Source organism: Citrobacter sp. Awk 4, from assembly GCF_028069725.1.
GTDB lineage: Bacteria > Pseudomonadota > Gammaproteobacteria > Enterobacterales > Enterobacteriaceae > Citrobacter_D.
Genome location: NZ_JANEWG010000010.1, coordinates 1 through 57,671, shown reverse-complemented (window position 1 = coordinate 57,671; position 57,671 = coordinate 1). Strand labels below are relative to the sequence as shown.

The window sequence follows — 57,671 nt, the reverse complement described above, 5'->3', positions numbered from 1 at the left end:
GCTATTCGTGCGCTGAGCATGGACGCAGTACAGAAAGCCAAATCCGGTCATCCGGGTGCCCCTATGGGTATGGCTGACATTGCCGAAGTCCTGTGGCGTGATTTCCTGAATCACAACCCGCAGAACCCGGCCTGGGCTGACCGTGACCGCTTCGTGCTGTCTAACGGCCACGGCTCCATGCTGATTTACAGCCTGCTGCACCTCACCGGTTATGACCTGCCGATGTCTGAGCTGCAGAACTTCCGTCAGTTGCATTCCAAAACCCCGGGTCACCCGGAAGTGGGTTACACCGCGGGTGTTGAAACCACCACCGGTCCGCTGGGTCAGGGTATTGCTAATGCAGTCGGTATGGCTATCGCAGAAAAAACGCTGGCGGCGCAGTTCAACCGCCCGGGTCACGACATCGTTGACCACTTCACCTATGCATTCATGGGTGACGGCTGCATGATGGAAGGTATCTCTCATGAGGTATGTTCCCTGGCCGGTACGCTGAAACTGGGTAAACTGGTCGCGTTCTATGACGACAACGGCATCTCTATCGATGGTCATGTTGAAGGCTGGTTCACCGACGATACCGCTAAGCGTTTCGAAGCCTACGGCTGGCACGTGGTGCGTGGTGTTGATGGCCATGATGCACAAGCGATTAAACGCGCAGTAGAAGAAGCGCGTGCGGTAACCGACAAGCCGTCCCTGCTAATGTGCAAAACCATCATCGGTTTCGGTTCTCCGAACAAAGCCGGTACGCACGATTCCCACGGTGCGCCGCTGGGCGATGCAGAAATTGCACTGACCCGTGAGCAACTGGGCTGGAAATACGCGCCGTTCGAAATCCCGTCTGAAATCTACGCGCAGTGGGATGCCAAAGAAGCAGGCCAGGCGAAAGAATCCGCATGGAACGAAAAATTCGCCGCTTACGCGAAAGCCTTCCCGCAGGAAGCTGCTGAATTCACCCGTCGTATGAAAGGCGAAATGCCGTCTGACTTCGACGCGAAAGCGAACGAATTCATCGCTAAACTGCAGGCTAACCCGTCCAAAATCGCCAGCCGTAAAGCGTCTCAGAATGCGATCGAAGCATTTGGTCCGCTGCTCCCAGAATTCCTCGGCGGCTCCGCTGACCTGGCACCGTCTAACCTGACCCTGTGGTCTGGTTCTAAGGCTATCAACGAAGATACTGCCGGTAACTACATCCATTACGGTGTACGTGAATTCGGTATGACCGCGATTGCCAACGGTATCTCCCTGCACGGCGGTTTCCTGCCGTACACCTCGACCTTCCTGATGTTCGTTGAATACGCACGTAATGCCGTACGTATGGCTGCGCTGATGAAACAGCGTCAGGTAATGGTCTACACCCACGACTCCATCGGTCTGGGCGAAGATGGCCCGACTCACCAGCCGGTAGAGCAGGTGGCTTCTCTGCGCGTCACGCCGAACATGTCCACATGGCGTCCGTGTGACCAGGTTGAATCCGCAGTAGCGTGGAAATATGGCGTTGAGCGTCAGGACGGCCCGACCGCTCTGATCCTTTCCCGTCAGAACCTGGCGCAGCAGGATCGTACTGCTGAGCAACTGGCGAACATCGCTCGTGGTGGTTATGTGCTGAAAGATTGCGCGGGCCAGCCTGAGCTGATCCTTATCGCCACCGGTTCTGAAGTTGAGCTGGCCGTGGCCGCATGGGACAAACTGTCTGCAGAAGGCGTTAAGGCGCGCGTGGTTTCCATGCCGTCTACCGACGCGTTCGACAAGCAGGATGCCGCTTACCGTGAGTCCGTACTGCCGAAAGCCGTATCCGCACGTGTTGCTGTGGAAGCGGGTATCGCAGACTACTGGTTCAAATATGTGGGCCTGAACGGTGCCATCGTCGGCATGACCACCTTCGGTGAGTCTGCTCCTGCAGAGCTGCTGTTCGAAGAGTTCGGCTTCACCGTTGATAACGTAGTTGCAAAAGCAAAAGCGCTGCTGTAATTACGTTGTTTTCGTTAAAAACGGGTCGCTCAGGCGGCCCGTTTTTTTTGAGCACTCAGGAGAAAGATAACGGGGATGGGGTTAACAAATAACCTTGTTCAAGGCGAACCACACGTGGAAAGTGACGCTGTGTAAATGCTGCGTCATGGCTAATCGCCACCACGCTCGCTCCCCGCTGGCGGCAAACTGCGAGCCAGTTTTCGAAGACGGCCAGCCAGTGCGCGTCAAAGTCCCGGCGGGGTTCTCAAGCATCAGAATGGCAGGAGCCATTGCCTCAAGGCTTGCAACAGCGACCATACGGCGCTGCGTTGCGCAACTTCGGCTGACACCTTGCTGTGAAACCGTTGGTTTTCGGCCTCCTGAAACAGGACGCCGGGCGCTTTGGCGCGTTCCCGGTTTTTCAGTTGCGCAATCAGTCTTCCCTGCAGGAGGACGGAGGCGGATGACGGGGAGAGTAACCCGGCCATTACTCGCAGCTGGTGTTGATTGATAAACGCATGTCACTGTGTGAAGACTTCCGGACCGGGAAGCAAACGAAGCGCATAAAACCGTGCTTCAGACGATGGGAGATGAGTTGTCGTCATATTTTGGGGGACTTTGAGACTCGGACGTAACGCTGAAAACATAGACGCTGGTGGCTGCGCTTCCTGATATAAATCAGGATTGCTAACGCGACAACGAAAAGATCTTGCTACGCTTATTCGCAATTCTGGAATATGGAATAAAACCGACGTGTGTGGGTGCCGAAATGTGACGTAAGTCAGATAACTGCGTTCTTTGGCTGGACAATCATTCCTTTTATTCCTCGTTTCGCTTATTCTAGCTGAAGCGTTTCAGTCGATTAAATGTTCGACAAATAATCAATCAGTCGCAGTTTGCGACAGGTAAGGTTTTCCTCGACGATTTGCTGGATTACTCTGTCAGCCTCATTTGAATCGGGATAGCCTTGCAGGAGACCTATGACCGTACGCGTAGCGATTAATGGCTTTGGTCGCATCGGGCGTAATGTGGTTCGTGCTTTGTATGAATCCGGACGTCGGGCGGAAATCACCGTGGTGGCAATCAACGAGCTGGCGGATGCTGCGGGCATGGCGCATTTGTTGAAATATGACACCAGCCATGGACGTTTTGCATGGGATGTTCGCCAGGAGCGCGATCAACTCATCGTCGGTGAAGATGCTATTCGCATTTTGCACGAACGGACTCTCGACGCGCTTCCCTGGCGTGAACTGGGTGTTGATATTGTGCTGGATTGCACTGGCGTCTACGGCAACCGCGAGCATGGCGAGGCACATATCGCCGCTGGCGCAAAGAAAGTGCTCTTTTCACATCCTGGCAGCAACGATCTCGACGCCACCGTGGTATTTGGCGTGAATCAGGAACAGTTGCGGGCAGAACACCGTATTGTCTCGAATGCCTCCTGTACGACTAATTGCATTATTCCGGTCATCAAGTTGTTGGATGATGCTTATGGTATTGAGTCCGGAACCGTCACCACGATCCACTCGGCTATGCACGACCAGCAGGTGATTGATGCGTATCATCCTGACCTGCGGCGTACGCGCGCCGCTAGCCAGTCGATTATTCCGGTGGATACCAAACTGTCCGCCGGTATTACGCGAATTTTTCCGCAATTCAACGATAGATTTGAAGCGATTGCTGTTCGCGTTCCGACCATAAATGTGACGGCGATCGACTTAAGCGTGACGGTGAAAAAACCAGTAAAAGCCAATGAAGTCAATCAGTTGCTGCAAAAATCAGCACAAGGTGCATTTCATGGTATAGTTGACTATACGGAATTACCGTTGGTCTCGATAGATTTTAACCACGACCCGCACAGTGCCATCGTCGATGGGACTCAAACACGCGTGAGTGGTGCGCACCTGATTAAGACTCTGGTCTGGTGCGATAATGAATGGGGCTTTGCTAATCGGATGCTCGACACGACGTTAGCGATGGCTGCTATTGGTTTCAGGTAAGGCGCGTGAGCGCTTGCAAAACTTTAAGAATCAACGAGAGGATTCACCATGTCTGTAATTAAGATGACCGATCTGGATCTTGCTGGTAAACGTGTTTTTATCCGTGCGGATCTGAACGTACCAGTTAAAGAAGGGAAAGTAACCAGCGACGCGCGTATCCGTGCTTCCCTGCCAACCATCGAACTGGCCCTGAAGCAGGGTGCAAAAGTGATGGTCACTTCCCACCTGGGTCGTCCTACCGAAGGCGAGTACAACGAAGAATTCTCTCTGCTGCCGGTCGTTAACTACCTGAAAGACAAACTGTCTGCTCCAGTACGCCTGGTTAAAGATTACCTGGACGGTGTTGAAGTGGCTGCCGGTGAGCTGGTGGTTCTGGAAAACGTTCGCTTCAACAAAGGCGAGAAGAAAGACGACGAAGCGCTGTCCAAAAAATATGCCGCACTGTGCGATGTATTCGTCATGGACGCTTTCGGTACTGCACACCGTGCACAGGCTTCTACTCACGGTATCGGTAAATTCGCAGACGTAGCGTGCGCAGGCCCGCTGCTGGCCGCTGAACTGGACGCGCTGGGCAAAGCCCTGAAAGAACCGGCTCGCCCGATGGTGGCTATCGTCGGTGGTTCTAAAGTTTCTACCAAACTGACCGTTCTGGACTCTCTGTCAAAAATCGCTGACCAGCTGATTGTTGGCGGTGGTATCGCGAACACCTTCGTTGCTGCTCAAGGCCACAACGTCGGCAAATCCCTGTACGAAGCTGACCTGGTTGATGAAGCAAAACGTCTGCTGACCACCTGTGACATCCCGGTTCCGACTGACGTTCGCGTGGCGACTGAGTTCTCTGAATCTGCAGCTGCTACCCTGAAATCTGTTGCTGACGTTAAAGAAGACGAGCAGATCCTGGATATCGGTGATGCTTCTGCACAGCAACTGGCTGAAATCCTGAAGAATGCAAAAACCATTCTGTGGAACGGTCCGGTGGGCGTGTTTGAATTCCCGAACTTCCGTAAAGGCACTGAAATCGTTGCTAACGCCATTGCAGACAGCGAAGCATTCTCCATCGCTGGCGGCGGTGACACTCTGGCAGCTATCGATCTGTTCGGTATTTCCGACAAGATCTCCTACATTTCCACTGGCGGCGGCGCGTTCCTCGAATTCGTGGAAGGCAAAGTTCTGCCGGCAGTAGCAATGCTCGAAGAGCGCGCTAAGAAGTAAGTCATTTAAGGGCAGGGAAACCTGCCCAATTTTCAGCGCGCTTCGCAAGCACGCACCATTTTCTAAGGCCCGACGATACAGGACAACGAAACATGTCTAAAATTTTTGATTTCGTAAAACCAGGCGTAATCACTGGTGATGACGTACAGAAAGTGTTCCAGGTAGCAAAAGAAAACAACTTCGCTCTGCCAGCAGTTAACTGCGTCGGTACCGACTCCATCAACGCCGTTCTGGAAACCGCTGCAAAAGTAAAAGCGCCGGTTATCGTTCAGTTCTCTAACGGTGGTGCTTCCTTCATCGCGGGTAAAGGCGTGAAGTCTGACATTCCTCAGGGCGCAGCAATCCTGGGTGCTATCTCTGGTGCGCATCACGTTCATCAGATGGCTGAACACTACGGTGTTCCGGTTATCCTGCACACTGACCACTGCGCGAAGAAACTGCTGCCGTGGATCGACGGTCTGCTGGACGCGGGTGAAAAACACTTTGCTGCTACCGGCAAGCCGCTGTTCTCTTCTCACATGATCGACCTGTCTGAAGAGTCTCTGGAAGAGAACATCGAAATCTGCTCCAAATACCTGGCGCGCATGTCCAAAATCGGCATGACCCTGGAAATCGAACTGGGTTGCACCGGTGGTGAAGAAGATGGCGTGGACAACAGCCACATGGACGCTTCTGCACTGTACACCCAGCCGGAAGACGTTGATTACGCATACACCGAGCTGAGCAAAATCAGCCCGCGTTTCACCATCGCCGCTTCCTTCGGTAACGTACACGGTGTCTACAAACCAGGTAACGTGGTTCTGACTCCGACCATCCTGCGCGATTCTCAGGACTATGTTTCTAAGAAACACAACCTGCCGCACAACAGCCTGAACTTCGTCTTCCACGGCGGTTCCGGTTCTACTGCTCAGGAAATCAAAGACTCCGTAAGCTACGGCGTAGTGAAAATGAACATCGATACCGACACCCAATGGGCGACCTGGGAAGGTGTTCTGAACTACTACAAAGCGAATGAAGCTTACCTGCAGGGCCAATTGGGCAACCCGAAAGGCGAAGATCAGCCGAACAAGAAATACTACGATCCGCGCGTATGGCTGCGTGCTGGTCAGGCAACCATGATCACCCGTCTCGAGCAGGCTTTCACTGAACTGAACGCGGTTAATGTTCTGTAATGTAAGCTATTCTGTATGACATAAGGCCCGCTTTTGCGGGCCTTTTTTATGGCGAATTCAGGATGTTGTCAGTACAAAAAATGTGATCAATTTGGCAGAATTCGTCTTTTTTGTTTACCCTTGTCAGACTGCCAGTCTTTTGGGACCGGCTTTATTTTCCCGTTTGGGTAAGCAAAAAAGGAATAGTGAATGGAAGATCTCAATGTTGTCGACAGCATTAACGGTGCAGGCACCTGGCTGATTCGCAACCAGGCATTACTGCTGAGTTATGCCGTTAACATCGTTGCAGCTATCGCGATCATTATCGTCGGGATGATCGTGGCGCGTATCGTGTCGAATACTGTGAACCGTCTGATGGTCGCGCGCCAAATTGATTCGACAGTCGCTGACTTTCTCTCTGCGCTGGTACGTTACGGTATTATCGCCTTTACGCTAATTGCGGCACTGGGGCGCGTTGGGGTTCAGACTGCCTCTGTCATTGCGGTACTGGGTGCCGCAGGTTTAGCCGTTGGTCTGGCGTTGCAGGGCTCGTTGTCTAACCTCGCGGCTGGGGTATTGCTGGTAATGTTCCGTCCGTTCCGTGCGGGTGAGTATGTGGATCTGGGTGGCGTTGCGGGAACGGTACTTAACGTGCAGATTTTCTCCACCACCCTGCGTTCCGTGGACGGTAAGATCGTGGTGATCCCGAACGGTAAAATCATCGCCGGGAACATTATTAACTTTTCCCGTGAGCCGGTTCGTCGTAACGAATTTATGATCAGCGTGACCTATGACGCCGATATTGATCAGGTGAAAAAGATCCTGACCGATATTATTCAGTCTGAAGACCGTATTCTGAAAGACCGTGAAATGACGGTACGCCTGAATGAACTGGGCGCGTCATCGATTAATTTCGTGGTGCGTGTCTGGAGCAACAGCAGCGATCTGCAAGAGGTGTATTGGGATGTGCTGGAGCGCATTAAACGTGAGTTTGATGCGCAGGGTATTCGCTTCCCGTCACCAAAAATGGACGTCAACTTCAAGCGCGTGAAAGAGAGCGTAGCAGAGTAATTTTTACCTTCGCGTATGACCTGATGGCGCTGCGCCATCAGGTCGACAAAGACACACTTTCGTGGCCCGTATCAAGCATTCGCTGCTGTCCTGGATTTTCTCCTCTTTCCATTAATTCCTCTAATCTGTGATTAAAATTATCAATTTCCGCTAATGATTTTGCCGCGCTATAGTCTGCATTAAAGATGAATAGTTCGGGATATTTAACGTGTTGTCTTATTATTTTCAAGGGCTTGCGCTAGGCGCAGCCATGATACTGCCGCTCGGCCCACAGAATGCGTTTGTCATGAATCAGGGGATTCGTCGGCAGTATCACCTGATGATTGCCTTACTTTGCGCTGTCAGCGACTTGCTGCTGATCTGTGCGGGGATCTTTGGCGGTAGTGCATTGTTAATGCAGTCGCCGTGGCTGATGGCGCTGGTCACCTGGGGCGGTGTGGCTTTTCTCCTGTGGTATGGCTTCGGCGCGTTAAAAACGGCAATGAGCAGTAACCTGGAACTCGCCAGCGCGGAAGTGATGAAGCAGGGGCGTTGGAAAATCATCGCCACCATGCTGGCAGTAACCTGGCTGAATCCGCATGTTTATCTGGATACTTTCGTGGTGCTGGGGAGTCTGGGTGGGCAACTGGAGGTCGAACCCAGGCGCTGGTTTGCTCTCGGTACGGTGAGCGCGTCATTTCTGTGGTTCTTTGGTCTGGCGCTGCTGGCCGCCTGGCTGGCGCCGAGGTTGCGTACCGCCAAAGCACAACGCACGATTAATATTCTGGTTGGGTTGGTGATGTGGTTTATCGCTTTTCAACTGGCAAAAGAAGGTGTTGCGCACGTTCATGCCCTCTTTAATTAGGTCTGGTCTGATAGACAATATGCAGATACCCGCTAAGCTTGCCTGCATGCGCCCTGAGTTTCAGGGCGATTAACGAAACATGGAGGAGCGACAGTGAAGTTCAAAATGATGGCCCTGGCGGCATTAGTCGGATTCAGTGCAATCTCGGTACAGGCAAATGAATTACCTGCCGGACCGCACATTGTGACCTCCGGTACAGCAAGTGTGGACGCGACTCCAGATATCGCGACGCTGGCGATTGAAGTTAATGTTGCGGCGAAAGATGCGGCAACCGCCAAGAAACAGGCGGACGAGCGCGTGGCGCAGTATCTTTCCTTCCTTGAGCAAAATCAGATAGCGAAGAAAGATATCAGTTCTGCCAACCTGCGCACGCAGCCGGACTACGATTATCAGAATGGTAAAAGTGTCCTGAAAGGCTACCGTGCGGTGCGTACCGTTGAAGTGACCCTGCGTCAACTGGATAAGCTTAACGCCCTGTTGGATGGCGCATTGAAAGCGGGTTTGAACGAGATCCGTTCCGTCTCGCTGGGTGTTGCGCAGCCGGAAGAATATAAAGACAAGGCGCGCAAAGCGGCGATTGATGATGCAATCCATCAGGCTCAGCAACTGGCGGCAGGTTTTAACAGCAAACTGGGACCGGTCTACAGCGTGCGCTACCACGTCTCCAATTATCAGCCGAGTCCGGTGGTACGGATGATGAAAGCGGATGCGGCGCCAGCTGTATCGGCAGAAGAAAGCTATGAGCAGCCAACCATCCAGTTTGGCGATCAAGTTGATGTGGTATTCCAGTTGGAACCTGCCGCAGGGCAGCAACAGGCAACCGCCACGAAAGCCCAGTAATCTACAGAACCCGGCGCCACTGCCGGGTTTTTTTAATCCTTTCCTTAATTTCCCGCATTTATTCTGTGAGCAACTGTAAAAATGGGACGCCGCATCCAGTCTTTTTCTTTGGCACAATGAGGATATGCCCTGGTGATTTTATGAGGTGACTATGGATATCTTTATTTCAAAGAAGATGCGTAATTTCATTCTGTTGGCGCAAACCAATAATATTGTCAGGGCGGCGGAAAAAATACATATGACGGCTTCTCCCTTTGGCAAAAGCATTTCGGCGCTGGAGGACCAGATTGGTTATACGCTGTTTACCCGCAAAGATAACAGCATCAGCCTGAACAAGGCGGGGCAGGAGCTGTATCAAAAACTTTTTCCGATTTATCAGCGTTTATCCGCAATCGATAACGAAATTCACCACTCGGCCCGTCGCTCACGCAATATAGTGATCGGCATTGACAATACCTATCCCACCATTATTTTCGATCAACTGATAAGTCTCGGCGACAAGTATGACGGCGTGACCGCACAGGCCGTTGAATTTAGCGAGAATGGGGTGATTGATAACTTGTTCGACAGAAAGCTCGATTTTATTCTGTCGCCGCAGCAGGTTTCTGCCCGCGTCCAGCAGCTGGACAATCTCACCGTGACAGATTTGCCGCCGCTGCGTCTGGGTTTTCTGGTCTCCCGACGTTATGAAGAGAGGCAACCGCAGGAGCTCTTACAGGAGTTGCCCTGGTTACAAATGCGCTTCCAGAACCGGGCCAATTTTGAAGCCATGCTGGATGCGTATATGCGCCCGTGTGGCATTAGCCCCACGATTATCTATCGGCCTTACAGTTTTATGGCGAAAATTAGCGCCGTAGAGCGCGGGCAGTTTTTGACGGTAATTCCGCATTTTGCCTGGCGTCTGGTGAATCCGGCGAAACTCAAGTATTTCGACGCGCCGCACAGCCCGATGTATATGCGTGAGTTTCTCTATTCCCTGAAGAACCATCGTTATACCGCCACGATGCTTCAGCATATTGCCGAAGATCGTGACGGTACCGCGAATTAACCGAGCATTGAACCGCTTTCCATCAGGTTGCGGTGCAGATCAAACGCGTGACTCAGATCGTGATGGATATGTCCGCCGGGGGCGTTTTCCAGATAACGGTGCAAATAATCCCGGTACAGCGGATGCGCGCAGTTGTCGATAATCGTGCGCGCGCGCTGAAGCGGAGATAACCCGCGCAAATCAGCAATACCTTGTTCGGTAATGATGACTTTCACGCTATGTTCACTGTGATCAACGTGACTGCACATCGGGACAATCGTTGAAATCTTCCCGTCTTTCGCAATAGACGGGGCCATAAAGATAGACAAATAGGCGTTACGTTCAAAATCACCGCTGCCGCCGATGCCATTCATCAGATTGACACCGGCAATATGCGTCGAGTTAGCGTGACCATAAATATCAAACTCCAGACCGACATTCAGCGCAATCACACCAAGACGGCGAATAATCTCCGGATTATTGGAGATCTCCTGTGGGCGAAGCACGATGCGACTGGCGAAGAAATCCATGTTGTCGTAAATCGTCTGCAGTGAGCTGGCAGAAACGGTCAGACTGGATGCACTGGCGCCGGTAATTTTCTCCGTCTCCAGCAGATGCACCACCGAGTCTTGCAGTACTTCGGAATACATCATAAACGGCGGGATTTCCGGATTTTCGCCAAGTCTCGCCATGACCGCATTGTTAATATTGCCAACCCCGCTTTGCAGGGGCAGAAATTCCGGTGGAATGCGCTGATTCGCGATTTCATTGAGTAAGAACGCCACGACGTTGTCGGCAATTTGCTGGCAGGTCGGGTTTTCTTTTATCGTCATATTTCCGGCGTCGGGTAATTCAGTGTCCACCAGGGCGACAATCTTTTTGGGATCAATCTGCACACAATGGCTGCCTACGCGATCCATCGTATGGAAAATGGGAACGCTATTTCGCCGCGGCGGCGCGCCGGGAATGACAATATCGGCCAGTTCAGAGACTCGCGGGCTATGGTAGTGATTCAGTTCTATGATCACTTTTTTTGCTCGCAGCAGCCAGGTTGGCGCATTGCCGATCCCGCTGGAAAGCCAAACCCGGCCATCCGGCGCAATCGATGAGGCTTCGATCACCGCAATGTCGATGTCGCCAAAGAAGCCGTAATTGACCATCTGCGCCACTTCACTCAGGTGCAGATCAACAAAATTAACCTGCCCTTGATTGATTTTTTCCCGCAGGCAGGCGGAGGTCTGGTAGGGCGCTCGCCAGGAGACGGCGTCCGCCTCTGACAAGGCGTCATCTGCCGCCGCGCCGATAGAGGCGCCGGTCAGTAGACGGATCTGAAAGGGCTGCTGTGCGTCATGTTTTTCACTGGCACGTCTGGCAATGGCGGCAGGCAGGGCTTTCGGCGAACCTGCCGGGGTAAAGCCGCTGAAGGCAACCATATCATCGTGCTGAATAAACTCCGCCGCTTCATCGGCGCTCATTCGTTTCATTCTGCGTTCCTTCGTTGGACGCGATTAATGGCCGACAAAATTCGGTTTCCGTTTTTGCAGGAACGCGTTCATCCCTTCCTGATAGTCCTCGCTGTCGTAAACGGCGCGGCGCATTCCCTGAATTCGCTCAAACTCATCAGAGTTCATGGTGTGCGCTTCACCCAGTACGCGTAGCTCTTCCTTGATGACGGCGATCGCCAAAGGCGCTTTTTCTGAAATGTGGTGCGCCATCTGGAGGGTGAAATCTTCCAGCTCGTCGACATCGACCACATGGTTAAGAATGCCGACAGCCAGCGCCCGTTGTGCGGTAATGGGGGAAGCGGTAAAAATCAGCTCTTTGACGATATGGAAACCGGCGTCACGCGTCAGGTTATGAATGCCCACCAGGTTATACGGCACGCCGAGATTAACCGGGGTCATTGAGAAGGTCGATGTGCTGGCGGCGATAATCAAATCGGAACTCATGATCATCTCAAACGCGCCGCCCCAGACGCTGCCTTCGACCATCGAGATCACCGGTTTGGGATATTTTTGGATCATGCGGGTGATCTGGCGCAGCGGATCGTCATAAGAGAGCGGATCGCGCCGTCCAGTGGGCAGCTCGTGAATGTCATGGCCTGCCGAGAAGACTTTTGCCCCGCTGGGGGCGCGCAAAATAATGCAACGAATGTCCGGTCGATTGAGGTCGCTCAGCGCCTGCATTAAATCGTCCATAAACACTTTACTCAGGGCGTTGAGTTTACGGGCATAGTTAAACTCTATAACGGCAACTTTCTGAATAATGACAACGTTAACATATTGATAAGACATAAAAGTTCCTTTATTCAAAATACTGGTGCTGGAGAAATTCGTTGATGTGACGCAGGCCGGTGCGCGGTGACAGGTCATTGTTTTTGACCGCCTGCAGCATTTGATGGAAATAACGGTCAAATTCGGTGCGGGTAAAGAGCAGGCGCAGCACCGATGCTTCGGTCTGTTTTTGCAGCCACTCTACCGACTGCTGCTGGCGAACTTGCTCTAGCCGACCGCTGGTGGTAAGTGCGGCTCTGAAGTGGGTGATGGTCTGCCAGATCTCTTCAATGCCGCGTTTTTCAAGCGCGCTGCAGGCCAGAACCTGTGGCTGCCACTCTTCATACTTGCGGCGTAAAATGTGCAGCGCGGATTCATACATATGGCGGGCAATGGCGACGTTGGGGCGATTGTCGCCGTCATCCTTATTAATGACGATCAGATCCGCCATCTCCATGATCCCTTTTTTGATCCCTTGCAAATCGTCGCCACCGCCGGCGATTTGCAGCGAGACAAAGCAGTCCACCATGCGGGCGACTTCAATTTCTGACTGACCCACGCCAACGGTTTCAACAATGACCACATCGAAGCCCGCCGCTTCGCAGAGCAGCATCAATTCGTGAGCGCGCTGGCTGGTTCCACCCAGATGCCCGCTGGACGGCACCGGGCGAATAAACGCGGCATCGGAGCGCGCCAGTTCCGTCATGCGGGTTTTGTCACCGAGAATACTGCCGCCGCTCACCGGGCTGCTCGGATCGACAGCGATAACCGCCACTTTCAAACCGTGGCGGATAAGCAACATGCCGAACGCTTCCAGAAAGGTGCTCTTGCCCGCGCCAGGTGTACCGGTAATGCCCAGACGCAGGGCGTGCCCGGTAAACGGCATGATCGCATCGAGCAGTGTCGTGCTCAGCGCCTGATGCCCGGGATGGCGGCTTTCTATCAGCGTCATGGCCTGAGCGAGCGTGGCGCGATCGCCCAGCCGTAATCGCCGGATAGTCTCTGCCAGTGTGGCATCGTTAATCATGATGTTGCCCAATGCGGGTCAACACATCGCGTACGCTTTCCAGCATGGGGGTGCCGGGACCATAAATTGCCGCGACACCGTGTGCTTGCAGGAAAGCGTAATCCTGAGGCGGGATCACGCCGCCTGCCACGACTAAGATATCGTCGCGCCCCCAGTTTTTGAGCGCAGCCACCAGTTCAGGGATCAGTGTTTTATGTCCGGCGGCCAGCGACGATGCGCCGACGACGTGGACGTCGTTTTCAATCGCCAGACGGGCGATCTCCTCTGGTGTGGAAAACATCGGGCTGAGATCAACGTCGAAACCGAGATCGGAATAGGCGCTGGCGATCACTTTCGCGCCGCGATCGTGACCATCCTGACCCATTTTGGCGATCAGGATCCGTGGGCGGCGGCCATGATCGGTGAGAAACTGTTCGGTTTGCGCAAGGATGGCGTCGAACTCAGCGGCAGACTTGCTGGATTGATGATAACTTTGCGCAATCACGCCGGTGACGCACTGGCTGGGGACCAGGTAACGGTCGAACGTCGTTTCCAGCGCGTCGGAGATTTCACCCAATGTGGCGCGAGCCCGGGCGGCAATCACTGCGGCGGCAAGCAGGTTTTCATTATGTTGTGCGGCATGGGTGAGGGCGCTCAGCGCGGATTTGACCGCCGCGTCGTCGCGGGTGGCGCGGATGTGCTTCAGTGAGGCAATTTGCTCGTTGCGGACTTTAACGTTGTCAATTTCCAGCACTGGCGTTTCGTCTTCTTTCTCCAGCTTGTACTTATTCACCCCGACGATCACTCGTTTGCCCTGATCGATCAGCGACTGTTCGCGCGCGGATGCCTCTTCGATCATCCGTTTCGGCAGTCCGGCTTCGATAGCCTTTGCCATGCCGCCCGCCTCATCGATTTGCTGGATGATCGCCCGCGCCTGCTTAACTATCTGGTCCGTCAGCGACTCAACGTAGTAAGAGCCGGCCAGCGGATCGACGGTGCGACAAATTTCTGACTCTTCCTGAATGATGATTTGCGTGTTGCGGGCGATACGCGCCGAAAAGTCAGTGGGCAGTCCCAGCGCTTCGTCGAAGGCATTGGTATGGAGAGACTGGGTACCGCCAAGTGTAGCGCCAAGCGCTTCAATGGTGGTGCGGATGACATTGTTATAGGGATCTTGTTCGGTCAGACTCCAGCCGGAGGTCTGGCAGTGGGTGCGCAGCGCCAGCGATTTCGGGTTGGTTGCCCCGAAACTGCTGACCGCTTCGCTCCACAGGTAACGCGCGGCGCGCAGCATGGCGACGTTCATAAACAGATCCATGCCGATCCCGAAGAAGAAAGATAAGCGGGGAGCAAAATCATCAATTTTCAGTCCCGCAGAGAGCGCTGCCTTGATGTATTCAATGCCGTCCGCCAGGGTGAACGCGACCTGCTGTACACAGTTAGCGCCAGCTTCCCCCATGTGATAACCGCTAATGCTGATGGTGTTAAAGCGGGGCATATTGCCCGAACACCAGGCAATGATGTCGGCGATAATGCGCATGGAGGGTTTCGGCGGATAAATATAGGTGTTGCGGCACAGGTACTCTTTCAGGATATCGTTTTGAATCGTACCGGTAAGTTGTTCTGGTGTGACGCCCTGTTCTTCTGCGGCCACGATATAAAACGCCATGACCGGCAATACCGCGCCGTTCATGGTCATGGAGACGGACATTTTATCCAGTGGGATCTGGTCGAACAGGACTTTCATATCTTCCACGGTATCAATAGCGACACCGGCTTTACCCACATCGCCTGCTACACGTGGATTATCAGAGTCGTAACCGCGATGGGTGGCTAAATCAAACGCGACGGAGAGCCCTTTTTGTCCGGCGGCGAGGTTACGACGGTAAAAAGCGTTAGACTCTTTGGCGGTGGAGAAACCGGCGTACTGGCGAATGGTCCAGGGCTGCGCCGTGTACATGGTGGCGCGTGGGCCGCGAACGTAGGGCGGCAGGCCGGGGAGGGTATCCATCACTTCCAGGTTGTCGAGGTCGGCGGGGGTATATAACGGCTTGACGGCGATCCCTTCTGCCGTATGGCGTACAAGATCCTCAATGGTTTTTTCCTGGCGGCTGAGTTCCTTATTGGCCAGCCGTTGCCAGTCCAGCAAATTTGACATGTGTTGCTCCGTATTACGCAATGGAATGGGTTCTTGCGAATACGGTGAGCTTTTTAACCTGCTCTGTCGCCAGCAAAAAATAGCCAACGACGCGTCGTTTTTTGCCGCCTGGAATTTTTTATTTTGTGATGGATTTCAAAGACTTTTTTGGGCGAGTTAGCCGGATAAACGTACTGTTATCCGGCAATCGGATATTAATCCTGACGCAGCACTTTATGACCGTACGCCAGCAGCGCGTCAGTGACGTTGCGCATCATGCGGCTCTCCGGCGCAAAACGGTGCCAGTAAAGCATCCGGCGTTGAAACAGACCGGGCGTTAAGTCGATCAGCTCGCCGCTGTCTAACTCTTTCTCAATCTGCAAATGGGGGATCATACAGCAGGTCGTACCCTGACGAGCCAGCTGTACAAAGGCTTCAGAAGAGTTAACGATGTGGCACGGTACGCTACCCGGCGGCAGGTCAAAGTTCTGCTGCAGGAAGGCCTGGTGCATATCATCGAGATGGTCAAACGCCACGGCGGGCGCTTTCAGCAGCGCCGAGCGGGTGACGCCGTTCGGAAAATAGCGTGCCGCAAAGGCACGTGAGGCCACGAACAGATAGTCGAGCGCGCCGAGCTTATCGACCAGACAGCTTGGCAGCGCCTGGTGCTGGATACTCACTGCACCCACCACCTCGCCGCGGCGCAGACGTTCTTGCGTACGGGTTTCGTCTTCTACCTGCAAGTTCAGGCGGATAGGCGAATCAGCCAGCACGGGGGCCAGCGCGGGCAGCAGCCAGGTTGCCAGACTGTCGGCGTTAACTGCCAGTGACAGCAGCAGCGGCGTGGAGCCAGTTTGCTCGTCTCCCAGCCATTCGTCTTCCAACAGCTCAACCTGACGCAGCAGCGCCAGCAGCTTTTGCCCTTGCTCGGTTGGGCGTGGCGGAACGGTACGTACCAGCAGCGGCTGCCCGAACATATTCTCAAGCTGTTTTATGCGTTGTGAGACGGCGGATTGCGTGATGCACAGCTTCTGTGCCGCGCGCTCAAATCCTCGTTCACGTATCACCGCATCCAATGCTTGTAGTGTTCTGTAGTCCGGACGTTTCATTGCTCTGACGTACTCCTAAATTTTGGGGGTTCTGCACTATGACACAAATTTTAGTTGGGTACAGACGAATTCCACCGTCTGCAAATGGGGTTGGGGACATTTTTCTCGTCAATGTTCTATAATGCGCCTGAAATTTCACACCACAGGCGAAACGACCATGACGCAGGATGAACTGAAAAAAGCAGTAGGATGGGCGGCACTTCAGTATGTACAACCCGGAACCATTGTAGGAGTAGGGACAGGCTCAACCGCCGCGCACTTTATTGATGCGCTGGGTACAATGAAAGGCCAGATTGAAGGCGCAGTGTCCAGTTCGGATGCGTCCACTGAAAAACTCAAAAGCCTTGGCATTCATGTTTTTGATCTTAACGAAGTGGACAGCCTGGGTGTCTACGTTGACGGCGCGGATGAAATCAACGGCCACATGCAGATGATCAAAGGCGGCGGCGCGGCGTTAACCCGTGAAAAGATTATTGCCTCGGTGGCGAAGAAATTCATTTGCATCGCGGATGCTTCCAAAGAGGTCGATATTCTGGGGAATTTCCCTCTGCCGGTTGAAGTGATCCCGATGGCGCGTAGCGCCGTTGCACGTCAGTTAGTGAAGCTCGGTGGCCGTCCGGAGTATCGTCAGGGCGTGGTGACCGATAACGGCAACGTGATCCTTGACGTACACGGTATGGAAATCATCGACCCTATCGCGATGGAAAATGCCATCAACGCGATCCCGGGCGTCGTGACTGTCGGCCTGTTCGCCAACCGTGGTGCGGACGTTGCGCTGATTGGCACCGCTGACGGTGTGAAAACCATCGTGAAATAATCTGACAAGGGAACCGCTTCCCCTGTTAAAAAATTTTCGGTAGGGCAAATTTGGTGACATGTATCACGTTTAGAATCTTGCCCTGCCGATCTCGCTAAACTCCTGGCACTTCTCAGCATTTTCCTCTGTTATTTCTTGTCGAATGATATGTCCTCAGAATGGCGACGCAAACGTTCATATTGCCGTGATAGTTTTTTTTGATATGTTGAAGGCGGATGCAAATCCACACACACAACATCAGATTGATAAAAAGACAGGATCGGGGAAATGGCAAAGGTATCGCTGGAGAAAGACAAAATTAAATTTCTGCTGGTTGAAGGTGTGCACCAACGGGCACTGGAAAGCCTTCGTGCAGCAGGTTATACCAACATCGAATTCCATAAAGGCGCTCTGGATGCCGAGCAACTGAAAGAATCGATCCGTGATGCCCACTTCATTGGTCTGCGATCCCGTACTCATCTGACAGAAGAGGTGATTGAATCGGCAGAGAAACTGGTGGCGATTGGCTGTTTCTGCATCGGCACCAACCAGGTTGACTTGAACGCTGCATCAAAGCGGGGGATCCCCGTGTTTAACGCGCCATTCTCAAATACCCGTTCTGTTGCGGAACTGGTGATTGGGGAACTGCTACTGCTGCTTCGCGGCGTCCCGGAGGCAAACGCCAAAGCGCATCGTGGCGTCTGGAATAAGCTGGCATCGGGCTCTTTTGAAGCGCGTGGCAAAAAACTGGGCATCATTGGTTACGGCCATATCGGTACTCAGTTGGGTATTCTGGCGGAATCGCTGGGGATGCATGTCTACTTCTATGATATTGAAAACAAATTACCGCTGGGTAATGCGACTCAGGTACAGCACCTCTCCGACCTGCTGAACATGAGCGATGTGGTGAGTCTGCATGTACCGGAAAACGCCTCGACCAAAAACATGATGGGCGCGAAAGAGATTGCGTTGATGAAGCCTGGTTCATTGCTGATCAACGCCGCGCGTGGGACGGTCGTGGATATTCCGGCACTGTGCGATGCGCTGGCAACCAAACATCTGGCGGGTGCCGCGATCGACGTTTTCCCGACGGAGCCGGCAACCAACAGCGATCCTTTCACCTCTCCGTTGTGTGAGTTCGACAACGTGATCCTGACCCCGCACATTGGTGGCTCAACCCAGGAAGCGCAGGAGAATATCGGTCTTGAAGTTGCCGGTAAACTGACGAAATATTCTGACAACGGCTCCACACTTTCTGCCGTCAACTTCCCGGAAGTGTCTCTGCCGTTGCACGGCGGCCGCCGTCTGATGCACATCCACGAAAACCGTCCAGGCGTATTAACTGCGCTTAACCAGATTTTTGCTGAACAGGGCGTCAACATTGCGGCGCAATATCTGCAAACCTCTGCGCAGGTGGGTTACGTGGTCATTGATATTGAAGCCGATGAAGATGTGGCGGAGAAAGCGCTGCTGGCGATGAAGGCGCTCCCTGGCACTATTCGCGCGCGTTTGTTGTACTGATTTCCCTGTCTGCCCGGTGGCGCTGCGCTACCGGGCTTACGGGCGAGTTACCACTCCCACACTTTCGACGGTGTAACGACAGCCGGTAAGGGAATATCCCACTCTTCAACTGGCAGTTTTTCGACTAACTGACAGTCATGGGCGTAGCCTACCGGTTGGATCTTGTGTTGCCGCCAGTTCTGCAATGTCCGGTCATAAAATCCACCGCCCATGCCCAGACGCTGTCCCTCTTCGTCAAACGCCACTAACGGCGTGACCAGCACATCCAGTTGCGCAAGGGGTAATACGTCGCGCACATCCAGTTTTGGCTCCTGAATCTTCAGGCGATTGGTGACCAGTTTGCTTTGAGGATGATAGTGCAGAAACAATAAATTGCCGGGGCTAAACGGATGCAGGACCGGGAGATAAACACGTTTACCGGCTCGCCAGAGTTGTTCTATCAGCGGTTGAGTGTCGAGTTCGCCATCGAACGAGAGAAATAACGCGACAGTGTGTGCCATTACTACCGGTGGGTAAGCAAGCATTCGGTTTGCTGCGTGCTGGCCGAAATCAGTTTGCTGCTGGGGAGTTAGTGCTCGTCGACGTTGACGTATTATCTGGCGGATTTCTTGTCGGGATAAAGAGAGTTCGGGAAGTTGTGTCATAGCTGTTGGTAGGTAGAAGGGGAATCTCCGAGATGCCGCCGCAGGCTGTAACCCTTGAACCCTTGGTTCAAGGTGAATGCGTCGTCACAGTTTTAAGGCTTCTCGGACGGACCGAGCATGCTCACCAACCGTGGAGCGCCACATTCTTGTGGTATGAAATATCGGCTCAGGGGACTGGCCCGCTTGCAAACATCTCAGAGAAATTTTGTCTTCACGGTCACTCTACCATAGTAAACCGAAAAGTGTTATTCAAAGTTTTGGCCCGTTTTTTCGGTTATGCGACCCTGATCAAGCAACGCTTGTTCGATGGTCTGTTGCAGCATCCGAATACGTTGTTCCATGCTTGCCGCGTAGTCACGCGTCTTCGCTTTTTCCTGAGCTAATTCATAGCTGATGTTCAATGCGGCGATGAAAACCAGCTGCTCAGTATTTGTGACTCTAGTGCGAACTTTTAGATCTTGCAACCGCTGATTAAGATCGTCCGCTGCCTGATTCAACGCATCCTTTTGTTCTGGCGGGCAATTCACTCGCAGTGAACGGCCAAATATTTGGATATCGACGGGTTGTGCAGACATGCCACCTTCCTGCTGATTGACTGCGCTGCCTTCGTCTCCGAACCCTGGGTCCGCGAAGGGGCGACACTATAGCTACCCTGGTATGAAGATACAAGCCCTTTTCTGGTTCACCAGGGTCCAAAGTGGTAGCATATCATGAATATCCTCCCTTTGATGACGAATGCTTATGTCTATACAGAACGAAATGCCTGGTTACACCGAAATGAACCAGTTTTTGAACCAACAAGGGGCAGGATTGACCCCAGCCGAAATGCACGGTTTGATAAGCGGGATGATTTGTGGCGGTAACAATGACAGCTCCTGGCAGCCGCTGCTTCATGACCTGACAAACGAAGGTTTGGCCTTTGGTCATGAACTGGCGCAGGCATTGCGCAACATGCATGCCGCAACAAGCGATGCGCTGGAAGATGACGGCTTTCTTTTTCAGCTTTTTCTGCCTGAAGGCGACGACGTCAGCGTGTTTGATCGCGCCGATGCACTGGCAGGCTGGGTCAATCACTTTTTACTCGGACTTGGCGTCACACAGCCTAAGCTCGACAAAGTGACGGGTGAAACCGGCGAAGCGATTGACGACCTGCGCAACATTGCGCAGTTGGGTTATGACGAAGACGAAGATCAGGAAGAGCTGGAGATGTCGCTCGAAGAGATCATCGAATATGTGCGTGTTGCGGCGCTGCTGTGCCACGACACCTTTACGCGTCAGCAGCCCACCGCGCCGGAAGTGCGCAAACCGACCCTGCATTAAGAACGAAAACGCCAAGGAGAGTGTTATGAGCGAACTATCCCTGCAAGAATACCTGCGTCGTCGCCAGGCATTACTGGCGCAAATGCCGGCTGGCAGCGCGGCGCTGATTTTCGCCGCACCAGAAGCGACGCGTAGCGCGGACAGTGAATATCCGTATCGCCAGAGCAGCGACTTCTGGTATTTCACCGGTTTTAATGAACCGGAAGCGGTGCTGGTGCTGATTAAAAGCGATGACACTCATAACCACAGCGTTTTGTTTAACCGGGTTCGCGACCTGACCGCGGAGATTTGGTTTGGCCGCCGTCTCGGGCAGGATGCCGCGCCAGAAAAACTGGGCGTGGATCGTGCTCTGGCGTTCAGTGAGATCAACCAGCAACTCTTCCAGTTGCTTAATGGCCTGGATGTGGTGTACCACGCGCAAGGCGAATATGCCTGGGCGGATGAAATTGTCTTTACCGCGCTGGATAAGCTGCGTAAAGGGGCGCGTCAGAATCTGAAAGCGCCGGCGACGCTCACCGACTGGCGACCGATGGTGCATGAAATGCGCCTGTTTAAATCAGCGGAAGAAATCGCCGTAATGCGACGTGCCGGAGAGATCAGCGCGCTGGCGCATACGCGGGCGATGGAGAAATGCCGTCCGGGTATGTTTGAGTATCAACTGGAAGGGGAGATTCACCACGAATTTACGCGTCACGGCGCGCGTTATCCTTCCTATAACACCATAGTGGGCAGCGGCGCAAATGGCTGCATCCTGCATTACACCGAAAATGAAAGTGAAATGCGCGATGGCTCGTTGGTGTTGATTGACGCCGGATGCGAATACAAAGGGTATGCCGGGGACATCACGCGAACCTTCCCGGTCAACGGCAAGTTCACGCCTGCCCAGCGCGAGATTTACGACATTGTACTGGCGTCGCTGGAAACCAGTTTGCGCCTGTATCGCCCAGGCACCTCCATTCAGGACGTGACCGGCGAGGTGGTGCGCATTATGGTCACCGGCCTGGTGAAACTGGGCATCCTGAAGGGCGAAATCGATCAACTGATCGCCGATAACGCTCATCGTCCTTTCTTTATGCATGGCCTGAGTCACTGGCTGGGGCTGGATGTGCATGATGTCGGCACATATGGCAAGGATCGTTCCCGCCCGCTTGAGCCGGGTATGGTTCTGACCGTGGAGCCTGGTCTCTACATCGCGCCAGATGCCGACGTACCGGAAGTATATCGCGGTATTGGTATCCGAATTGAAGATGACATTGTCATCACACAAACCGGTAACGAAAACCTGACCGCCAGCGTAGTGAAAAAAGCGGACGACATTGAAGCCTTAATGGCTGCGGCGCGCCAACAATGAGCGTGATTATCGTCGGTGGCGGGATGGCCGGGGCGACGCTGGCGCTGGCAATATCTCAATTGAGTCATGGCAAACTGCCGGTGCATCTGATTGAAGCGACATCGCCTGAAGCACAGGATCACCCTGGTTTCGACGCCCGGGCAATCGCCCTGGCGGCAGGAACCTGTCAGCAACTGGCGCGGATGGGTATTTGGCAGGCGATTGCCGATTGCGCAACGGCCATCAATACCGTTCACGTCAGCGATCGCGGGCATGCCGGGTTTGTCACCCTGGATGCGCAGGATTACCGGATTGCAGCGTTAGGGCAGGTCGTTGAGTTGCACGATGTCGGTCAGCGTTTGTTCGGGCTGTTGCGCAAAGCGCCGGGCGTGACGCTGCACTGCCCCGCTCGTGTCGCCACTGTCTCACGCACGCAGGAGCAGGTAAACGTTACGCTGGAAAACGGTGATGTGATTACCGGCGACGTGTTAGTTGCGGCTGATGGCACGCGTTCAGCGCTGGCAACGGCCTGCGGTGTGGACTGGCAGCAAACGCCATACGAACAGCTAGCGGTGATCGCCAACGTCGCTGTCTCTGTGCCCCACGAAGGTCGTGCGTTTGAGCGCTTTACCCAACATGGACCACTGGCGATGTTGCCAATGTCTTCCGAGCGCTGCTCACTGGTGTGGTGTCATCCGCTTGAGCGGCGTGATGAGGTGATGGCCTGGTCTGATGAACAGTTTTGCCGTGAATTGCAGAGCGCATTTGGCTGGCGGTTGGGGCGAATTACCCAGGCCGGGAAACGCAGTGCCTATCCGCTTTCGCTGACCACGGCGGTCAAAGCCGTCACCCATCGTACCGTGCTGGTGGGGAATGCCGCGCAGACACTACACCCTATCGCAGGACAAGGTTTTAATCTTGGATTACGCGATGTGATGAGCCTTGCCGAAACGCTGACCCAGGCGTGGCAAGCCGGTGAAGATGTTGGCGAATATTGTGTGCTGTCGCGTTATCAACAACGTCGACAGGCTGATCGTGAGACAACGATTGGCGTCACGAACAGTCTGGTTTATCTGTTTGCCAATCACTGGGCGCCACTGGTTGTTGGGCGCAATGTCGGATTGATGGCAATGGAATTATTGACACCGGCACGCGATGTGCTGGCGGAGCGCACCCTGGGTTGGGTCGCGCGCTAAATATAACCTGTAGGCCGTAATAAAGAAGTGGGCCTGATTAGCGTTGCACCATCAGGTAATGCAGCGGAAGTAATGCCGGATGGCGGCTTTGCCTTATCCGGCCTACGGTTTTTGATTGTCCTATTTTCAGGAGCAAACAGTGCAAAGTGTTGATGTAGCTATTGTGGGGGGCGGCATGGTAGGTCTGGCCGTCGCCTGCGGTTTACAGGGTAGCGGCTTACGCGTTGCCGTGCTGGAACAGCATGTCCCTCAGCCACTGGCGAATGATGCTCCACCGGCGCTTCGTGTGTCGGCCATTAATGCCGCCAGCGAAAAATTGCTCACGCGTCTCGGTGTGTGGTCAGATATTGTTGCCCGTCGGGCCAGTTGCTATCACGGCATGGAAGTCTGGGACAAAGACAGTTTTGGACGCATTGCGTTCGATGATAAAAGCATGGGCTACAGCCATCTTGGGCACATCGTTGAAAATACGGTGATCCACTACGCTTTGTGGCAAAAAGCGCAACAATCCTCTGATATTACATTGATGGCTCCTGCAGAACTGCAGCAGGTGGCCTGGGGGGAAAATGAAACGTTTCTGACCCTGAAAGACGGCACGATGCTAACCGCTCGTTTGGTGGTTGGGGCGGACGGCGCTAACTCCTGGCTGCGCAGCAAAGCTGATATACCGCTGACCTTCTGGGATTATCGCCATCATGCGCTGGTCGCCACCATTCGCACCGAAGAGGCGCATGATGCCGTTGCTCGCCAGGCGTTTCATGGTGAGGGTATTCTCGCGTTTCTGCCGCTCGTCGACCCGCATCTTTGCTCTATTGTCTGGTCGCTTTCGCCGCAAGAGGCTGAGCGGATGCAACAGGCGAGCGAAGAGGAATTTAACCGGGCGTTGAATATTGCGTTTGATAACCGGTTGGGGCTGTGTAGGGTGGAAAGCGAACGTCAGGTGTTCCCGCTGACGGGGCGCTATGCGCGCCAGTTTGCCGCCCATCGTCTGGCATTGGTCGGCGATGCCGCCCATACCATTCATCCACTGGCGGGACAGGGGGTTAACCTCGGCTTTATGGATGCAGCGGAACTTATCGACGAACTGAAGCGGTTGCAGCGCCAGGGCAAAGATATCGGCCAGTATCTCTATTTGCGTCGTTACGAGCGTAGCCGTAAGCACAGTGCCGCCATGATGCTGGCCGGTATGCAAGGTTTTCGCGAGCTATTTGCTGGGGAGAATCCGGCGAAGAAATTGCTGCGCGATATTGGTCTGAAACTGGCCGATACCCTTCCTGGTGTAAAACCGCAACTTATCCGTCAGGCGATGGGGCTGAATGATTTGCCTGAGTGGCTTCGTTAAGAAATCCTCCCGCTTTTAAGAGTTTGAGACCCGTCACACTTTCTTCTCCCGGCCTTCACGCCGGGGGATTTCCCTCATTTGAAATAATCTAATTCCACGCTGTTTTTCGCATTAGATTTTTTTATATCACGATTTTCTCTCGTCTCGATTTTTGACATTTTTTTAGAATTTAATATCGATTTATGCGGCTATTTGTTCCTGTTATTTATGTGTTATGGACGCGTTAATTATATTTTTGGTTTTTTATTCCGTGGTCTGCTTTGCCGTTTTTTGGCATAAGCTAATGTGATGGTTAATTTTACCTTATGGTTAAGCATCAGTTTCGGTGGTAAGTTCAAGGGAAAGAGAACGTTTGCGTTGAGGCCATAACGTGGCTTCGATAACGGGTTTCGTGGCGTAAATTTCATCACGAAATGGTTGTAAGCCCTGCTTATTCAACGAGGAAAAGATGGCTCAACAGACTCCTTTGTACGAACAACACACGTTATGTGGCGCCCGGATGGTCGATTTCCATGGCTGGATGATGCCGCTGCATTACGGTTCCCAGCTCGATGAGCATCATGCTGTGCGCACCGATGCCGGTATGTTTGATGTTTCGCATATGACGATTGTCGATCTGCGAGGCAGCCGCACCCGGGAGTTTTTGCGTTATCTGCTGGCAAATGACGTGGCAAAGCTAACGAAGAGCGGGAAAGCCCTCTACTCCGGTATGCTGAATGCCTCGGGCGGCGTGATAGATGACCTTATCGTCTACTACTTCACTGAAGATTTCTTCCGCCTCGTTGTTAACTCCGCCACCCGCGAAAAAGACCTCTCCTGGATTTCCCAACACGCCGAACCTTATGCCATCGACATTACCGTCCGTGACGATCTGTCGTTGATCGCTGTACAGGGGCCAAACGGGCAGGCGAAAGCAGCTGCGTTGTTTACTGAAGAACAGCGTCGCGCAGTCGACGGGATGAAACCGTTCTTTGGCGTCCAGGCGGGCGATCTCTTTATTGCGACAACCGGTTATACCGGTGAAGCGGGCTATGAAATCGCCATGCCAAATGAAAAGGCGGCAGATTTTTGGCGTGCGCTGGTGGAAGCGGGTGTGAAACCGTGTGGTTTGGGCGCGCGTGATACGTTGCGTCTGGAAGCCGGCATGAACCTGTACAGCCAGGAGATGGACGAAAGCATTTCTCCATTAGCCGCCAACATGGGCTGGACCATTGCCTGGGAACCGACTGACCGTGATTTCATCGGTCGCGAAGCGCTGGAAACGCAGCGTGAAAAAGGGCACGAGCAGTTGGTCGGTCTGATCATGACGGAAAAAGGCGTGTTGCGTAATGAGTTGCCGGTTCGCTTTATCGATGCACAGGGCAACACGCAGGAAGGCATTATCACCAGCGGCACTTTCTCTCCGACGCTGGGTTACAGCATTGCGCTGGCGCGTGTGCCAGCGGGCATTGGTGAAACGGCGATTGTGCAGATCCGTAACCGCGAGATGCCGGTAAAAGTAACGAAACCTGTTTTTGTGCGTAACGGCAAAGCCGTCGCGTGATTCATCCTTTTTTGGAGATTGATTGATGAGCAACGTACCAGCAGAACTGAAATACAGCAAAGAACACGAATGGCTGCGTAAAGAGGCGGACGGTACTTACACCGTGGGCATTACCGAACACGCACAAGAATTGTTGGGCGACATGGTGTTTGTCGATCTGCCAGACGTCGGCACCACCGTTAGCGCAGGCGATGATTGCGCGGTTGCAGAGTCCGTTAAAGCGGCATCTGATATTTATGCGCCAGTCGGTGGCGAGATCGTCGCTGTTAACGACGCGCTCAGCGACTCTCCGGAGCTTATCAACAGCGAACCGTATGCGGGTGGCTGGATTTTCAAAATCAAAGCCAACGACGCGAGCGAAATCGACGCGCTGCTGGATGCCACTGCATACGAAGCCCTGTTAGAAGACGAATAAATACGCTTCATACTTCGCGCTGCAGGCGCGTTGGCTGCGCTCGTTCACCCCAGTCACGTACTTATGTACGTGACTGGGGATTCACTGACTTGCCGCCTTCCTGCAACGCGAATTATTTTGCGTATTCAGGTAAGTAGAGACACCTACGATTCACTGCACGTTTCAGGAACCATCGCCCATGACACAGACGTTAAGCCAGCTTGAAAACAGCGGCGCTTTCATTGAACGCCACATCGGACCGGACGCTGCGCAACAGCAAGAAATGCTGAATGCCGTAGGCGCCGAGTCGTTAAACGCGCTGATCGGCCAGATTGTGCCGAAAGATATTCAGCTTGCGACCCCGCCGCAGGTGGGTGAAGCTGCGACCGAATATGCTGCGCTGGCAGAACTCAAAGCTATCGCCAGCCGCAATAAGCGCTTCACGTCTTACATCGGCATGGGCTACACCGCCGTGCAATTGCCGCCGGTTATCCTGCGTAATATGTTAGAGAATCCGGGTTGGTACACCGCGTATACGCCATACCAACCGGAAGTTTCCCAGGGTCGTCTGGAATCACTGCTGAATTTCCAGCAGGTGACGCTGGATCTGACTGGTCTGGATATGGCCTCTGCGTCTCTGCTCGACGAAGCGACTGCGGCGGCCGAAGCGATGGCAATGGCGAAACGCGTGAGTAAGCTGAAAAACGCGAACCGTTTCTTTGTCGCCTCCGACGTGCATCCGCAAACGCTGGACGTGGTCCGCACCCGTGCGGAAACCTTCGGTTTTGACGTGATCGTCGACGACGCCGCAAAAGTGGTTGATCACCAGGATGTGTTTGGCGTGCTGTTACAGCAGGTGGGCACGACCGGGGAAGTCCATGATTACAGCGCGCTGATTAGCGAGCTGAAGTCGCGCAAAATTGTGGTCAGCGTTGCCGCCGATTTTATGGCGCTGGTTCTGCTGACGGCACCTGGTAAACAAGGCGCAGATATCGTGTTCGGTTCTGCACAACGCTTTGGTGTACCGATGGGCTACGGCGGCCCGCATGCGGCATTCTTTGCCGCGAAAGATGAATTCAAACGCTCTATGCCGGGTCGTATTATCGGCGTATCAAAAGATGCGGCGGGCAATACCGCTCTGCGTATGGCGATGCAGACTCGCGAGCAGCATATCCGTCGCGAGAAAGCGAACTCCAATATCTGTACCTCTCAGGTGCTGCTGGCCAACATCGCCAGCCTGTATGCGGTTTATCATGGGCCGGAAGGGCTGAAACGCATTGCAAATCGCATTCATCGCCTGACCGATATTCTGGCAACCGGCCTGCAACAGAAAGGGATGAAGCTGCGTCATGCGCACTACTTTGACACGCTGTGCGTGGAAGTGACTGACAAAGCTGCGGTACTGGCGCGCGCTGAAGCGGCAGAAATCAACCTGCGTAGCGATATCCACAATGCGGTCGGCATTACGCTGGATGAAACGACTACCCGTGAAAACGTGCTGGCGTTGTTCTCCGTGCTGCTTGGCGATCATCATGGCCTGAATATCGACACGCTGGACAAAGACGTCGCGCATGACAGTCGTTCTATTCAGGACAGCATGCTGCGTGACGACGAGATCCTGGCGCATCCGGTATTCAACCGCTATCACAGCGAAACCGAGATGATGCGTTACATGCACTCTCTGGAACGCAAAGATCTGGCGCTGAATCAGGCGATGATCCCGCTGGGCTCCTGCACCATGAAACTGAACGCCGCTGCCGAGATGATCCCTATCACCTGGCCGGAGTTTGCTGAACTGCATCCTTTCTGCCCTGCGGATCAGGCGGAAGGGTATCATCAGATGATCAGCCAGCTTTCTGAATGGCTGGTTAAACTGACCGGTTACGACGCCGTGTGCATGCAGCCGAACTCGGGTGCGCAGGGTGAATATGCGGGTCTGTTGGCGATTCGTCATTACCACGAAAGCCGCAACGAAGGGCATCGCGATATCTGTCTGATCCCGGCGTCTGCTCACGGCACTAACCCGGCGTCGGCGCAAATGGCGGGGATGCAGGTCGTCGTCGTCGCGTGCGACAAACAGGGCAACATCGATCTGGTGGATCTGCGTGAGAAAGCAGAGCAGCACGGTGATAGCCTCTCCTGCATCATGGTGACGTACCCGTCCACCCACGGTGTGTATGAAGAGACGATCCGTGAAGTGTGCGAAATCGTTCATCAGTTTGGCGGCCAGGTTTACCTTGATGGCGCAAACATGAACGCGCAGGTCGGTATCACTACGCCTGGCTTTATCGGCGCAGATGTATCGCACCTCAACTTGCATAAAACCTTCTGTATTCCGCACGGCGGTGGCGGCCCAGGTATGGGTCCTATCGGGGTGAAATCGCATCTGGCGCCGTTTGTACCAGGTCATAGCGTGGTGCAGATCGAAGGCATGCTGACCCGTCAGGGCGCAGTTTCCGCCGCGCCATTCGGTAGCGCTTCTATTCTGCCTATTAGCTGGATGTACATCCGCATGATGGGCGCAGAAGGTCTGAAAAAAGCAAGCCAGGTGGCGATTCTCAATGCTAACTACATTGCCAGCCGTCTGAAAGATGCCTATCCGGTGCTGTACACGGGTCGTGATGGCCGCGTGGCGCACGAATGCATTCTCGATATTCGCCCGCTGAAAGACGAGACGGGCATCAGTGAACTGGATATCGCCAAACGCCTGATCGACTACGGTTTCCATGCGCCGACCATGTCCTTCCCGGTTGCGGGTACGCTGATGGTGGAACCGACGGAATCCGAAAGCAAGGTTGAACTGGATCGCTTTATCAATGCGATGCTGGCGATTCGTGCTGAAATTGATCGCGTGAAAGCGGGCGAGTGGGCACTGGAAGATAACCCTCTGGTTAACGCGCCGCACACTCAGAATGAGCTGGTGGCGGAGTGGAATCATGGGTACACCCGTGAAATCGCTGTGTTCCCTGCGGGCGTAGAGAACAAATACTGGCCGACGGTAAAACGTCTCGACGATGTCTACGGCGACCGTAATCTGTTCTGCTCTTGCGTACCGATGAGCGAATACCAGTAATTTTCCGCTTCAACTATCTTTTAAAGGCGCTTCGGCGCCTTTATTTTTGGGGAGAAGGGTATGGCAATCGCACTTGTAACGGGCGGCAGCCGGGGGATCGGGCGCGCAACCGCACTGCAACTGGCGACAGAGGGGTACACCGTCGCCGTTAACTTTCATCACAATATTCGCGCGGCAACGGAAGTGGTCAACACAATTGTCGCTGCGGGCGGTAAGGCATTCGCCCTGCGTGCTGACATTAGCGATGAAAGCCAGGTGATGTCGATGTTTGACTCTCTCGATCGTATCGGTGAACCGCTGACTGCGCTGGTGAATAACGCCGGGATTTTGTTCGAACAAAGCACGGTAGAAAATCTGACCGCCGAGCGGATTAATCGCGTGTTGGCCACTAACGTGACCGGTTATTTCCTCTGTTGCCGGGAGGCCGTGAAGCGAATGTCGCTTAAGCATGGCGGCAAGGGCGGGGCGATTGTGAATGTCTCCTCGGCGGCAGCACGGCTTGGCGCACCTTTCGAGTATGTCGATTACGCGGCGTCGAAAGGGGCGGTAGATACGCTTACCACCGGTCTGGCGCTGGAAGTGGCGGCGCAGGGAATACGCGTGAACTGCGTGCGTCCTGGCCTGATCTATACCGACATGCATGCTTCAGGCGGTGAGCCAGGCAGAGTTGATCGCGTTAAGTCCATGCTACCTATGCAACGTGGTGGGCAACCGAAAGAGGTTGCTCAGGCGATTGTCTGGCTTTTGAGTGAGAAAGCGTCGTATGTGACGGGCAGTTTTCTTGAGCTGGCGGGTGGAAAATAGGACGTTAATTGCCGGAGAACGCGTTTTCGCCCTCCGGCAAAAAATCACAGATTCTCGCCGTTACTGGCAATCACTTCTTTATACCAGTTGAAGCTCTTCTTACGTGAACGAGACATATCGCCAGTGCCGTCGTCATGCTTGTTCACATAGATAAAGCCGTAACGCTTGCTGTACTGTCCGGTGGTGAAAGAGACGCAATCAATGCAGCCCCACGGGGTATACCCCATCAGATCCACACCATCATACGTCACTGCTTTTATCATCTCTTCGACGTGGGCGCGCAGATAATCGATACGGTAGTCATCGTTGATGCTGCCATCTTCTTCCACTTTGTCGTAGGCGCCAAAGCCGTTTTCCACGATAAACAACGGTTTCTGATAGCGTTCATATAGCTCGCAAAGCGCGTAACGCAGACCCGTCGGGTCAATTTGCCACCCCCAGTCGGACGCTTTCACGTGTGGATTCGGTACGCTGCCTTCGAAACCGGAAATCGCATCGCCACTGCCGCCTTCGGCTTTTACTGCGTTGGTCATGTAATAGCTGAAACCAAGATAATCACAGGTACCTTCACGCAGAACTGCGCTATCCCCCTCTTCCATTTTGATGTTAAAACCCCGGCGTTCCCATTCGTTTAGCACATAAGAGGGGTAGTAACCGCGTAACTGTACGTCGGTAAAGACATAGCGTTCACGCATCGATTCCTGTGCAAACATCATGTCTTCTGGCTTACAGGAGAAGGGATACAGCGGCACCATCGCCAGCATACAGCCGACTTTCATTTCAGGATTAATACGGCGTGCCGCTTTCACCGCCAGGGCGCTGGCGACAAACTGATGATGCAGCACCTGATACAGGGTCTCTTGTGGGTTTTCATGTTCGGTGTAGACCACACCAGAGCAGCAGTAGCCAAACAGTGGTGCGCGCCAGTTCCGCTGATTGTTTATCTCGTTGAAGGTCATCCAGTATTTGACCTTGTGCTGGTAGCGTTCAAATACCACTTCAGCGAAACGCACAAAGAAATCCACGACTTTACGGTGAGTCCAGCCCCCGTACTGCTGTACCAGATGTAACGGCATTTCGAAGTGGGAGAGGGTGATAACAGGTTCGATATTGTATTTGAGCAATTCGTCGAACATGTCATCGTAGAATTTTAGCCCTTCTTCGTTAGGCTGAGTTTCGTCGCCTTGTGGGAAGATGCGGGTCCAGGCGATGGAGGTTCGGAAACATTTAAAACCCATTTCGGCGAAGAGTTTAATATCTTCTTTGTAGTGCCCATAGAAATCGACGGCTTCGTGGTTGGGATAGTATTTTCCCGGCACCACTTGCTGGGTGATTTCACGCGGAACGCCGTGTGCGCCGCCGGTCAGCACGTCACAAATGCTCGGTCCTTTGCCACCTTTGTTCCAGCCGCCTTCAACCTGGTGGGCTGCGACGGCGCCACCCCATAAGAAATCTTTCGGTAAGGTGATTTTTTTCATTTAGGCTCAATCTCAAATTAATGATCTTCTGATTTTGAGTCTAACAAAGAGATATGAAATGTCACGATATAACAAAATAGCCGCGTTGTGACTTGTTACATCGAAAAAACAAATTGTTTTTTCACGCTAATTTTTTCGCCAGTTTACGGCCTAACGTCTCGAGAATATAAATAACAGGGATCTGGGTCGTAATATCATAAACACCAGCAATGCGCGTTTGTGGCACATGCCAGGAGAGATTAAAGTCGGCCAGCTTTGCCAGTGCGGAGTGTTCATGGCTGGTAACAGACAGCACTTTACAGTTATGCAGGCTGAACTGGCTGGCAAAACGCAGGATCTCTGCCGTTTCTCCAGAGACAGAAAGCACGATCGCAAGGGCGTTTCTGGCCATATCATTGGTGACAGGGAAATAAGGATCATCAATATGGTTACTGAATTTCCCAACGTTTGAGAAAAAACGCGCGCCATATTTAGCCAGAGCCCCGGATGTTCCGGCACCGACGAATATAATTCGCTCGGAAGATAAAATAATTTCTACCGCGTGATCGAGTAATTTATCGAATTCGTCGTTATTCACACTTTTAAAAAAGCTGATAATCTCGCTGGCGCCAAAATTAACCTGTTGCGGTTCATTCTGCTCTAAATATAATTTAAACCGTACGCGAAACTCAGAGTAGCCATCACAGTTCAGTTTGCGGCAAAAGCGCAGCACCGTGGTGGTGGAAACCCCTGCCGCGTCAGCCAGTTCGCGAATGGTCATGTAGACGACGTTATCGCGGTTTTTGATGACATAGTTGTAGACCAACATCTCAAGATTGTTGAGACTGGCGATGGCAGCGTGGGAGAACATACTCACAATGGCAATACTCACTCATCAGACTTCATCTTCAGGAAATAATAACATGCAGCCAAACGACATTACTTTTTTTCAGCGCTTTCAGGATGACATTTTAGCGGGACGTAAAACGATTACCCTCCGGGACGCTTCAGAGTCTCATTTTAACGTGGGGGATGTTCTGCGTGTGGGGCGCTTTGAAGATGACGGCTATTTCTGCACGATAAAAGTCACAGGAACCTCTACCGTAACCCTGGACACGCTCAGTGAAAAACATGCGCAACAAGAAAACATGTCTCTTGATGAGCTGAAGCGGGTGATTACAGAAATTTACCCTGGGCAGTCACAATTTTATGTGATTGATTTTAAATGTCTTTAATTATTGAGAACAACTGTTAGTTGAAAAATATAATTTAATTACATGATTTATAATGATTATTTTAAATAAGGGATTTATTTGAGCTAACAGGTGTTCACTGGAACCATTCTCAGTTACGCTAGAGAGGCAATCACGAACGCGAACGTTTCTCTGGAGTAGGTCATGGTTGAAAAACCTTCAATAAAACAGGGATATTCTCTGGCAGAAGAAATAGCCAACAGCGTCAGCCACGGTATTGGCCTGGTATTTGGCATTGTGGGTCTGGTTCTGTTGCTGGTACAGGCTGCGGACAGCCATGCCAGTGTCACGGCGATTACCAGCTATAGCCTGTACGGCGGCAGCATGATTCTGCTGTTTCTCGCCTCTACGTTGTATCACGCAATCCCCCATCAGCGAGCGAAAGTGTGGTTGAAAAAATTCGACCATTGCGCGATTTACCTGTTAATTGCGGGCACTTACACACCGTTTCTGCTGGTAGGGTTGGATTCACCGCTGGCGCGCGGACTGATGATCGTCATCTGGAGCCTGGCGCTGCTTGGCATTCTGTTCAAGCTGACCATCGCGCATCGGTTTAAAGTGCTCTCGCTAGTAACATATCTGACGATGGGATGGCTGTCGCTGATTGTGGTGTATCAACTCGCAGTCAAACTGGCGGCAGGTGGCGTGACATTGCTGGCGGTCGGCGGCGTGATTTACTCGCTGGGTGTGATTTTCTACGTCTGCAAACGCATTCCCTATAACCATGCAATCTGGCACGGTTTTGTGCTGGGAGGCAGCGTCTGCCATTTCCTGGCGATTTATCTGTATGTCGGACAGGCATGAACCATTGTTGCCGGATGACGCTTACACGTATCCGGCCTGGAAAAGCTGATCGTAGGCCGGATAAGGCGTAAGCCGCTACCCGGCATTAATCCATTACTCTTCCAGCGAATATGGCAGCGGTTCAATGTGCAATGTGTTGGCATCGTCGCGGACACGAAATACGCTGTCGGCTTCCATGTCGTTGTTCATTACAACTTGTACCCGCAACCGGCCATCGTCTAACTGTACCGCTGCGAGAACCGTACCGGTACGACGCCAGTTTTCACCCATCTGCAGTTCAAGATCTTCTCCCGCTTCCGGCACCCGGCTGGCAATACCCACCAGAGACCACAGCGCCCGTTTGTTCGCGCCACGGAATTTCGCACGAGCAACCATCTCCTGACCGGTATAGCAGCCTTTCTTAAAGCTAATCCCCCCCAGTGCCTGGAGATTGGTTGCCTGGGGAATAAATTGTCCGCTATTTGCCGCGTCAATGACCGGGATTCCGGCTTCAATATCCAGCGCAAGCCACTGCTGGCTGTTGTTGAGCTCGGCTTCGCCATGCAATTTTTCGGTCAGCGCTTTTGCTGTGGCGACATCGGTTACCAGCAGGAAGCGCTCCGACGGATGTTCAAACCACAGCAACGTCGAAGCACCTTGCGTTACTACCGGTTTTTCGGCGTCCGGCAGTTCACTAAAGAGAGGCGCCAGCGCTGCGCGTGCCTGAAATCCAGCAACGCCAAGCAGAACGCATTCATCATCAGGCGCAATGACGACTTTAGAAAACACGGCGTACTTTTTCAGTTCAGTCAGTTGGGCATCGCGCAGACTACGGCGCTCAATCCAGGCAAACCCTTCGCCATCACGGAACAAACGAAGATTGCTCCACATCTTTCCTTTGGCATCGCAATGAGCGGCCAGGACATGCTGATGCTCTGTAAGTTGACTCACGTCGGCAGTGACCTGCCCCTGGATATATTTTTCGCAGTCTGCACCGGTAATGGTGGCCAGTGCCCAGTCATCTAATGTGATCAACGTCAGAGGCAAACGCGCCGACGTTGAAGGCTGACGAGGAGGAAAAGGTGTAAAAGCCATAATAATGTCCTGATTTGCTTAACGCCGTAATAATGACTAATGGTAAAAGAGCTATTGCCCATTGCAAGTGCTTTAGACATTCCATTTGTGCCCTTTCGTCTGCTTTGCGAAGCGTCATGCAAAATGGATGAAGCATTTGACTCAAAGTCTTTTTATTTAGCGATCGCGCTTCCGATGATGGAGATTCCCGCAAAAGAACATGAAAAACACGTTACAATAGCCGGGTACTTCATTTTCGCGAGACAGGAAGAAGAACATGGATATTAACAACAAAGCACGTATTCACTGGGCATGCCGTCGTGGTATGCGTGAGCTCGACATTTCCATCATGCCGTTTTTCGAACATGAGTACGATAACCTCAGTGATGATGAAAAACGCATTTTTATTCGTTTGCTGGAATGCGATGATCCGGATTTATTCAACTGGTTAATGAATCATGGTAAGCCGGCAGATGCAGAACTGGAGCAGATGGTGAGACTCATCCAGACACGGAATCGGGAACGTGGTCCTGTGGCAATCTGATTTACGCGTCTCCTGGCGCGCACAGTGGCTGTCCCTGCTTCTTCATGGGTTGGTCGCTGCATTGATTTTGTTGATGCCATGGCCATTAAGCTATACCCCTTTGTGGCTGATATTGCTCTCACTGGTGGTGTTCGATTGCGTGCGCAGCCAGCGACGTATCAATACCCGTCAGGGTGAGATTAAATTACTGATGGATGGGCGTTTACGCTGGCAGGGGCTGGAGTGGGCGATTCAGAGCACTCCCTGGATGCTCAAAACGGGCATGATGTTGCGCTTGCGCTCGGATAGCGGTCGACGTCAACATTTATGGCTGGCGGCAGATAGCATGGACGAAAAAGAATGGCGTGAGTTGCGTCGGGTAATGTTGCAGCAAACGGAACAAGAGAAACACTGACGAACGGGCGGAATGCCTGATTCGTCAGTGAGAAGCTTCAGAAAACGATCGTTTAACGGCTCTCTTTTCAGGAATAGTGTTCGGCCATTTCACTGAGAATTTGTTCGCACCAGACTTGAATGCGCTCGTCGCTAAGATCGTACTGATTGGTTTCATCCAGCGCCAGGCCGACAAACAGTTGCCCGTCGGCAATCACCGGTTTAGGGCTGGTGAACTCGTATCCTTCCGTGGGCCAGTAGCCGACAAATTTCACCCCTTTGGTGGCGAGTTTGTCATGCAGCATGCCAAGCGCATCCAGGAACCATTCACCGTATCCCAACTGGTCGCCCATGCCGTAAAGCGCGACGATTTTGCCTTCCAGATTGAGAGAGTCCAGTTGTTCCCAGACGGCTTCCCAGTCCTCCTGAATTTCACCGAAATCCCAGGTAGGAATACCTAAAATGAGCACATCGTACTGCTCCATTAAGGTGGGGGCGTCATCCTTGAGGTTGTGCAATGTCACCAGCTCGGGACCCAGAATATCGCGGATTTTTTCTGCCGCCATTTCGGTGTAACACGTGCTGGAACCGTAAAAAAGACCCATGTTCATTACGTAACATCTCGATTCTGCTGTAGCGTTGCGGGTAGTGTACCAGACTCGCTGCATTCACGGCACAATGAGGCATAATGCATCAAAAATGAGAGTGGAATAAGGGGCGAAAGTGGAACAGGATCTGGCACGCATTGAGCAGTTTCTTGATGCTCTGTGGCTGGAACGCAATCTGGCGGAAAATACGTTAAGCGCGTATCGTCGCGATCTGTCGATGGTGGTTGAATGGCTGCACCATCGCGGGGTATCGCTGGCGACGGTGCAAAGCGACGATCTGCAAGCCTTACTGGCGGAACGGATGGATGGCGGCTATAAAGCCACCAGTTCAGCACGCTTGTTAAGCGCCATGCGGCGTTTTTTCCAGCATCTTTACCGCGAAAAATTTCGTGAAGACGATCCGAGCGCGCAACTTGCGTCACCTAAACTTCCGCAGCGTTTGCCAAAAGATCTCAGTGAAGCGCAGGTTGAGCGTTTGCTGCAAGCGCCGCTGATTGAACAACCGCTGGAGCTGCGCGACAAAGCCATGCTGGAAGTGCTTTACGCAACGGGGCTTCGCGTCTCTGAACTGGTGGGGCTAACGATGAGCGACATCAGCCTGCGCCAGGGCGTTGTGCGGGTCATCGGTAAGGGGAACAAAGAACGGTTGGTTCCGCTGGGCGAAGAGGCGGTGTACTGGCTGGAAACGTATCTCGAACATGGTCGTCCCTGGTTGTTGAACGGTGTGTCGATCGATGTTTTGTTTCCCAGCCAGCGTGCGCAGCAGATGACACGCCAGACGTTCTGGCACCGAATTAAACACTATGCCGTGCTGGCGGGGATCGACAGCGAGAAATTGTCGCCACACGTTTTGCGTCATGCCTTTGCTACGCATTTGCTCAATCATGGCGCGGATTTGCGCGTTGTGCAGATGCTGCTCGGGCATAGCGATCTCTCGACGACGCAAATCTATACTCATGTCGCGACTGAGCGCTTGCGGCAACTTCATCAACAGCATCACCCCAGAGCGTGAATGCTGACAGGAAAGGATTGGTTATGAAAAAAAGTATTATGATGTTCACCCTGCTGGCGACGGCGTATGCGGGTATGGCACACGCCGACGACGCAGCGATTCGCCAGTCGCTGGCCAAACTGGGTGTACAGAGCACGGAGATTCAGTCGGCGCCGGTTGCCGGAATGAAAACGGTGATGACCAATAGCGGCGTACTGTATGTCACCGAAGATGGTAAACACATTATCCAGGGGCCGATGTATGACGTCAGCGGCGCCCATCCGGTAAACGTCACCAATAAATTGCTGATGAATCACCTGAACGAGCTGGAAAAAGAGATGATCGTCTATAAAGCGGCGCAGGAAAAACACGTCATTACCGTTTTCACCGACATCACCTGCGGCTACTGTCACAAGCTGCATGAAGAGATAAAAGACTATAACGCTCTGGGGATCACCGTGCGTTATCTGGCCTTCCCGCGCCAGGGGCTGGCCAGCCAGGCCGAGCAAGATATGAAGTCCATCTGGTGTGCAAAAGACAAAAATAAAGCCTTTGATGATGCGATGGCGGGTAAGAGTGTCGCCGCCGCCAGTTGCGATGTGAATATCGCTGATCATTATGCGCTGGGCGTGCAGTTTGGCGTCAGCGGTACACCGGCAATCGTGTTAAGCAACGGCTATGTCGTTCCCGGATATCAAGGCCCGAAAGAGATGAAAGCGTTTCTTGACGAGCACCAGAAACAGACCAGCGGTAAATAATTCGCGTGAAACAACAGATACAACTGCGTCGGCGTGAAGCCGATGAGACGGTGGAGCTTCCCGCTGATTTGCCGCCTTTGCTGCGCCGTTTGTACGCCAGCCGGGGAGTGCGTGGCGCGCAGGATCTTGAGCGTAGCGTTAAAGGCATGCTGCCGTGGCAGCAATTGAGCGGCGTCGAAAAGGCCGTTGAGATCCTCTATAACGCATTTCGAGAGGGCACCCGCATTATCGTTGTGGGCGACTTTGATGCGGACGGGGCGACCAGCACCGCGCTCAGCGTGCTCGGCATGCGCGCGCTGGGCTGTGACAACATCAGCTATCTGGTGCCTAATCGCTTTGAAGATGGTTATGGTTTAAGTCCAGAGGTGGTGGATCAGGCGCATGCCCGTGGCGCGCAATTGATCGTAACTGTCGATAACGGCATCTCCTCTCATATGGGCGTGGAGCATGCAAAAGCGCTGGGTATTCCTGTCGTCGTCACCGATCACCACCTGCCGGGCGATACACTGCCTGCCGCAGAGGCCATCATCAACCCGAATTTGCGCGACTGTACGTTTCCGTCTAAGTCATTGGCAGGCGTCGGCGTTGCGTTTTATTTGATGCTGGCGCTGCGGACTTTCCTGCGTGATAAAGGCTGGTTTGACGAGCGCGGCATTGCGCCGCCGAATCTGGCGGATCTGCTGGATCTGGTTGCGTTAGGGACGGTGGCGGACGTGGTGCCGCTCGATACGAATAACCGTATCCTGACATGGCAGGGGTTGAGCCGTATTCGGGCGGGCAAATGCCGTCCGGGTATTAAAGCGCTGCTGGAGATCTCAAATCGCGATCCGCAAAAACTGGCGGCCAGCGACCTGGGATTTGCGCTTGGGCCGCGACTCAATGCGGCGGGCCGGCTGGACGATATGTCCGTTGGCGTGGCGTTGTTGCTGTGCGACAACATTGGTGAAGCACGCGTACTGGCCAACGAACTTGATGCGCTGAATCAGACCCGCAAAGAAATAGAGCAGGGGATGCAGGCGGAAGCGCTGACGCTGTGCGAAAAACTGGAGCGCAGCGGCGAAACGCTGCCCGGCGGTCTGGCGATGTACCATCCCGAGTGGCACCAGGGGGTCGTTGGGATTCTGGCCTCTCGCATTAAAGAGCGTTTTCACCGCCCGGTGATTGCTTTTGCCCCTGCGGGCGACGGCACCCTAAAAGGGTCCGGCCGTTCGATTCAGGGACTGCATATGCGTGATGCGCTGGAGCGTTTAGACACGCTCTATCCGGGCATGATGCTGAAGTTTGGCGGCCATGCGATGGCGGCAGGATTATCTCTGGAGGAAGCCCAGTTTGAACGCTTCCAGCAACGTTTTGGCGAGCTGGTTACCGAGTGGCTTGATCCGGCGCTCTTGCAGGGTGAAGTGGTCTCCGATGGTCCACTGAGCGCAGATGAAATGACGATGGAAGTGGCGCAACTGTTGCGCGATGCCGGGCCGTGGGGGCAAATGTTCCCTGAACCGTTGTTTGACGGACGTTTTCGCCTGTTGCAGCAACGGCTGGTGGGTGAGCGTCATCTGAAGGTGATGGTCGAACCCGTCGGCGGTGGTCCATTGCTTGACGGTATTGCGTTTAACGTCGACACGGCGTGCTGGCCTGACAACGGTGTGCGCGAAGTGGAACTGGCCTACAAGCTGGATATTAACGAGTTCCGCGGCAATCGCAGCTTACAGATTATCATTGATAACATCTGGCCGATTTAGCATCACTTTCACTGTAATTAAAGGGCGAAATCCGCTAATATTCCGCCCTTATAACCGCATTTTGACTCGTCCAATAAAAGAAATCAGACCATGTTTGAAATTAATCCGGTAAATAACCGCATTCAGGACCTCACGGAACGCTCTGACGTTCTTAGGGGGTATCTTTGACTACGATGCCAAGAAAGAGCGTCTGGAAGAAGTAAACGCCGAGCTGGAACAGCCGGACGTCTGGAATGAACCCGATCGTGCTCAGGCACTGGGGAAAGAACGTTCTTCCCTTGAGGCTATTGTCGATACGCTCGATCAAATGTCACAGGGGCTGGAAGATGTTTCTGGCCTGTTGGAACTGGCTGTAGAAGCCGACGACGAAGATACTTTTAACGAAGCCGTAGCTGAACTCGATACGCTGGAAGACAAACTGGCGCAGCTGGAATTCCGTCGTATGTTCTCCGGTGAGTATGACAGCGCGGATTGCTACCTCGACATTCAGGCGGGTTCCGGCGGTACTGAAGCGCAGGACTGGGCAAGCATGCTGGAGCGTATGTATCTGCGCTGGGCAGAAGCGCGCGGTTTTAAAACAGAAATTATCGAAGAGTCGGAAGGTGAAGTGGCAGGGATCAAATCCGTGACCATTAAAATCTCTGGCGATTACGCGTATGGCTGGTTGCGTACCGAAACTGGCGTTCACCGCCTGGTGCGTAAGAGCCCCTTCGACTCGGGCGGTCGTCGCCATACGTCGTTTAGCTCTGCATTTGTTTACCCGGAAGTGGACGATGATATCGATATCGATATCAACCCGGCGGACCTGCGTATCGACGTCTATCGCGCATCTGGCGCGGGCGGTCAGCACGTTAACCGTACGGAATCTGCGGTGCGTATCACCCACATTCCAACCGGGATTGTTACCCAGTGCCAGAACGACCGTTCCCAGCACAAAAACAAAGACCAGGCCATGAAGCAGATGAAAGCGAAGCTTTATGAACTGGAAATGCAGAAGAAGAATGCCGAGAAACAGGCGATGGAAGACAATAAATCCGACATCGGCTGGGGTAGCCAGATTCGTTCATATGTCCTTGATGACTCCCGCATTAAAGACTTGCGTACCGGGGTTGAAACCCGTAACACGCAGGCGGTGCTGGATGGCAGCCTGGATCAATTTATCGAAGCAAGTTTGAAAGCAGGGTTATGAGGAACCAACATGTCTGAACAACACGCACAGGGCGCTGACGCGGTAGCCGATCTTAATAATGAACTGAAAACGCGCCGCGAGAAGCTGGCTGGCCTGCGCGAGCAGGGTATCCCGTTCCCGAATGATTTCCGTCGCGATCACACCTCAGACCAACTGCATGCTGACTTCGACGCGAAAGAAAACGAAGAACTGGAAGCGCTGAACATCGAAGTGTCCGTAGCGGGTCGTATGATGACTCGTCGCATCATGGGTAAAGCGTCGTTTGTTACGCTGCAAGACGTCGGCGGCCGCATTCAGCTGTATGTTTCCCGTGACGATCTGCCGGAAGGCATCTACAACGAGCAGTTCAAAAAATGGGATCTCGGCGACATCCTCGGCGCGAAAGGTAAGCTGTTCAAAACCAAAACGGGTGAACTGTCGATCCATTGCACCGAGCTGCGTCTGTTGACCAAAGCGCTGCGCCCGCTGCCGGATAAATTCCACGGTCTGCAGGATCAGGAAGCACGTTACCGTCAACGTTATCTGGATCTCATCTCTAACGATGAATCCCGCAACACCTTTAAAGTGCGTTCACAGATCATGGCGGGTATCCGTCAGTTCATGGTGGGCCGTGGCTTTATGGAAGTAGAAACCCCGATGATGCAGGTGATCCCTGGTGGTGCCGCAGCACGCCCGTTCATCACCCATCATAATGCGCTGGATCTGGATATGTACCTGCGTATCGCGCCGGAACTGTATCTGAAGCGTCTGGTGGTAGGTGGTTTCGAACGTGTATTCGAGATCAACCGTAACTTCCGTAACGAAGGGATCTCCGTTCGTCATAACCCAGAGTTCACCATGATGGAACTCTATATGGCGTATGCGGACTACAAAGACCTGATCGAACTGACCGAATCCCTGTTCCGTACGCTGGCGCAGGACGTTCTGGGTACCACTGAAGTGCCTTACGGTGATGAAGTGTTCGACTTTGGCAAACCGTTCGAAAAACTGACCATGCGTGAAGCCATCAAGAAATATCGTCCGGAGACGAATATGGCGGATCTGGACAGTTTCGACTCTGCTAAAGCGATTGCCCAAAGCATCGGCATCAAGATTGAGAAGAGCTGGGGTCTGGGCCGTATCGTGACCGAGATCTTTGAAGAAGTGGCGGAAGCGCATCTGATTCAGCCGACCTTCATCACGGAATATCCGGCGGAAGTTTCTCCTCTGGCGCGTCGTAACGATGAAAACCCAGAAATTACTGACCGCTTTGAATTCTTCATCGGTGGCCGTGAAATCGGTAATGGCTTTAGCGAGCTGAACGATGCCGAAGATCAGGCTCAGCGTTTCCTGGATCAGGTTAACGCCAAAGATGCGGGTGATGACGAAGCGATGTTCTACGACGAAGACTATGTGACCGCTCTGGAACACGGTTTGCCGCCGACGGCGGGCTTGGGCATTGGTATCGACCGTATGGTTATGCTGTTCACCAACAGCCATACCATCCGCGACGTGATCCTGTTCCCGGCGATGCGTCCGGTTAAATAAACCTCACGGCGTCAGATAAAACCAACCCCGGCAAATGCGTCGGGGTTTTTTATTTTTGACGGCAGTATTTTAACAAGGCTTCACACGCTGCACCGTTCGACGCCTGCATCACCATCCACGGACTAAAAGCCCACGGCGTAGCGCCAATCCCCTCCAGAACACTCTCCAGAGCACTCCACTGGTACTCCATCACCTCATCGTTATTTACGCTGAGTTCGCTGACCATTCGTGCCGCATAGACCGGGCACACTTCGTTCTCCACGATCCCGTTTGGATCGGCTGCACGGTAACGAAACGCAGAATACACGGGGATCAAACTGGCGATCTCCACGCCTAACTCAAAACGGCAGCGTCGAATAATAGCCTCTTCAGTGCTTTCTCCTTGCTGTGGATGGCCACAAACCGAATTCGTCCAGACGCCTGGCCACGCTTTTTTCGATAGCGAGCGGCGAGTGACCAGAAGCTGGCCCTGTGTATTGAACAACCAGCAAGAGAAGGCGAGATGCAAAGGGGTATTGAGGGTGTGCCCTGCATATTTTTCCAGCGTACCGGAAGGATTATCCTGCTCATCCAATAAAATGATGTGTTCCTGTTGCATGAATGTCTCGCCGTGAATTTTAAAGACACATCATTATAGGGTATGAAATATCGCGACAGAATGATTAATAACTAATGTACGTGAGTCTGTGGCATTCGACTTCCGCATTCAGGGGGCGGATGTCGAGACCAAGGGGAAAATATCAAAAAAAACCGTTATCCGGTAAACCGTCGGAAAATCTGGAGGCTCACAAACCGTACTGTTTAATTTTTCGGTATAGCGTGGCGATACTGATCCCCAATTCTGCCGCCGCTTGTTTCTTACCCTCAACGCTTGATCCAAATCGTTGTATGCCGTTTTCAATGGCGTCCCTTTCCGTTTGTCTTCCCTGGTCGGAAAGCTGGCGAGGTTGAGTCTGTATGGCGGTTTTTCTGCCGTCAGCTGCGGTAAGCAGGTAAGGAGGCAGATGACTCGCGTTGATCCCGGCAGCTTCTCCGCGCATGACAAAAATATATTCAATGACGTTTCGTAATTCACGAATGTTGCCGGGCCAGTGCCAGGTATACAGGCGGTTGATAACATCATCAGGTAGCTTTTGTGGGGGGCGCTGGTAGCTTGCTGAGAACTCGTCCGCAAAATTTTGCGCCAGGACGGCGATATCGGCGCGTCGCTCCCTCAGAGAAGGGAGCACAAGAGGGACCACGTTTAGTCGATAGAAAAGATCTTCACGAAACTGATTATTCTCGACCATCGCATTAATGTTTTTATTAGTCGCCGCAATAATACGTACATCAATATCGATGATGTTGTTCGAACCAACACGGGTGATTGTTTTTTCTTGCAGAACTCTGAGCAATTTGGCTTGCAGATGAAGCGGCATGTCGCCGATCTCATCCAGGAATAAGCTACCGCCGTTGGCCAGTTCAAATTTACCCATTCGTCCTTTGGGATCAGCGCCGCTGAATGCACCGCGAACGTAACCAAAAAGCTCGCTTTCCAGCAACTGCTCGGGTATGGCTGCGCAGTTGATCGTCACGAAAGGAGCGACTTTACGCGGGCTGCTCTGATGGATGGCAAATGCTACAACCTCTTTCCCGGACCCACTCTCCCCGGTGATAAGAACGCTGGCGTAACTGTTAGCGATTTTGCCAATGGTACTCCTGAGCTGTTCCATTGAGGGGGAATGGCCGATCAGGCGTACCTGAGTGTCAAATTCATAGGGGGAAGTGGCGATAGTGCTGAGATAGTCTCGTGCATCGCGAAAGATGACCATGGTTAACCGATCATTATCCTGCGATGACAGTGAAATTTGTTTGCACAGCACATGGTGTTTTTGTCCTTCAAGCGTCAGCCACGCTTCTTCATCACCATACAAACTGTCGCCGGTTGTCTCAATGGTAAGGGGCAACCCCTGAACCTCGCGGTTGAGAATGCGATCGGCTGAACGGTTGGCATGCCAGATGCGGCTATTACCATCGATAGCGACTACGCCGCGATCCATGGCATCAATCAGAAGACGAAATGCCCCCAGCGTCTCCTGCGCGCGCAACCGCTCCAGACATTCAAAGACCTTACTTGAGATCATGACGGCGATTTGTTCAATGAAAGTGACAAATTTATCAATCTGACTCAGCAAAGTTTCACGCTGTGCCTGCGTTGAGCAAATAATCCCGATCACCCCAATGACGCGATTATTGAGAAAAATAGGAGCATTCAAATCAAGCATTTCTGAACAATAGTGGTGTTTTTCACAGAGCTGGCAGAGCGGATGTTCACCAGGGTTTTTGATCAACACCGTTTCGCGCACTTGCAGAACATGACGATAGATATAGCCATTTTTAGCCACATTTTCATTGAGCATATGCCGGTATTTCCCGGTGCCAGCTATGCGCGTTAAAGATTCATCAATGATTTCAACATCCGTACCGGTAATGCCGGAAATAGCGTCGGCATAATTGCAGATATCATCCTGAATATTACTGAGTACTGAAATCATGATACATCTCCGGCAGGGCTGCGAATTTCTCAGGGGGAATGATAAATATGCGAATTGCTGCCAGGTTGATTTGCGTAAAATCAATTTATTGCTTTGTTTTTAGATGTGTTTTTTATTTTCTCTTCTGCGATCACACTATTTATCATCTGTGAGAATTTATCAAAGTGACTCGATAAACTCAGTAGACTATTTTGGCTGAGTAAGTTGTTGCTCTATTTTTTAATTTGTTTAAATTCAATGTTTTATTAAAAAATATCCATAATTTTGTCATGTTGTCAAAAACTGGTAAGCATTTTGCTTTTACGGAATACCGCTCGCTTAAATCTCTCTGTATGACATCGATTACAGGGAATGAAATACCAGGACAATGAGGCTCTATGATGCAGGAAAAATTATCATTTTTTATCAACCAGACGCCGTTTACCGAGCACCCCGATGCGCCACTGGCGCCGTTTAGTCACCAGGAGTTGGTAAAAGCGCTGAATTTTCATCGTTCTATCCCAGGTTATGCCCCGACGCCGCTGTATTCGTTACCAGCACTCTCACAGAAACTGGGCGTTAAAAATATTTACCTTAAGGATGAATCTCAACGTTTTGGCCTCAAAGCCTTTAAAGCACTGGGGGGAGCCTATGCGATGGCATGCCATATCGCGGAATTAGTGGGCAAGGATATCAGTGAATTACCCTTTGGCGTGATGACCAGCGAAGAAGTGCGTCACGACCTGAAGACCGTGACATTTGCGACCACCACCGATGGCAACCACGGTCGTGGCGTGGCATGGATGGCGCGTCAACTGAAGCAAAATGCCGTGGTCTACATGCCGAAAGGTTCTTCGCAGCAGCGTCTGACGTCTATTCGCAATGAAGGGGCGACAGCAGAAATCGTTGATATGAACTATGACGATGCCGTGCGTATGACCGCAGAGCAGGCTGAAAAACATGGCTGGATCGTGGTGCAGGATACTGCCTGGGAAGGATACGAAAAGATCCCGCTGTGGATTATGCAAGGCTACGGCACCCTGATGCTGGAAGCGATGGATCAGCTTCACCAGGTTGCTCCGACACACGTGTTCGTTCAGGCGGGCGTCGGCTCGTTTGCCGGAATGGTTCAGGGAATGGTGACGGCGGCCTGGGGAGATAATCGCCCGAAAGTGATCGTTGCTGAGGCATTAATTGCCGATTGTCTTTACCGCTCAGCGCTGGCGAAAGAGGGCGATGCGGTGGCGGTTGGTGGTGATTTGCAGACCGTTATGGCCGGACTTGCCTGTGGGGAAGCCAACAGCATCGGCTGGAAACTGCTGCGTGATTATGCCGCTGCATTCGCCTCCTGTCCTGATGAAGTGGCGGCGCTGGGTATGCGCATGTTGGGCAACCCGTTAGCGGGCGATCCGCAGATTACTTCTGGTGAATCAGGGGCTGTGACCACGGGTCTTCTGGCATTGTTGATGACCTCGCCTGCACTGGCGCAAACGCGTGAACAACTGGGGTTGGATGAACATTCTCGCGTGCTGTTGATAAGCACGGAAGGGGATACCGACCCGCAACAATATCTGGATATTGTCTGGGGCGGTCAGTACCCGGGCATCAACTAATAAATTCCTGATTGAAAGTAATAACGGAGAAAACCCATGTTATCTGCAAACCGTATTGAAGAAGTGATTAAGAATTGCCAGGCACTGATCCAGCAGAAAAGTTATTCCGGTCAGGAAGGGGAAGTGGTTAATGCAATAAAAACAATGATGGAGCATTACCAGTTTGATGACATCCATGTTGATAAATACGGCAATATCGTCGGCGGTATTATTGGCAATCATCCAGGGAAAACGCTGGTGCTGGATGGACATATTGATACTGTGCCGGTGAATGAAGAGAAGTGGACCCGCAATCCGTATGGCGGCGACATTGAAGATGGCAAAATTTATGGGCGTGGCACAACGGACATGAAAGGTGCCGTGGCGGCGATGATCTCTGCCGTTGGATTTTTTGGCCAGGATAATAATCGTGATTTTGCCGGTAAAATTTATGTCGCCTGTATCGTACATGAAGAGTGTTTTGAAGGCATTGCCGCCCGTTTGGTCAGCGAACGTTATAAACCTGACTATGTAATTATCGGGGAAGCGTCGGAATTAAACCTGAAAATTGGCCAGCGTGGCCGCGCTGAAATTGTTGTCGAAACGTTTGGCAAACCAGCCCACTCCGCTAATCCGCAGGCCGGTATTAACGCGGTGTACAAAATGGCGCAGCTGATCGACAAAATTCGCACCATCACTCCGCCAACTCACCCGGTGTTAGGGCCAGGCATTCTGGAACTGACAGACATTAAATCCTCGCCGTATCCAGGTGCGTCCGTTGTGCCAGATTACTGCCGTGCGACCTACGATCGTCGTCTGCTGGTAGGCGAAACCAAAGAAAGCGTCATTGCGCCTCTGGAAAATGCACTTGCTGAACTGGTTGCGCAGGACCCGCAGTTCAAGGCCAGCGTCTCCTACGCCGTGGGCCAGGAGTCTTGCTATACCGGCGCCATCATCGAAGGAGAGCGTTTCTTCCCTGGGTGGGTTTACGAAGAGTCCGATGAATTTGTTCAGGCCGCCCTGGCTGGCGTTCGCGCGGCAGGATTTGAACCCACCATCACACAGTACTCATTTTGCACTAACGGTAGCCACTATGCGGGCGAAGCGGGAATCAAAACCATCGGTTTTGGACCTTCTCGCGAAAATCTGGCGCACACCATTGATGAGTTTATCGAGATTGATCAACTGACCGGTTCGGCCAGCGGTTATTACAGCATTATCAAGACACTGTATCGTCATTAAAAAATAAAGATAAAACCCTCTTACCCTACAGGTGGTGCCGTTAATCGGCACCGTAATGGAGAATAACGATGAAAACCATTTTCAAAAACGGAAATGTGATCGATGGGACGGGCTGTGAAGGCAGGATAGCCGATGTGATGGTTGATGACGGCCGTATTGTGGCGATCGGACAAATTGAAGCCGGCGTAAATGAACAGGTGATTGATGCGACGGGGAAAATAATTTGTCCGGGTTTTATTGATACGCACACCCATTCCGATTTATCGGCGATTATTAATCCCGCGCTGTCTGCGAAAATTCGTCAGGGTATTACCACCGAATTGCTGGGACAGGATGGCGTAGCACTTGCGCCGTTACCGGAGGAATATATTCCGGCCTGGCGAAAGAATATTGCCGGACTGGATGGTGATACTGACAAAATTGACTGGAAATATAAAGATACGGACGGTTATCTCAACCTGCTGGCATCCCGACACCCAGCCACGAACCTCGCGTATCTGGTTCCACATGGCAACGTGCGCATGGAAGCGATGGGACTGGATGGGCGTCCTTCTACTCGTGAAGACGTGGCGAAGATGTGCGAAATCCTTGAGCGGGAGTTAAAAGCGGGGGCGTTTGGCCTTTCCACTGGGCTTATCTATATGCCTTGTGCCTTTGGTGATACCGCTGAAATGATTGAACTGTGTAAAGTCACGGCGAAATACAACGGGATCTTTGTTGTACACCAACGCAGCGAAGCTGATGACATCATCAACTCCACACAGGAACTGATTGATATAGCCAAAGCAACCGGCGTCTGGCTGCACATTTCACATATGAAAGTGTGTGGTAAGAAAAACTGGGGACTTATCGATCAGATGCTGGGGATGCTGGAGCAGGCGCAGGAAGAGGGCATTCGCATCTCATACGACCAGTACCCCTATGTGGCGGGCAGCACGATGCTTGGCGTGATTCTGCCACCGTGGGTGCACTCTGGCGGAACAGACAAGTTACTTGAGCGTCTGGCTTCGCCTGAATTACGCGCCAAAATGATCGCTGATATTCAACAGGGCATTCCTGGCTGGGATAACTTTATTGATTTTGCAGGTCTGGACCAGATTTTTGTCACCAGCGTCAAAACAGAAAAAAATCAGGATGCTGTCGGTCTCAACCTGGTTCAGTTGGGTGAGTTGCGCGGTAAAGATCCCTACAACGCCACGTTTGATCTGTTGTTTGAAGAAGAAAACGCCGTCGGGATGGTTGATTTCTATGGCACAGAAGAACACGTCATTAAGTTCCTCTGCCGACCAGAACAGAACGTGTGTACTGACGGTTTGATGGGGGCTGGTAAACCTCACCCGCGCGTGTTCGGCGCATTTCCCCGCGTACTCGGTAAATATGTACGGGAAGAGGGATGCCTGAGTTGGGAGGCGGCTATCCGTAAGATGACTGGAAAACCTGCTGAAGTGCTGGGTCTGCAGGATCGTGGATTGCTCAAAGTGGGATACGCCGCAGATATTGTGATGCTTGATCCTAATACCATTACTGATAAGGGCACATTTGTTGAACCCAATCAGTATCCGGAAGGGATTGAAATGGTCATGGTTAATGGACGCATTGCATTAATCAATGGCATAGAAAGTTATGCCTGTAGCGGTAACGTTATTAGAAAACAAAACTAATAAATAACGTTAAATAAACACAAATCTATCGCAGCCATTTATGGCCTGCGATAGATAACAACACCCCAAGGACATACCATGAACCTACAAACCTCTTTACCTTCCGGTAAAACAAAGACCTGGAAAGCAAGATATACAGTATTGTCATTAATTTGGCTGGCATGGTTACTTTCTTTTCTCGATAGAATGGTCATGAGCGTTTCATTACCTTATATTGGCAAAGATTTAAATCTTGATACGACACAACAAGGTTTAATTATTAGTGCCTTCTTCATTGGCTATGCCGCATTTCAAATCCCTGGCGGTTTACTGGCGGATAAATTTGGATCACGTAAAATAATGGCCATTGGTATTGCCTGGTGGTCTATTTTTACTAGCTTAACAGGCGCAGTGCTTACGCTTCCCTTAATGTTGGCCGTTCGCTTTTTATTTGGTGTAGGTGAGGGCTGTTTCCCGTCAGCTTCCTGGAAGATGATTTCGACCTATTTCCCATCTAAAGAACGCGGTCGTGCAACGGCAATTCAGTCAACGGTGAATACGTTAGGCCCAGCGCTGGCAGTTGTTGTCGCCGCGAGTATTATTGGGGCGTTTGGCTGGCACATGGTCTTTATCGTACTGGGTATTCCCGGCCTGTTTATTGCTGCTGGCATCTACTTATTCACCCGTGACAACCCGAAAGATCATCCCGCTATTACGCAGCAGGATCTGAAGGAACTGGCCGCTGACGATCAAGGCAGTTTGCAAAATACAGGCTCCGTCGCATTCAAGGACGTGTTAAAAATGCCTGTACTTTGGCAGATGGCAAGCATCTGGTTCTTGTTTGATATTACCTTCTGGGGTTTTTCTACCTGGTTACCAAGCTACCTCATTACTGTACGTGAATTCTCTCTGGCGAAAACCGGCGTTATGGCGGCAATTCCTTTCCTGTTTGGCGCATGTGGGACATTGTTAGGTGGGTATTGCTCAGACAAATTCAAACCACAGCGCAAAATGCTGTACGTCATAACGTCTGTTATTGCGGCGGGTTTCCTGTACCTGACCTTCAGCGTAAGCAGCGCGGATATGGCAGTCGTTTATCAGTGTATTTCAGCCCTGTTTATGTTTTTCGCTATGGCGACATTCTGGGGTATTTTGATGGATACCATCCCCAACAAAATCATGGGCAGAGCTTCCGGCATCGTTAACTTTGGCGGGCAGATGGCAGGGGTTGTTTCAGCGCCAGTCATCGGATGGCTGATCCAAAGCAGCGGCGGAAGCTATAACAGTGCATTTATTTTTATGATTGCTGCACTGATAGGTTCGGCACTGGTCACACTGACAGTAAAAAGTTCGCATTCTTTAGGTGCTATACCCAGTAAGGCCTAATTAATGTCTATCCCCTGTGGTTCTGGCATTTAAGCGCTGCAGGGGGTCTCAACCCAGGGGGAAATATTTAACGTGTTGATCATATTCTAAGAACACTCTTTTGGCGCGTGCCTTGAATGACTAAAATTGACGAAAAATCCCCGTTTTGTGAACCGACTGAATTGGTTATAAACATGGTCTGGGAATAACGCTCAGTATCCTCGCTATTGGTCGAACGCTCCAACCTGATTATGCGTATTGTGTCTGCAAGCCTTGCTTGTAATGAAATTCTTCACTTGAATCATTATATTTTCAAATAAAGAGAACAGTATAATTATGAGTTCTTATAATGCAGTATTAGCAAGAAATACCGAAAATGCGCCTAAAGATTTAGGTCCATATTCACAAACGGTTGCATTCTCTCATTATAATAATTTTTCAGCACAACTCCCTGTTGATCCAAAAACGGGTAAACTGGTTTCTGGTGGTATAAAAGAGCAAGCTGAACAGTGCCTTAAAAATATCAAGTCTATCGTGGACAGTATCAACCATGTTATGAATGATGTCGTGAGAATCACGGTCTTTGTCAAAAATATAAAGGATCTTGACGCTGTAGACGAAATTTATAAGTCATACTTCCCAACCTATGTACCTGCGCGCACGATCGCTGCAGTTGCTGCATTACCAATGGATGCGTTGGTACAAGTTGAAGCATTGATTTCAAATGGTGAAGGCACCATTCCCAACGAGCCACAAACGGGTGACCTAATAAAACTCACTAATAATTCACCTAATGCACCAATGAACGTTCTGTCTACTCAAACAGTAGCTTTTTCTCATTACAACAATCTTTCAGCCCAATTACCTGTTGATCCAATATCGGGTAAATTAGTCACTGGTGGCGTAAAAGAACAAACAGTACAGTGCTTAAAAAATATCAAAGCAATTTTGAACAGTATTGATGTTTCGTTTGACGATATTGTTAAAATTAATATCTTCATAAAAAATATCTCTGATATAAATTCTGTAAATGAAGTTTATACTACATTTTTCCCAGACTCCTCTATCGCGCGGGCCGCAGCTTATTTACCCGCTCGCACAATCATTGCTGTATCAGCTTTACCCCTGGATGCTCTCGTGCAAATCGAAGCCGTTGTGTCACACGGTGATGGTACTCCTCCACAAGCTGTCGAAGACAGGCATGGGTTGATAATAGAAGCAAACAATACCGTAAATGCCCCAATAAGTTCATCGCACACACAGACTGTGGCGTTCTCTCATTACAATCACCTCTCAGCACAATTACCATTAGACCCAAAAACAGGTGTATTAGTCTCAGGTGGAGTAAAAGAACAGACTCAACAGTGCTTAAAAAATATAAAAACCATCGTTGAAAGTATCGACCACACGTTAGATGATGTGGTTAAAGTTAATATTTTTCTTAAGCATATTTCTGATATTGGTTCTGTCGATGCTGTTTACACAACGTTCTTCCCTGACGGCGTTCCTGCACGCAGAATAGTGGGTGTACCAGAATTACCTCATGATGCGTTAATCCAGATCGATGTCGTTGTCGCAAACGAAGAAGGCACACCACCAAAAGCATAATAAATGCTTATGAGTAAATACCATTAGTATAAAAGAGTCTTTGTTTATACTAATGGTAAATACACAATCACAAATCCCACTGCTTCAAAGCAGAGAAATACTTTCACGGGAATGCTGCTATTGGTTCTTCCTGCACATCCTCTTTATGGCCAAAACCACCAACGACATACGGTTAGATAATCCGAACGCGCGGCTTCGGAATACTACCCGCCGTACAATATGGGAGATCCTGGAGACGATTGACATCCGGGAGTCCTCTTCTATCCGGGCAAATAAGCTCGCGCTTTCCATTTCCCAGGTAAGAACGGCCAGTATCCCAGGCAGATTTTTGGCCTGGTCTCAGTTGATGCTGGCGGCATAACCATGGTCGATAGGGCTACGAGCGTATTTCGATAACATAATCATTAGTGTATCGAACTCACCCGGTGACCTTCGCAATGGTATCTACGCGCATGCATGATTCCCGCGTTGCCACTGGCGTCCCCTTGATTTGAACATTGGGTTCAGAAGGCCATGTCTTCGTCATATCAGGTAAGAATTACGCCAAAAGTGGAAATGGGCGGAAGAATGTCAGGGAAATGTGATGATGTTAAAAATATAAATCTGCCATGATGGGAATTACCGCAGAGTTATGCCTGGCCCACTTATCATTATGAGTTTAATCAAATCATTGTGATACATGGGTGTAAGGTCGTGAGACCGCTCATCAAGATCCTTTCCGGATGCAATACATTGGGCATCCGGCTTCTGGCTGTTATTATATAGCGTCTGGAAATATTGCGAGGAATGGTTTTGAGCGCGGGATGCCTGAACAAAAATAGCCTGAGTATTGCGATGTTACTGTGCGCAGGGTTGCTATTAGCCGGTTGCTCCAGCGATCAATCCTCTGATGCGGGCAGCTATTCTGGTTCTGTTTATACTGTGAAGCGAGGGGATACGCTCTATCGCATTTCGCGTGTGACGGGAACCAGCGTTAAGGAAATCGCGCGTCTTAACGGAATTTCACCGCCCTATACCATCGAAGTAGGGCAAAAACTGAAAGTCAGCGGCGGGGCTAACAAAAACAGCACCGCATCAAGCAAAACGACGAAGAAATCCTCGACAAAAACGGCTGCGGTCACACCGTCTTCTGCGGTGGCGAAGTCTTCCTGGCCTCCGGTGGGGCAACGATGCTGGGTATGGCCTGCCAGCGGTAAAGTGATTCTGCCGTATTCGACTGCGGATGGCGGTAATAAAGGGATTGATATTTCCGCCGCGCGTGGAACACCTGTCTATGCGGCGGGGGCTGGGAAGGTGGTGTATGTCGGCAACCAATTACGTGGTTACGGCAACCTTGTCATGATTAAGCATAATGAGGAATACATCACTGCGTATGCTCATAACGACACGATGCTGGTGAATAACGGGCAAAGCGTGAAAGCCGGGCAGAAAATCGCCACGATGGGGAGTACTGACGCCGCTTCTGTACGGCTGCATTTCCAGATTCGCTATCGCGCCACGGCAATCGATCCGCTGCGATATTTACCGCCACAAGGGAGTAAACCCAAATGCTGACGGCGAATTAATCGCCAGTCAGTGTGAGAGTCCCTTGCTAACAAGAGCGTAAGGTTTATAATGCCTTACGCAATTCAAAGCGGGCGTAGTTCAATGGTAGAACGAGAGCTTCCCAAGCTCTATACGAGGGTTCGATTCCCTTCGCCCGCTCCAAAACCTTTCTTAAATCACTCCAACTGACTGAATCCTCAGAGATACGGCTTAAAACCTTCCAATAGTTTTACTCACTGTAACCAACACTGTGACTAACTTTGTTGAAGTAGTGAGCAGACCTAAGGTCTCAGTACATGCTCAATTCAAGAACCTACCTTTATCAGCGTAACGGTGTCTTTTACATCCGTCTTAGGATGAAGACCACGGGTCGCCTGACCGCTTCGCTTCCTTCTCACAACCGTTATAAACTAGCGTCAGTATCACTACGGACTAAGGACAGACGCACCGCTATGGCTCACTCTCGGCACATCAAGTCAGCACTGAAGGCAATACACGCAGACAACCCTAGCGCGTCCTATGAGGAACTACGGGAGCATCTGAAGACCATTGTTGAGTGGGAACTTAGTGTCAGCCGTGATGACCTGAACGACCCTGAGTCCTACCAGCTTTACGTTGACCAGTACGATGACATTAAGTCCAACCTTCGGGAAGCTGTAGCGACTGAGCGTCTGACTGTAGACCAGCATCGCTATATCAATGACGTTATCGGTGTGCTTAAGGCCTGTCAGGATAGACTCAAGGGTGATAGCTCTGGCCTGTTGTCTTACCTTGAGCCTGAGACCAGTAGTCTAAGACCGTCTGTCTCCTTATCTGTATCATCGGAGCCTGAAGTCCCTGAACCTAAAGCACTGACCCTCGCGTCTCTCATTGAGCAGTACGAGCAGGAGAACGCCCAGAACTGGAAGCCAGCGACCCTGAGCGAGAACCGAGCGTCTCACTCTACGTTAATCGAGATATTCGACTATCTGGATATTCAGGACGTCAGCAAGGCGACCCGTGCAGATATGCTTAGGGTCCGTGAAGTCCTCCAACTGTTACCGAAGAACCGCAAACAACGCTTTAAGGCTATGCCGCTGTCTGACCTGCTGAACCGGGAGTCTAAGACTGACTGTCTGGATGTCGTTACCATCAACAATAAATACCTTATCAAGATGGCTGCTGTGTTTAAGTGGGCGGTACGCAACGACCTGATAGCTAAGAACCTGACAGAAGGTCTTGAGCTGAAAGTCCCGCAGCGTAAAGCCTCCGACGCTCGTGATGCGTTCAGTCCTGAGCAGGTCGGGCAACTACTGGTAGCCGCTAAAGCGTACTCGCAGAAGAACTCAGGTAAGCCATACCATTATTACGTCACCGCTCTGGCTGCGATTACAGGTGCGAGACTTAACGAGGTGGCCCAACTTCAGGTCAAAGACGTCAGGACCACTGAGGCTGGGACCGTTTTTATCGATATCAACGAAGACGATAGCAGCCTGCCGGGTAAGAGTATCAAGAACGCCCACAGTGACCGCTGTGTCCCGCTGGTCGATGGCGCTTATGGTTTTGTATTGGCTGACTTTATGTCGCTTGTGGAAGACCGTAGAAAGACTATGGGTGATAATGCTATGGTATTCGATGGCCTCAAGCTGATGAAGAATGGCTACGGTGAGCAGGTAAGCAAATGGTTTAACCGGACCTTGTTACCAAAAGTTCTCGCTGACCGTAGCGGCTTAGCGTTTCACTCGTTTAGACATACAGTTGCGACCCAGTTAAAACAACATGGGGTCGAGTTAGCGTATGCTCAGGCGATTATGGGTCATAGCTCAGGGTCTATAACTTACGACCGTTACGCTAAAGAGGTCGAGGTGGATAGATTGGTTAATGTGATGGCAGGTGTTGCTAGGGGGAAATAGATGCAGAGATCAACACAACCAAGGATTGAGCTTGAAAGGGCTGAGAGGGCTTTGTTAGGAATGAAATCCTCAACGTCATTAGATGAATTTGAGGAATATTGGCGATACTTTTTAACCCACTTAGAAAGAGTATGGAATAAAAGTGTTAATCATTTCTCGAAAAGTGGAAAGTGGCAATCTTGGCATGGTAAATATCTTAGTGCGAGACGAAAGGATCAATTGCTTTCATATCTTATAAATGCCCGAGGAGCAGAGGAGCACACAGTGGAAAGCATTATTACAAGATCCCCTGAAGGCTGGGGTATTATGCCGCCTGAGCCTTACGGAGAAATGAGGATTAGAACTTTTACAGATGAGTCTGGAAATTACGTCATGCAAACGACTCCCGGATCAAAGGTGGTTTTTTTTCCTTCGGAAACACAGTTGCTCCCGGTAACGAATAGAGGGAGAACTTATGATGTGCCTCGAAAACACTTAGGTGAGGATATCGTTCCTGAAGATATTCCGTCACTAGCAGATAAAGCCCTTTTATTTTATAGAGGCTTTCTGGATGATGCAGAAAAATATTTTTATGGTTAGTTTTTTTTCGGGTAAAGCACTTAACTATCACTATAGGAAGATCTGATACTGAGCGTATTTATTCTGCCACTGGTTTAAGCGTAAGGTTGGCCTGTTCGTCCTCTGACAATATACCCTCACTATAGGGGGAGACCTAAGTCCCCCCATCTTAATAGCAGTCACGACCCGCACACGCATTCATTAAGTCTCAGGCTTCCGGCAGCGGACCCGATTGGAAACCATCCGCAGACGCCTAGTGTTAAATCACCTTGGCCTGAGACCATTCTCCTTTAACGTAGCAATCTCTCTCCTTTGACAGGCGGAGAACATTAGACCTCAGCGGAACTTCCGTCTATGAGACCATCGGTGTGCGAGATTGTGAAGAACCAAGACATCATTGCTGAGGTCTACCATCCATTGTGGACAGGCGGAAACTCAAAGAGGTTAGACCAGTAGTGGTGTCTGAGGTTGGACTTTGAGCCCTGACCAGCAGGCTGGAGGAGACCATGAGTTTATCTTGTTATGGATTGTGTTATCACAATTCCAATAAAGAGAACTTTAAGTCCAGCCTCCAGTCCTGTCAGCCCGAAGTAAACTATGGTCGCTATGATGTGGTCTCCATGCTTCGGGTCTAACTGGAGGTCAGATTATGGCCTTATCAGGTAGCAAATCTTATACCCTCACTATAGGGAATGGACCCTTAGCTATCACTATAGGGACCATACATTCCGCCTCTGGTCTTGATGCGTCAAGTTATGCGGAAGCTCTCCCGACATTAAGTCTTTCTCCATACCAAGGCTAGCAAGACAGCCTCTGTCAGACTCCCAGCCCGTTAGCGTTCTCG

At 51.8% G+C, this 57,671-nt stretch carries 49 protein-coding genes, 1 tRNA gene, 1 other RNA gene and 3 pseudogenes (1 of these 54 running past the window's edge); 37 read left to right on the top strand and 17 right to left on the bottom strand.

Annotated features, from left to right (window positions below):
- Positions 1-1,965: the 3' portion of a transketolase gene (gene tkt / locus NNO04_RS06205; RefSeq protein ID WP_271443930.1), read on the top strand. 27 nt of this gene lie to the left of the window's left edge; 1,965 of the gene's 1,992 nt are visible here — the last part of the coding sequence; its start codon lies off the left edge, out of view; its stop codon occupies positions 1,963-1,965.
- 55 nt (positions 1,966-2,020) lie between these two features.
- On the opposite strand, the pseudogene NNO04_RS06200 reads toward tkt, so the two are convergent.
- Positions 2,021-2,441: pseudogene (locus tag NNO04_RS06200) on the bottom strand (ABC transporter ATP-binding protein); the annotation flags it as partial.
- A 27-nt stretch (positions 2,442-2,468) separates the two neighbouring features.
- Positions 2,469-2,549 (bottom strand): annotated as a pseudogene (locus tag NNO04_RS06195) (PPC domain-containing DNA-binding protein); the annotation flags it as partial.
- A 375-nt stretch (positions 2,550-2,924) separates the two neighbouring features.
- On the opposite strand from NNO04_RS06195, the gene epd reads away from it, so the two are divergent.
- From epd to srsR, 7 genes are all read left to right on the top strand, one after another.
- Positions 2,925-3,944, top strand: a complete 1,020-nt coding sequence (gene epd, locus NNO04_RS06190; protein ID WP_271443929.1) for an erythrose-4-phosphate dehydrogenase — start codon at positions 2,925-2,927, stop codon at positions 3,942-3,944.
- Positions 3,945-3,992: 48 nt separating this feature from the next.
- Positions 3,993-5,156 (top strand): phosphoglycerate kinase, encoded by a 1,164-nt coding sequence (gene pgk / locus NNO04_RS06185; protein ID WP_271443928.1) that lies wholly within the window; start codon positions 3,993-3,995, stop codon positions 5,154-5,156.
- Between the two features lie 92 nt (positions 5,157-5,248).
- A complete protein-coding gene (fbaA, locus tag NNO04_RS06180; protein WP_271443927.1) occupies positions 5,249-6,328 on the top strand; it encodes a class II fructose-bisphosphate aldolase in 1,080 nt (359 codons plus the stop codon).
- 189 nt (positions 6,329-6,517) lie between these two features.
- Complete coding sequence (gene mscS, locus NNO04_RS06175; protein WP_271443926.1) at positions 6,518-7,378, top strand: small-conductance mechanosensitive channel MscS; 861 nt, start codon at positions 6,518-6,520, stop codon at positions 7,376-7,378.
- A 208-nt stretch (positions 7,379-7,586) separates the two neighbouring features.
- Positions 7,587-8,222 carry an arginine exporter ArgO gene (gene argO / locus NNO04_RS06170; RefSeq protein ID WP_271443925.1) on the top strand — a complete coding sequence of 212 codons (636 nt, stop codon included), beginning with the start codon at positions 7,587-7,589 and terminating at the stop codon, positions 8,220-8,222.
- A 93-nt stretch (positions 8,223-8,315) separates the two neighbouring features.
- The gene (locus NNO04_RS06165) at positions 8,316-9,062 is read left to right on the top strand and encodes an oxidative stress defense protein (RefSeq protein WP_271443924.1); all 747 of its coding nucleotides are present in this window, start codon (positions 8,316-8,318) and stop codon (positions 9,060-9,062) included.
- 151 nt (positions 9,063-9,213) lie between these two features.
- Positions 9,214-10,110 (top strand): LysR family transcriptional regulator SrsR, encoded by an 897-nt coding sequence (gene srsR, locus NNO04_RS06160; RefSeq protein ID WP_271443923.1) that lies wholly within the window; start codon positions 9,214-9,216, stop codon positions 10,108-10,110.
- On the opposite strand, the gene NNO04_RS06155 is transcribed toward srsR, so the two are convergent.
- The 5 genes from NNO04_RS06155 to argP all read right to left on the bottom strand — a co-directional run bounded on the left by NNO04_RS06155 (position 10,107) and on the right by argP (position 16,614).
- On the bottom strand, positions 10,107-11,573 hold the full coding sequence (locus tag NNO04_RS06155; protein WP_271443922.1) for an acetyl-CoA hydrolase/transferase family protein: 1,467 nt from the start codon (positions 11,571-11,573) through the stop codon (positions 10,107-10,109). The two genes, srsR and NNO04_RS06155, sit on opposite strands and share 4 nt — an antisense overlap.
- A 24-nt stretch (positions 11,574-11,597) precedes the next feature.
- Positions 11,598-12,383, bottom strand: a complete 786-nt coding sequence (scpB, locus tag NNO04_RS06150) for a methylmalonyl-CoA decarboxylase (RefSeq protein WP_271443921.1) — start codon at positions 12,381-12,383, stop codon at positions 11,598-11,600.
- Between the two features lie 10 nt (positions 12,384-12,393).
- Positions 12,394-13,389 (bottom strand): methylmalonyl Co-A mutase-associated GTPase MeaB, encoded by a 996-nt coding sequence (meaB, locus tag NNO04_RS06145; RefSeq protein ID WP_271443920.1) that lies wholly within the window; start codon positions 13,387-13,389, stop codon positions 12,394-12,396.
- Entirely contained in the window at positions 13,382-15,526 is a 2,145-nt protein-coding gene (gene scpA / locus NNO04_RS06140) for a methylmalonyl-CoA mutase (RefSeq protein WP_271443919.1), read from the bottom strand. The genes meaB and scpA overlap by 8 nt, the downstream gene beginning before the upstream one ends.
- Before the next feature lie 194 nt (positions 15,527-15,720).
- Positions 15,721-16,614, bottom strand: a complete 894-nt coding sequence (argP, locus tag NNO04_RS06135; RefSeq protein ID WP_162380179.1) for a DNA-binding transcriptional regulator ArgP — start codon at positions 16,612-16,614, stop codon at positions 15,721-15,723.
- A 157-nt stretch (positions 16,615-16,771) separates the two neighbouring features.
- Here argP and rpiA point away from each other — a divergent pair, with 157 nt between their 5' ends.
- Positions 16,772-17,431, top strand: coding sequence for a ribose-5-phosphate isomerase RpiA (rpiA, locus tag NNO04_RS06130; RefSeq protein ID WP_271443918.1), 660 nt, complete (start codon positions 16,772-16,774; stop codon positions 17,429-17,431).
- Between the two features lie 267 nt (positions 17,432-17,698).
- The gene (gene serA / locus NNO04_RS06125; RefSeq protein WP_271443917.1) at positions 17,699-18,931 is read left to right on the top strand and encodes a phosphoglycerate dehydrogenase; all 1,233 of its coding nucleotides are present in this window, start codon (positions 17,699-17,701) and stop codon (positions 18,929-18,931) included.
- Positions 18,932-18,978: 47 nt separating this feature from the next.
- On the opposite strand, the gene NNO04_RS06120 is transcribed toward serA, so the two are convergent.
- From NNO04_RS06120 to zapA, 3 genes are all read right to left on the bottom strand, one after another.
- Positions 18,979-19,575, bottom strand: coding sequence for a 5-formyltetrahydrofolate cyclo-ligase (locus tag NNO04_RS06120; RefSeq protein WP_271443916.1), 597 nt, complete (start codon positions 19,573-19,575; stop codon positions 18,979-18,981).
- A gap of 20 nt (positions 19,576-19,595) precedes the next feature.
- Positions 19,596-19,779, bottom strand: a non-coding RNA gene (ssrS, locus tag NNO04_RS06115) — 6S RNA.
- 41 nt (positions 19,780-19,820) lie between these two features.
- Positions 19,821-20,150, bottom strand: coding sequence for a cell division protein ZapA (gene zapA, locus NNO04_RS06110; RefSeq protein ID WP_162380175.1), 330 nt, complete (start codon positions 20,148-20,150; stop codon positions 19,821-19,823).
- Positions 20,151-20,316: 166 nt separating this feature from the next.
- Between zapA and NNO04_RS06105 the strand changes: the two genes are divergently transcribed.
- The 8 genes from NNO04_RS06105 to NNO04_RS06070 all read left to right on the top strand — a co-directional run bounded on the left by NNO04_RS06105 (position 20,317) and on the right by NNO04_RS06070 (position 30,577).
- Positions 20,317-20,895 (top strand): YecA/YgfB family protein, encoded by a 579-nt coding sequence (locus NNO04_RS06105; protein WP_271443915.1) that lies wholly within the window; start codon positions 20,317-20,319, stop codon positions 20,893-20,895.
- Between the two features lie 25 nt (positions 20,896-20,920).
- Positions 20,921-22,246 carry a Xaa-Pro aminopeptidase gene (gene pepP / locus NNO04_RS06100; protein WP_271443914.1) on the top strand — a complete coding sequence of 442 codons (1,326 nt, stop codon included), beginning with the start codon at positions 20,921-20,923 and terminating at the stop codon, positions 22,244-22,246.
- Positions 22,243-23,421 (top strand): 2-octaprenyl-6-methoxyphenyl hydroxylase, encoded by a 1,179-nt coding sequence (gene ubiH / locus NNO04_RS06095; RefSeq protein ID WP_271443913.1) that lies wholly within the window; start codon positions 22,243-22,245, stop codon positions 23,419-23,421. The genes pepP and ubiH overlap by 4 nt, the downstream gene beginning before the upstream one ends.
- Before the next feature lie 139 nt (positions 23,422-23,560).
- Positions 23,561-24,763 carry an FAD-dependent 2-octaprenylphenol hydroxylase gene (ubiI, locus tag NNO04_RS06090; RefSeq protein WP_271443912.1) on the top strand — a complete coding sequence of 401 codons (1,203 nt, stop codon included), beginning with the start codon at positions 23,561-23,563 and terminating at the stop codon, positions 24,761-24,763.
- A 448-nt stretch (positions 24,764-25,211) separates the two neighbouring features.
- Entirely contained in the window at positions 25,212-26,306 is a 1,095-nt protein-coding gene (gene gcvT, locus NNO04_RS06085; RefSeq protein WP_192613412.1) for a glycine cleavage system aminomethyltransferase GcvT, read from the top strand.
- A gap of 25 nt (positions 26,307-26,331) precedes the next feature.
- Positions 26,332-26,721: a glycine cleavage system protein GcvH gene (gene gcvH / locus NNO04_RS06080; RefSeq protein WP_271443911.1), complete on the top strand. Its 390-nt coding sequence runs from the start codon at positions 26,332-26,334 to the stop codon at positions 26,719-26,721.
- Between the two features lie 178 nt (positions 26,722-26,899).
- Complete coding sequence (gene gcvP / locus NNO04_RS06075) at positions 26,900-29,773, top strand: aminomethyl-transferring glycine dehydrogenase (protein ID WP_271443910.1); 2,874 nt, start codon at positions 26,900-26,902, stop codon at positions 29,771-29,773.
- Positions 29,774-29,833: 60 nt separating this feature from the next.
- A complete protein-coding gene (locus NNO04_RS06070; RefSeq protein ID WP_271443909.1) occupies positions 29,834-30,577 on the top strand; it encodes an SDR family oxidoreductase in 744 nt (247 codons plus the stop codon).
- Positions 30,578-30,621: 44 nt separating this feature from the next.
- Here NNO04_RS06070 and bglA read toward each other — a convergent pair whose 3' ends face one another.
- Positions 30,622-32,055 carry a 6-phospho-beta-glucosidase BglA gene (bglA, locus tag NNO04_RS06065; RefSeq protein ID WP_271443908.1) on the bottom strand — a complete coding sequence of 478 codons (1,434 nt, stop codon included), beginning with the start codon at positions 32,053-32,055 and terminating at the stop codon, positions 30,622-30,624.
- A gap of 121 nt (positions 32,056-32,176) precedes the next feature.
- Positions 32,177-32,905 carry a MurR/RpiR family transcriptional regulator gene (locus NNO04_RS06060; RefSeq protein ID WP_271443963.1) on the bottom strand — a complete coding sequence of 243 codons (729 nt, stop codon included), beginning with the start codon at positions 32,903-32,905 and terminating at the stop codon, positions 32,177-32,179.
- 52 nt (positions 32,906-32,957) lie between these two features.
- On the opposite strand from NNO04_RS06060, the gene yqfB reads away from it, so the two are divergent.
- Positions 32,958-33,269, top strand: coding sequence for a N(4)-acetylcytidine aminohydrolase (gene yqfB, locus NNO04_RS06055; protein ID WP_271443907.1), 312 nt, complete (start codon positions 32,958-32,960; stop codon positions 33,267-33,269).
- A 162-nt stretch (positions 33,270-33,431) separates the two neighbouring features.
- Positions 33,432-34,091, top strand: a complete 660-nt coding sequence (gene trhA / locus NNO04_RS06050; RefSeq protein WP_192613408.1) for a PAQR family membrane homeostasis protein TrhA — start codon at positions 33,432-33,434, stop codon at positions 34,089-34,091.
- Between the two features lie 93 nt (positions 34,092-34,184).
- Here trhA and ygfZ read toward each other — a convergent pair whose 3' ends face one another.
- The gene (ygfZ, locus tag NNO04_RS06045) at positions 34,185-35,165 is read right to left on the bottom strand and encodes a tRNA-modifying protein YgfZ (RefSeq protein WP_271443906.1); all 981 of its coding nucleotides are present in this window, start codon (positions 35,163-35,165) and stop codon (positions 34,185-34,187) included.
- 39 nt (positions 35,166-35,204) lie between these two features.
- Here ygfZ and NNO04_RS06040 point away from each other — a divergent pair, with 39 nt between their 5' ends.
- From NNO04_RS06040 to NNO04_RS06030, 3 genes are read left to right on the top strand one after another with little or no spacing between them, the layout of a single operon-like run.
- Positions 35,205-35,432 (top strand): hypothetical protein, encoded by a 228-nt coding sequence (locus NNO04_RS06040; RefSeq protein WP_271443905.1) that lies wholly within the window; start codon positions 35,205-35,207, stop codon positions 35,430-35,432.
- On the top strand, positions 35,422-35,688 hold the full coding sequence (gene sdhE, locus NNO04_RS06035; protein WP_271443904.1) for an FAD assembly factor SdhE: 267 nt from the start codon (positions 35,422-35,424) through the stop codon (positions 35,686-35,688). Before NNO04_RS06040 ends, sdhE begins: the two co-directional genes overlap by 11 nt.
- Positions 35,669-36,082, top strand: a complete 414-nt coding sequence (locus NNO04_RS06030; RefSeq protein ID WP_271443903.1) for a protein YgfX — start codon at positions 35,669-35,671, stop codon at positions 36,080-36,082. Before sdhE ends, NNO04_RS06030 begins: the two co-directional genes overlap by 20 nt.
- A 67-nt stretch (positions 36,083-36,149) precedes the next feature.
- On the opposite strand, the gene fldB is transcribed toward NNO04_RS06030, so the two are convergent.
- The gene (gene fldB / locus NNO04_RS06025; protein WP_192613405.1) at positions 36,150-36,671 is read right to left on the bottom strand and encodes a flavodoxin FldB; all 522 of its coding nucleotides are present in this window, start codon (positions 36,669-36,671) and stop codon (positions 36,150-36,152) included.
- Between the two features lie 112 nt (positions 36,672-36,783).
- On the opposite strand from fldB, the gene xerD reads away from it, so the two are divergent.
- The 5 genes from xerD to lysS all read left to right on the top strand — a co-directional run bounded on the left by xerD (position 36,784) and on the right by lysS (position 42,872).
- On the top strand, positions 36,784-37,680 hold the full coding sequence (gene xerD / locus NNO04_RS06020; RefSeq protein ID WP_192613404.1) for a site-specific tyrosine recombinase XerD: 897 nt from the start codon (positions 36,784-36,786) through the stop codon (positions 37,678-37,680).
- Between the two features lie 23 nt (positions 37,681-37,703).
- Positions 37,704-38,417 (top strand): bifunctional protein-disulfide isomerase/oxidoreductase DsbC, encoded by a 714-nt coding sequence (dsbC, locus tag NNO04_RS06015; RefSeq protein ID WP_271443902.1) that lies wholly within the window; start codon positions 37,704-37,706, stop codon positions 38,415-38,417.
- Between the two features lie 5 nt (positions 38,418-38,422).
- Entirely contained in the window at positions 38,423-40,156 is a 1,734-nt protein-coding gene (gene recJ, locus NNO04_RS06010; RefSeq protein ID WP_271443901.1) for a single-stranded-DNA-specific exonuclease RecJ, read from the top strand.
- Between the two features lie 90 nt (positions 40,157-40,246).
- Positions 40,247-41,345, top strand: a protein-coding gene (prfB, locus tag NNO04_RS06005; RefSeq protein WP_271443900.1) for a peptide chain release factor 2 whose coding sequence is annotated in 2 segments (ribosomal slippage) — positions 40,247-40,321 and positions 40,323-41,345 — 1,098 coding nt in all. Because the reading frame shifts where the segments join, the coding sequence is not laid out codon by codon here.
- Between the two features lie 9 nt (positions 41,346-41,354).
- A complete protein-coding gene (gene lysS / locus NNO04_RS06000; RefSeq protein WP_271443899.1) occupies positions 41,355-42,872 on the top strand; it encodes a lysine--tRNA ligase in 1,518 nt (505 codons plus the stop codon).
- Positions 42,873-42,921: 49 nt separating this feature from the next.
- Here the strand turns inward: lysS and idi are convergent, their stop codons facing one another.
- Both idi and NNO04_RS05990 read right to left on the bottom strand, forming a co-directional pair.
- Complete coding sequence (idi, locus tag NNO04_RS05995) at positions 42,922-43,470, bottom strand: isopentenyl-diphosphate Delta-isomerase (protein WP_271443898.1); 549 nt, start codon at positions 43,468-43,470, stop codon at positions 42,922-42,924.
- Between the two features lie 187 nt (positions 43,471-43,657).
- Positions 43,658-45,406, bottom strand: coding sequence for a sigma-54 interaction domain-containing protein (locus NNO04_RS05990; protein WP_271443897.1), 1,749 nt, complete (start codon positions 45,404-45,406; stop codon positions 43,658-43,660).
- A 380-nt stretch (positions 45,407-45,786) separates the two neighbouring features.
- On the opposite strand from NNO04_RS05990, the gene dpaL reads away from it, so the two are divergent.
- From dpaL to NNO04_RS05965, 5 genes are all read left to right on the top strand, one after another.
- A complete protein-coding gene (gene dpaL / locus NNO04_RS05985) occupies positions 45,787-46,998 on the top strand; it encodes a diaminopropionate ammonia-lyase (RefSeq protein WP_271443962.1) in 1,212 nt (403 codons plus the stop codon).
- Positions 46,999-47,034: 36 nt separating this feature from the next.
- Entirely contained in the window at positions 47,035-48,219 is a 1,185-nt protein-coding gene (locus NNO04_RS05980; RefSeq protein WP_271443896.1) for a YgeY family selenium metabolism-linked hydrolase, read from the top strand.
- A 68-nt stretch (positions 48,220-48,287) separates the two neighbouring features.
- A complete protein-coding gene (locus tag NNO04_RS05975) occupies positions 48,288-49,880 on the top strand; it encodes an N-acyl-D-amino-acid deacylase family protein (RefSeq protein ID WP_271443895.1) in 1,593 nt (530 codons plus the stop codon).
- 78 nt (positions 49,881-49,958) lie between these two features.
- Complete coding sequence (locus tag NNO04_RS05970) at positions 49,959-51,245, top strand: MFS transporter (protein ID WP_271443894.1); 1,287 nt, start codon at positions 49,959-49,961, stop codon at positions 51,243-51,245.
- 315 nt (positions 51,246-51,560) lie between these two features.
- The gene (locus tag NNO04_RS05965; protein ID WP_271443893.1) at positions 51,561-52,832 is read left to right on the top strand and encodes a RidA family protein; all 1,272 of its coding nucleotides are present in this window, start codon (positions 51,561-51,563) and stop codon (positions 52,830-52,832) included.
- Positions 52,833-53,174: 342 nt separating this feature from the next.
- Here the strand turns inward: NNO04_RS05965 and NNO04_RS22875 are convergent.
- A pseudogene (locus NNO04_RS22875) lies at positions 53,175-53,358 on the bottom strand (hypothetical protein); the annotation flags it as partial.
- A gap of 266 nt (positions 53,359-53,624) precedes the next feature.
- Between NNO04_RS22875 and actS the strand changes: the two are divergent.
- The 4 genes from actS to NNO04_RS05945 all read left to right on the top strand — a co-directional run bounded on the left by actS (position 53,625) and on the right by NNO04_RS05945 (position 56,848).
- Positions 53,625-54,386, top strand: coding sequence for an amidase activator ActS (gene actS, locus NNO04_RS05960; protein WP_271443892.1), 762 nt, complete (start codon positions 53,625-53,627; stop codon positions 54,384-54,386).
- Positions 54,387-54,465: 79 nt separating this feature from the next.
- Positions 54,466-54,539, top strand: a tRNA-Gly gene (locus tag NNO04_RS05955).
- 134 nt (positions 54,540-54,673) lie between these two features.
- On the top strand, positions 54,674-56,269 hold the full coding sequence (locus NNO04_RS05950; RefSeq protein WP_271443891.1) for a site-specific integrase: 1,596 nt from the start codon (positions 54,674-54,676) through the stop codon (positions 56,267-56,269).
- On the top strand, positions 56,270-56,848 hold the full coding sequence (locus NNO04_RS05945) for a hypothetical protein (protein ID WP_001189830.1): 579 nt from the start codon (positions 56,270-56,272) through the stop codon (positions 56,846-56,848).
- Positions 56,849-57,671 lie beyond the last annotated feature (823 nt).

What these genes read in the sequence shown, in the direction of transcription:
- fbaA (WP_271443927.1), top strand. Translation starts at nt 5,249, where the DNA reads ATGTCTAAAATTTTTGATTTCGTAAAACCAGGCGTAATCACTGGTGAT.
- NNO04_RS06105 (WP_271443915.1), top strand. Translation starts at nt 20,317, where the DNA reads ATGTCTATACAGAACGAAATGCCTGGTTACACCGAAATGAACCAGTTT.
- scpB (WP_271443921.1), bottom strand. Translation starts at nt 12,383, where the DNA reads ATGTCTTATCAATATGTTAACGTTGTCATTATTCAGAAAGTTGCCGTT.
- trhA (WP_192613408.1), top strand. Translation starts at nt 33,432, where the DNA reads ATGGTTGAAAAACCTTCAATAAAACAGGGATATTCTCTGGCAGAAGAA.
- NNO04_RS05950 (WP_271443891.1), top strand. Translation starts at nt 54,674, where the DNA reads ATGCTCAATTCAAGAACCTACCTTTATCAGCGTAACGGTGTCTTTTAC.
- meaB (WP_271443920.1), bottom strand. Translation starts at nt 13,389, where the DNA reads ATGATTAACGATGCCACACTGGCAGAGACTATCCGGCGATTACGGCTG.
- lysS (WP_271443899.1), top strand. Translation starts at nt 41,355, where the DNA reads ATGTCTGAACAACACGCACAGGGCGCTGACGCGGTAGCCGATCTTAAT.
- idi (WP_271443898.1), bottom strand. Translation starts at nt 43,470, where the DNA reads ATGCAACAGGAACACATCATTTTATTGGATGAGCAGGATAATCCTTCC.
- gcvH (WP_271443911.1), top strand. Translation starts at nt 26,332, where the DNA reads ATGAGCAACGTACCAGCAGAACTGAAATACAGCAAAGAACACGAATGG.
- gcvT (WP_192613412.1), top strand. Translation starts at nt 25,212, where the DNA reads ATGGCTCAACAGACTCCTTTGTACGAACAACACACGTTATGTGGCGCC.
- NNO04_RS05970 (WP_271443894.1), top strand. Translation starts at nt 49,959, where the DNA reads ATGAACCTACAAACCTCTTTACCTTCCGGTAAAACAAAGACCTGGAAA.
- srsR (WP_271443923.1), top strand. Translation starts at nt 9,214, where the DNA reads ATGGATATCTTTATTTCAAAGAAGATGCGTAATTTCATTCTGTTGGCG.
- dpaL (WP_271443962.1), top strand. Translation starts at nt 45,787, where the DNA reads ATGCAGGAAAAATTATCATTTTTTATCAACCAGACGCCGTTTACCGAG.
- ygfZ (WP_271443906.1), bottom strand. Translation starts at nt 35,165, where the DNA reads ATGGCTTTTACACCTTTTCCTCCTCGTCAGCCTTCAACGTCGGCGCGT.
- NNO04_RS05980 (WP_271443896.1), top strand. Translation starts at nt 47,035, where the DNA reads ATGTTATCTGCAAACCGTATTGAAGAAGTGATTAAGAATTGCCAGGCA.
- rpiA (WP_271443918.1), top strand. Translation starts at nt 16,772, where the DNA reads ATGACGCAGGATGAACTGAAAAAAGCAGTAGGATGGGCGGCACTTCAG.
- gcvP (WP_271443910.1), top strand. Translation starts at nt 26,900, where the DNA reads ATGACACAGACGTTAAGCCAGCTTGAAAACAGCGGCGCTTTCATTGAA.
- bglA (WP_271443908.1), bottom strand. Translation starts at nt 32,055, where the DNA reads ATGAAAAAAATCACCTTACCGAAAGATTTCTTATGGGGTGGCGCCGTC.
- zapA (WP_162380175.1), bottom strand. Translation starts at nt 20,150, where the DNA reads ATGTCTGCACAACCCGTCGATATCCAAATATTTGGCCGTTCACTGCGA.
- NNO04_RS06120 (WP_271443916.1), bottom strand. Translation starts at nt 19,575, where the DNA reads ATGACACAACTTCCCGAACTCTCTTTATCCCGACAAGAAATCCGCCAG.
- NNO04_RS06155 (WP_271443922.1), bottom strand. Translation starts at nt 11,573, where the DNA reads ATGAAACGAATGAGCGCCGATGAAGCGGCGGAGTTTATTCAGCACGAT.
- pgk (WP_271443928.1), top strand. Translation starts at nt 3,993, where the DNA reads ATGTCTGTAATTAAGATGACCGATCTGGATCTTGCTGGTAAACGTGTT.
- yqfB (WP_271443907.1), top strand. Translation starts at nt 32,958, where the DNA reads ATGCAGCCAAACGACATTACTTTTTTTCAGCGCTTTCAGGATGACATT.
- fldB (WP_192613405.1), bottom strand. Translation starts at nt 36,671, where the DNA reads ATGAACATGGGTCTTTTTTACGGTTCCAGCACGTGTTACACCGAAATG.
- NNO04_RS06060 (WP_271443963.1), bottom strand. Translation starts at nt 32,905, where the DNA reads ATGTTCTCCCACGCTGCCATCGCCAGTCTCAACAATCTTGAGATGTTG.
- NNO04_RS05990 (WP_271443897.1), bottom strand. Translation starts at nt 45,406, where the DNA reads ATGATTTCAGTACTCAGTAATATTCAGGATGATATCTGCAATTATGCC.
- NNO04_RS06040 (WP_271443905.1), top strand. Translation starts at nt 35,205, where the DNA reads ATGGTAAAAGAGCTATTGCCCATTGCAAGTGCTTTAGACATTCCATTT.
- epd (WP_271443929.1), top strand. Translation starts at nt 2,925, where the DNA reads ATGACCGTACGCGTAGCGATTAATGGCTTTGGTCGCATCGGGCGTAAT.
- NNO04_RS06070 (WP_271443909.1), top strand. Translation starts at nt 29,834, where the DNA reads ATGGCAATCGCACTTGTAACGGGCGGCAGCCGGGGGATCGGGCGCGCA.
- pepP (WP_271443914.1), top strand. Translation starts at nt 20,921, where the DNA reads ATGAGCGAACTATCCCTGCAAGAATACCTGCGTCGTCGCCAGGCATTA.
- serA (WP_271443917.1), top strand. Translation starts at nt 17,699, where the DNA reads ATGGCAAAGGTATCGCTGGAGAAAGACAAAATTAAATTTCTGCTGGTT.
- NNO04_RS05965 (WP_271443893.1), top strand. Translation starts at nt 51,561, where the DNA reads ATGAGTTCTTATAATGCAGTATTAGCAAGAAATACCGAAAATGCGCCT.
- scpA (WP_271443919.1), bottom strand. Translation starts at nt 15,526, where the DNA reads ATGTCAAATTTGCTGGACTGGCAACGGCTGGCCAATAAGGAACTCAGC.
- sdhE (WP_271443904.1), top strand. Translation starts at nt 35,422, where the DNA reads ATGGATATTAACAACAAAGCACGTATTCACTGGGCATGCCGTCGTGGT.
- ubiH (WP_271443913.1), top strand. Translation starts at nt 22,243, where the DNA reads ATGAGCGTGATTATCGTCGGTGGCGGGATGGCCGGGGCGACGCTGGCG.
- argP (WP_162380179.1), bottom strand. Translation starts at nt 16,614, where the DNA reads ATGAAACGTCCGGACTACAGAACACTACAAGCATTGGATGCGGTGATA.
- NNO04_RS05945 (WP_001189830.1), top strand. Translation starts at nt 56,270, where the DNA reads ATGCAGAGATCAACACAACCAAGGATTGAGCTTGAAAGGGCTGAGAGG.
- mscS (WP_271443926.1), top strand. Translation starts at nt 6,518, where the DNA reads ATGGAAGATCTCAATGTTGTCGACAGCATTAACGGTGCAGGCACCTGG.
- dsbC (WP_271443902.1), top strand. Translation starts at nt 37,704, where the DNA reads ATGAAAAAAAGTATTATGATGTTCACCCTGCTGGCGACGGCGTATGCG.
- NNO04_RS05975 (WP_271443895.1), top strand. Translation starts at nt 48,288, where the DNA reads ATGAAAACCATTTTCAAAAACGGAAATGTGATCGATGGGACGGGCTGT.